This window comes from Enterococcus sp. HY326 (assembly GCF_026157065.1).
Lineage (GTDB): Bacteria > Bacillota > Bacilli > Lactobacillales > Enterococcaceae > HY326.
Genome location: NZ_JANLGQ010000003.1, coordinates 346,029 through 403,699 on the forward strand (window position 1 = coordinate 346,029; position 57,671 = coordinate 403,699).

A 57,671-nucleotide genomic window follows, 5' to 3' on the forward strand; every position below is an offset into this window, starting at 1 on the left:
TATCTTTGATGCTGCTGATCAAGTAATGTTTTCTTCACAGCATCAAGTTTCTACAAGAGATTACCAAGTGTTGATGACCGGCATTAAAGAGGAAAAAATTCCGGCATCTTTTAAGAAAAAATATTACGTGCTGGAAAAAGAAACTAGTAAAAATAATTCCTACGTTTTAACCGCCAGTAAAAAAGTTTTGTGGACCAAAAATCTGCAAATTTTTGGTTTGATGATTCTCTTAGGGACAGCTTTGGCAGGGATTTTACTTTATACATTGAAACGAACTTTTAATCGCTACTTCCAGCAAATTGAAACGATTGTCGGTATCACCCACAGTGTCGCAGAAGGAAATCTAGCCGAGCGCATTGATGTTGCGCAAGTTCAAGATGAGCTATTTGATCTTTCCGAAGCGATTAATTTTATGATTGGCAGCTTGGATCAATACATCAAAGATAATTATGAATTGGAAATCAAACAGCGGGATGCCCACATGCGGGCGCTGCAATCGCAAATCAACCCACATTTTTTATACAATACCTTGGAATATGTCAGAATGTACGCCTTAAGTAAGCAACAAGATGAGCTGGCGGATGTTGTCTATGCCTTTTCTGCGTTATTGCGAAACAATACCACCCAGGAGAAAACCACCTCGTTAAAGAAGGAAACGTCTTTTTGTGAGAAATATGTTTATCTTTATCAGATGCGCTATCCCGATCGTGTAGCCTACCGCTTTACGATTGCGCCGGAACTAGAGGAATTAATTATTCCTAAATTTAGTTTACAGCCTTTAGTGGAAAATTATTTTGTTCATGGCATTGACTACACCCGCAATGATAATGCCATCAGCTTAAAGGCCTTTTTTGAAAAAGAGGATATTGTCATCAAGGTGATTGATAATGGTAAAGGTATGAGTCAACTAGCTTTGACTCAGCTACAAGAAAAATTAGCGGTAACAGAGGCACCGCTCACTACTTCGATTGGCCTCAGAAATGTTTATGAACGGCTGCAGCACTTTTTCGGAGAAGCTTTAACCCTGACCATCAAATCTGAATTGGGACAGGGAACAACCATCACCATTCGCATCAAAGGAGGGAAACAGCTTGTATAAAGCCATGCTAGTAGACGATGAATACATGATTTTAGAAGGTCTCAAGCAAATCATTCCTTGGCAGGAGTTGGGGTTTGAGATTGTTAAGACTGCCCGCACTGGTCGTGAAGCTTTGGATTATCTAAAAGAACAGCCGGTGGATTTAATAATCAGCGATATTACAATGCCAGAATTAAGCGGCATTCAGATGATTGGTGAAGCCTATGCTTTAGGTTACGATTTTTCAGCGGTTTTTCTCTCAGGCTATCAAGAATTTGAATACGTCAAAGAGGGCATTCGTTTAGGAGTAAAGGACTATTTAGTTAAGCCAGTGGACAAAGAGGAATTAACAGAGATAGTTAAGAAAATTCGTCAGGAATTAGACGATAAACAATATCGCAAAGAGCAAGAGCAATTGTATACAGAAAGCTCCATCAGCCGTTGGTTAAATGATGAACTCAGCGAGCATGAATTTCTTGAATTAATGGAAAACCTTATGCTGAAAACGACTGGTCCCTTTACTGTTGTTAAGATAATGGGACCGGCCAATGAGCTGCTAATTTTAATGAAGGAGTTAAAGCTCAAAGGGCAAAAGCTTTTGATTACCAGCGGGCCTCAGCAAGACCAGCAACTGACGATTATTTTTCAAGGGGAACCGGCTGGCTTTAAACTATTTTTTGCCGATTTAAAACGCCGCTTCAACGAGACTATCATTATCTATCCTGGGGAAACCGTTCATGAATGGGAAAATGTGTATGAAAGCTATGAAAAAGTTCTGCAGATTGAAGAGCTAAACAAATTTTATCCTGAGCTGTTGCCGAGTCAGCATTTGGATATGCTAGAGGAAATGACCGAACCGGAATTCTCCTTTTTTGGTTTTAATAAGTCCTTGATGATTGGCGATGCTAAGACGATTCAACTGGAGCTGGATAAAATTTTTGCAGAGGTGCAAAGTCAGCATCTGCGGCCAGAAAATGCCCGCTACATTGCCTTTTTATTGTTTGCAGATATTTCCCGTCAATATCCGGTAATCACTAAAGCTGTCTATGAAGCGACGATTCAAAAGATTCGCAGTAGCACCACTCTTTACCAACTGAAAAATGTCCTAGAAGAACTTTTGCAACTGGTCAGTGAGCAACCAGTGGAAAAGCAGCTGTCTGAGGTAAGCCAGCAGGTAATTGAAATCGTTCGAAAAAAATACAAGCAAGAACTGAGCTTGAAAAATGTCGCAGATGAATTGCATTTAAATGCGGTCTATTTAGGTCAGCTCTTTAAAAAAGAGCTCCACAGCAGTTTTGCTCAATATTTAAATCAAGTTCGAATTAAGAAAGCGCAACAGCTGTTACTCTACAGCAATCAAAATATCAATGAGATTGCAGATGCAATTGGCTACAATAATACCAACTACTTTTCCAAGATGTTTAAAAAGCTCAACGGTATTACACCAAAGGAATTCAGAGAACAATATCTAACGGATTATTCTGAAGTCAAACAAGAAAAGAACTGATTGTGAAAACTTCGCAAAGAGCTCTGATAAGAACAGTTGATTGAAGGGAAGCTGTTTAGTTTTGAAACGGATTGGACAATAGGGATAAGAAAATTTTTCTTGTAAACAAGTTCTGTGATGTAGTCAGTTTCTATGCTACAGTCAGCTATTGATGGCCAAGTTCCTTGTATTTTGTCACAGGAATCTGAAATAAGCGCAGCATAATAGAAAGCAAAAAGCCGAAGACTTTATCAAATTCCGCAAGCGGGCCATACAAAGGCCCGCTGTAATCAGGAACTGTCGCTAAAGTGCTCGGCTATTTTATTACGAAAAATATTAATTTTGAGTCAAAGAGAAGGGATAATCTGCCGCTTGATAACTTTGTGGATTTGGCACAATCCCCAAGTCATACTGGATGTCGCCACCAGCCATTAAATCTTCATGGCTGAAAAATAATTTTTGATAAGGCTGATTATTTCGCAGTGTCTGGTGGATAAATTGTTGCTGCGGCTGATTGGGAGTTGCGCTAATTTCTAATTGTTTACCGTTTGATAAATGCACAACTGCTTTTTTAACTAGCGGCATGCCAATCACATATTCACCGGTGCCAGGAGTGACTGGATAAAAGCCCAACGAATTAAAGATGTACCAAGCTGAGGTGCTGCCATTATCCTCGTCACCGGGATAGCCGTCAATTCCTGCATGAAAGCATTCTGTTAGTAAATTTTTGATTAATGGCTGGGCCATTTCAGGACGGCCAACATAGCTAAACAGATAAGGATAGTGAAAGCTAGGCTGATTTGAAATTGCCAGCTGACCAAATTCAATGGCGGCCATTTCACTCATCTCGTGAATTTCAAAACCGTAGCCGGCGACATCAAATTTCGGTGCTTGATTACATAAGGTAATTAGTTTTTCAGTAAAGGCAGAGGGACCGCCCATTTGCTGGACTAATCCGGCAAAGTCTTGGTAGACTGCAAAACTACTTTGCCATGCACTGCCTTCAGCGTAATCTTTTCCCCAACGAATCGGTGAAAAATCAGCTCTGAAATTTCCCTCTTGGTCTTTAGCCCGCATCAAACCGACCTTCGAATCAAAAATATTGCGGTAGTTCAAAGCTTGCTCCGCATAGTGTTGAGCAGTCTCGGTTTCCTGTAAAGTTTGAGCCACTTGACTGATACAAAAATCACTGTAGGCATAATCTAAGGTATGGTTGACTGATTCATGATAAGTACTTGGCACATATCCATATTTTAAGTAATCCAGCGTTCCTTGTCTGCCATAATTAGTGTTGTCGCTTTGTACCGTCGCACCTTTTTTCATCGCTTCTAAGAAATGAGGCATTAAATCTGGGCGAATCTTTTTAACAGCCGCATCGGCAATCACGGCATCAATCAAAGTACCAGGCATTAGTCCTCGTTCATCTGGAGATAACCATTTTGGTAAAAAGCCGGTTTCTTGATAACTATTTAAAAAGCCCTCCAGCATATCAGCGAATTTTTCTTGAGCAATTAAAGAAAACAGGGGATAAACCGTTTTGTAAGTATCCCAAAAGCCATTATTGGTGTATAAACTGCCAGCTCTGATTTGTCGGCCCACTGTATCATAGTGGATCTTTTCACTGTTTACATCTAGTTCATAAAAAGTCTGAGGAAACAAAAAAGTTCGGTATAAATTGTGATAAAAGGTTTTCGTTTGGGCCGGATCAGTATGCTCGACTTCAATGCGTTTAAAGTAAGACTGCCATTCTTCTTGGCTCTTTTGACAGAAATCAGCTAAGGTAAGTTCTTTTTCTCTGTCAAGATTGAGCTGAGCTTGCTCTGGACTGATAAAGGAAGTCGCTAAATGGATAGATTGTTTTTGAATAGTGCCAAAAGCCAAACTAACCAAAGTTTGTTCTTCTTGATTTTTTTTGGTCACTGCTAAAATCGGTTCAGAAAAATGGAAGGTCAAATAAAAAGTAAAATCTGGGTCTTCACAGCCGCTAAAATTAACCAGGCTGGCTCGCAACTCATGATTATTAATCTGTTCTAGGTTTTTTAAGCCTGGAAAAGTCAGTAGCAAATTATTTTGCTTTTCTGAATAATTAATTTCAAGGGCCGCACCATACATGCTTGGCACTAGCGTTGAGGTAATATTGTAACGCAGTTGCTGAATAATAAGTTGATAGGGAGCAAAGGTCGCCTCTTCTGGACGATAGGAACTTTGAGCGTGAAATAAAGAGAGCTCGCTTAATTCTCCACTAAAAGGTGTCATAAGAAAATGACTAAAGTCTCCCATCCAAGGACTTGGCTGATGGGTCAAGCGATAGCCTTGAAAGATGTGGTCATTAGGATGGAACCACCAGCTGCCTTTTTGATCCGTCGTTTGCGCTGCAAAATAATTCATGCCAAAGGGGACACCAGTATAAGGCAGGCAATTTCCGTTTGAAAAACTGTGCTGGTTGGCTGTTCCGTGGCGGGTATCAATTGTTTCAATCATGTATAAGCTCCTTTGTCGATTGACGTGTAATTAAATGAATGGCGACTTTTTGACTGTCTGGTACTTGACCAGTTGTAATCCAAGTGATGAGGGCTTGACCAGCCAGCGCCCCGATTTCTTTAAAATTTTGCGAGATGGTGGTGAGACTAGGATCAACCAAGGCTGCAGCTTGAATATTATCAAAGCCAATCACCGACAGCTTCTCCGGTAATTGAAGACCCCCTTGTTTTAAAATCCGCATCGCTTCAATGGCCACCAAATCATTTTCGCAAACTAGGGCGGTAATCTGATTGGTTGTGACATATTCCAAGAGATTGTTTAAAGTTGCCCGCTGATCTTCTAAAGTAGTATGGAAGCTCAGCTGATGTTCACTAGTGCTGCGAATGTAGCCGAGGTAGCGCTGGCGGGTTGACTGAGGTAGCCGGTCATTGCCAAAGATATAAGCAATTTTTTGATGCCCCAATGCAATCAAGTAATCACAGGCAACTTGTCCACCGGCTGAGTTATCAGAATAAATTGCCGGCAGATTTAAATCATGCAGCTGCTTATCCAAGATAATTGTCGGAAATTGTTGCAGTGACAGTTCAAATAACAAATCTAAATGCTGATTTTCGTCATCAGCATAGTAAATCAAGCCGTCGAATTCTTGGGTAATCTCGTTGGCGTGATGGCTCGTTAGAAAATCAAAATTGGTCATCATCACTTCGAATTTTTCAGCCTGAACAATCGGCAGCAGGCCTTCTGAAAAATTACCTAAAGAAAGGTCATTTGAAAAAGGTAGCAAAAATAAAATGCGTTTGGTGGTTAGTTTTTTTTGCGTTGACTTTTTGACGAAACTTCCTTTGCCTCTCGTCCGTTCAATCAACCCTAACTGTTCCAGTTCAGTCAACGCCCGCTTAGAGGTAATGCGGCTGACCTGATAACGATCGGACAATTCTTTTTCGGTGGGCACTTGGCTACCCGGCTGTAAAGTTCCACTGAGAATTTTTTCTTTTAGATCATTTAAAATGGTTTGATATAAAGGTTCCATAACTCCTCCTATTTGATATATCATATTTTCTATCTTACCACATTTATTTTTCCTGTAAATCCCCAAAAAAACTTTTTTGAAAGCGTAGACAAAGTGATTTTTCTATCGTATAATCAAAAACGAATTAATGATATATCAATTATGGAGGATTTACTAAAATGGCTTACAAAGATATACCAAAATCAGTTGAGAATTTTATGCAGACAATTACTGAAAAATGTGGAACCGAGCATGCCGATTGGGCAGAAAATTTTAATGCAGCCTTTGCCAACACTTTGTTAACGACTGTTAAACGTCAAGCAGACGGCACCACTTTTTTATTAACCGGTGATATTCCAGCGATGTGGCTGCGGGATTCAACCGCTCAAGTTCGTCCTTATTTAGTAGTCGCCAAGGAAGACGAAGAATTAGCCGCGATGATTGCCGGTCTGGTGAAGAAACAATTTTTCTATATCAATATCGATCCTTACGCCAATGCCTTCAATGAAACTGCCAATCATGCTGGACACCAAAGCGACCACACTGAGATGAACGATTGGATTTGGGAACGGAAATATGAAATTGATTCCCTCTGTTACCCTGTGCAGCTAGCTTATCTAGTTTATAAAAATACTGGCAGAGCCGACCAATTCAATGCAGATTTCCTTGAAGGAGTAAAAAAAATCTTAACCGTATTTGAAACGGAGCAAGATCACAATCAATCACCTTATGTATTTGAACGGGATACCACACGCCAAGAGGATACTTTAATCAATGACGGCCGAGGTGCTAAAGTAGTGCCCACCGGGATGACTTGGTCTGGCTTTAGACCAAGTGACGATGCCTGTCAATACGGTTATTTAGTGCCTTCCAATATGTTTGCCGTTGTTATCTTGGGCTATTTAGAAGAAATTTTTAGCCAGCTAATCCCTGATGAAGAGTTAGTGATTAGAGCAAGAAAATTGAAAGAAGCTATTCAAGCCGGCATTGAAAAATTTGGCCACACGAAAAATCAAGCGGGTGAAACGATTTTTGCCTATGAAGTTGATGGACAAGGCAACGCTACGGTGATGGACGACAGCAATGTACCGAACTTAATTTCAGGTCCTTACTTAGGCTATGGCCAAGTTGATGACGAGACTTATCTGGCTACCAGAAAAACTTTATTGAGTCCAGAAAATCCCTATTTTTATAGCGGCAAATTTGCCAGCGGAATTGGTTCTTCCCATACACCGGAAAATTATGTCTGGCCGATTGCCTTAGCTATGGAGGGGATGACTACCAAGGATAAAAATGAAAAGGTCCGCATTTTAAATCAGTTGGTGGCAACCGATGGCGGAACTCACTTGATGCATGAAGGCTTTGATGTGAATGACCCTAATCAATACACCCGTGAGTGGTTCTCTTGGGCCAATATGATGTTTTGTGAATTAGTGATGGATTATTTTGATCTTCGCGTTGAAAAATAAAAAAATTAGACACAGCAGGAGCTCTGATATGAAGAAAAAAGTTTATATTATTTCCCACAGCCACTGGGACCGTGAGTGGTATATGGCCTATGAGCAGCATCATATGCGCTTAGTCCAATTGATGGATGATTTATTAGATTTATTTGAAACAGATCCAAATTTTAGCAGCTTTCATTTAGATGGACAAACGATTATTTTAGATGATTATTTAGAAGTTCGTCCTGAAAGAAGAGCAGAGGTACAGCGGGCAATTGACAGCGGCAAATTACAAATTGGGCCCTTTTATATTTTGCAGGATGACTTTTTAATCAGTGCTGAATCTAATGTGCGGAATATGCTGATTGGTATGGAGGAAAGCAAAAAGTGGGGGACGCCAGTAATGCTGGGCTATTTCCCAGATACGTTTGGTAATATGGGCCAAACTCCACAAATGATGCAACAGGCCAATTTGCAGGCGGCGGCTTTCGGTCGGGGAGTGAAACCAATTGGCTTTGACAATGAAGTGCTAGCAGATAATTATACGTCTCAATATTCTGAAATGGACTGGGAAGGCCCAGATGGTAGTAGAATTTTTGGTCTATTATTTGCCAACTGGTACAGTAACGGCAATGAAATTCCCGCCGAAGCGACAGCTGCTAAAATTTTCTGGGATCAAAAACTTAAAGAGGCTGAACGTTATGCTTCGACTAATCATCTGTTGATGATGAATGGCGTTGATCATCAACCAGTTCAAAAGGATATTTCAAAAGCGATTGCTTTGGCGAATCAATTGTATCCAGATTATGAGTTTATTCACTCAAACTTTACGGATTATCTAATGGCTACCCAACAGGATTTACCGGCAGACCTTGGCCAAGTTAGCGGTGAATTAACTAGTCAAGAAACCGACGGCTGGTTTACCCTGGCCAATACAGCTTCTGCAAGAATTTATTTAAAGCAGTGGAATACTTTAGTCAGCCGTCAATTAGAAAATATCACAGAACCCTTAGCGGCGATGGCTTATAGCGTGACAGGTGAATATCCCCATGACCAGCTGGACTACGCTTGGAAAACTTTGATGCAAAATCATCCCCATGATAGTATCTGCGGTTGTTCGGTCGATGAAGTTCATCGGGAAATGCTGCCCCGCTTTGAAAAAGCTAATGAGGTTGGCAAATATTTAGCGGTAGAAGCTTCTGAACAATTAGCTGGAGCTATTGATACAAGCAAATTTCCTGCAGATAGTTTTCCATTTATTGTGTTCAATACAGCCGGCTCTAAAAAGCACGGCACAGCACAAGTCGACATCGAATTAAAACGTATCACCTTTAAGGAGCAATATCCGTCTGAAGGTTATCAAACACTGGCCGAAGAAGTGAACAAAAGCTATCAGGTAATCAACGCTGAAGGAAAAGTTGTGCCGGCCGTTATCAGTGAAGCGCAGATTCGGTTTGATTACGATCTGCCAAAAGATCGTTTCAGAATTCCCTACATGGAAAAATATGTGACTGTGACCATTGAAATAGCAGAACTAAACGCTTTTTCGTGGGAAACTTTTGCCTTAGTGGAAGGGCAGAACCAACTGATCCGCCCGTCTATCGTTAAAGAAAGTGGCCGAGTTTTAGAAAATGATCAAGTAAAACTAACTATTGAAGCAGATGGTTCTGTGAGCTTTACGGATAAACAGCTGAATCGAAAATTGGAAAAGCTGCTGGTTTTTGAAGATGTTGGTGATATTGCCAATGAATATATTTTTAAACAGCCAAAAAATGACCAGGCCATTTTATCGACTTCCTTTGAACATCATGTTGAGGTAGTTGAAGATACTCCTTTGTGCGGTAAAATTCGCTTGACCCATGAGCTGGTAATTCCGAAATCCGCCGAAGATTTGCTGACCTTAGAACAGCAAATGGTCGTTGATTTTCGTTTTCGAAAGGCTCAGCGTTCGCAGGAGTTAATGCCGTTTACTTTAACGACTGAGATAACTCTTGAAGCGGGCAGCAAGAGAATTAATTTTGAAACTAAAGTCAATAATCAAGCCAAAGATCATCGGCTGCGGGTGCTTTTTCCAACGACAATTCAAACGCAAACCCATGAGGCAGACAGTATTTATGAAACCGTAACTCGTCCAAACCAAGTTTCAAAAAATTGGGAGAATCCAACTAATCCGCAACATCAGCACGCCTTTGTTAATCTCCATGATGAAAATTTTGGTGTAACAGTTTCTAACTTTGGTCTGACAGAATATGAGATTGTCGAGGATACAATTGCGGTGACTTTATTGCGTTGTGTCGGTGAATTAGGCGATTGGGGCTATTTCCCAACACCAGAAGCTCAATGTTTGGGCGAGCAGACTTTCAGCTATGGTATCGAGCTGCACGGAAAACCGGCTAGCCGCTATGCCACTTATCAGCAGGCCCATAATGTCCAAGTGCCATTTATAACGACACAAACAGAAATTCATCAAGGAAACTTAGCGGCTGCAGAGCAATTTTTGGAAATCGACGGCCACGTATTCGAAGTGACGGCGTTGAAACGACGGAAAAGTGATCAGGCTTTAATTTTGCGGGGCTATAATTTAAGCAATCAAGAGGCTATGGTGAATATTAAGAAAAATGGTCACCAACCTGTTCAACTATTGAACTTATTGGAGGAACCGTGGGGCGATTTCAACGAAGGCTTGCGTCCTTATGAAATTAAAACAATGGAGATAAAGGAGTAAAGCTGATGTATTTTTGTGGTATTGAAGCTGGCGGGACTAAATTTATCTGTGCTGTCAGCGATCAAGAACAGAAAATTATTGACAAAGTGAGTATTCCGACAACCACGCCTGAAGAAACCTTGGCACAGGTATTTGCATTTTTTCAGCCATATCAACTTGCCGCCATGGGGATAGGTTCCTTTGGTCCAATCGGCATTGATCCAGAACAGGAGAATTACGGCTATGTTTTAGCGACACCCAAGCCTGGCTGGAAAAATTTTGATTTTTTAGGTAGTGTCAAAGCCCATTATTCGATTCCGATTGTCTGGACGACAGATGTCAATGCCGCGGCCTTTGGCGAATTGAAGAAGGGAGCCGCTCAAGGGAAGAAGAGTTGTTTATATTTAACTGTCGGCACTGGGATTGGCGGCGGCGTGGTATTGGATGGGAAAATCTTTTCCGGTATCACACATCCTGAGCTGGGACACATTCATGTAAAGCGACATCCTGCTGATGACTACGAAGGAACATGTCCCTATCATAAAGATTGTTTAGAGGGGCTTGCAGCTGGTCCAGCTTTGGAGGCAAGAACGGGTATTAAAGGGCAGGACTTACCAGAGGACCATCTAATTTGGGAACTGCAAGCCTATTATATTGGTCAGGCTTTGATGACCTATGTTTTGTCCCTTGCACCGGAAAAAATTGTTCTCGGTGGCGGCGTAATGAATCAAGAACATATGCTAATGAGAATTCGCCAAGCCTTTGTCGCTCAAATGGCAAACTATGTGGAAACACCAGCAGTTGAGGACTATATTGTTCGTTGGGGTTTACCGAATGAAAGTGGCATTATCGGCTGCTTGTTGTTGGCTGAAGAGGCATTAAGCTAAAAATAAAGTTGAGAGAGAAGCTATTGCTTTTTTCTCAGCTTTTTTTCTTATCTGTTTGAATTAGTAGAGCAATAAAAATTGCTAGCAACTAAAAAAAATTTTGCCTGACTTCTTAATATTTCATTTATCTCAGGTGGCAGATTTCTTGAACTAATGAAAGAAAGTCTAAAATAAGGTATAATTAAAAGTAACGTGACAGAATTTTTAGAATAAATATGAGGTGACCCAACTATGAAAAAGATTTTAGTCGTAGATGATGAAAAACCAATTTCAGATATAGTGAAATTTAATTTAACCAAAGAAGGCTTTGAAGTCAGCACCGCTTATGATGGCGAAGAAGCTTTAGAAAAAGTCAAAGAAGTAGAACCGGATTTGGTTTTGTTGGACTTAATGCTGCCAAAAATGGATGGCTTAGAAGTTGCGCGGGAAATTCGGAAAACTTATGACATGCCAATCATTATGGTGACTGCTAAAGATTCTGAAATCGATAAAGTTTTAGGGTTGGAATTAGGCGCAGATGACTACGTCACAAAACCATTTTCCAATCGGGAATTAATTGCACGAGTGAAGGCGAATCTGCGGCGAGGAGCAGTTGCCAAAGAAGTCGATAACGGGCAAGGGGAGTTATCGATTGGTGATTTGACAATTTTACCGGATGCTTACATGGTGACTAAACGGGGAGATACGATTGAGCTGACGCATCGGGAATTTGAATTGCTGCATTATTTGGCTAAGCACATTGGTCAAGTGATGACTCGAGAGCATTTATTGCAAACTGTCTGGGGCTATGATTATTTTGGCGATGTGCGGACAGTTGACGTAACCGTCCGTCGTTTAAGAGAAAAAATTGAAGACAATCCAAGTCATCCAACTTACTTAGTGACACGCCGTGGGGTTGGCTATTATTTACGGAGTCCAGAACAGGAGTAGGCGATGCAAAAAAGAGTGCGTTTTTTTCAGTCGGTTAACTTTAAAATTGCCCTGACATTTATTTTGATTTTAGTGATTTCAATCGAAATTATTGGGGCTTATTTTATCAGTAATTTGGAAAACACCACCATCACATCTTTTTATAATGACATGAACCAGCGGACTTCGGCTTTAGCGTCAAACGTGGGCACTGTTTTAAACAACAGTGAGAGCGGCGAAAATTTTGATGATTTAAGTAGCGAAGTCCAACAGGTTATTAATAATATGAATATGACCGATATCATTGAAGTGCGGGTCATTAATGCTGAAAGTACGATTCTAGCCACTAATGAAACCAGTGGGACTAGTTTAGTCGGGCAGAAAAATGATTATGCCGTCTTAAATGATTTTGATGTCCTCAATGAACAGCAGGTGGATGAAAATAATGAACGGGTCTACATTAACGTTTATCCGATTCAGTCTAACGCCGGTAATCTTGGGGCGGTCTATATCCGAAGCAATGTTGAAAGCCAGTATGCTGAAATTAGCAAAACAGCTTTTATTTTTTTTAGTGCGTCTTTAATTGCAGCGGTAATTTCAATTATTGTAGCCTTGTGGGTCTCTCGCTCGATTACCCAGCCGATTGAGGAAATGCGGCTGCATGCTATGCGGGTTGCTAATGGGGATTATTCTGGTCGAGTGCAAGTTTACGGAAAAGATGAGTTGAGTCAGTTAGGGGAAAGCTTTAATCAGCTGTCAGAGAGAATTGAAGAAACTCAAGATTCAATGGAGGCTGAGCGTAATCGTTTGGATAGTGTCTTGACTCATATGACCGATGGAGTTATTGCCACCGATCGTCGAGGCACAGTAATTACAATTAATGAAACGGCGTTGTCATTATTAGGTATAACCAGTGAAGAAGCTGTCGGGGAATCTATTTTAACTCTGTTAAATATTCAAGAGGATTACAGTCTGCGGCGTTTATTGGAAGAAACCAAAGACTTATTATTAGACCGCTCGGAATCTGACCGGCGGGAAAATCAATTGATTTTAAAAGTTAATTTTTCGATGCTTCGCAGAGAATCTGGTTTTATCAGCGGCTTGGTTGCGGTTATTCATGATGTTACCGAACAGGAGCGGACCGAACAAGAGCGGCGGGAATTTGTTTCAAACGTGTCCCACGAATTGCGGACACCTTTAACTAGCATGCGCAGTTATATTGAAGCGCTGAGTGAAGGTGCTTGGCAGGATGAAGAAGTGGCTCCCCAATTTTTAAAGGTCACTTTAGAAGAAACGGACCGGATGATTCGGATGATCAACGACCTGCTGGATTTGTCCCGCATGGATGTGGGGACCACTACGACACTGCAGCGGGAATTTGTTAATTTCACTGAGTTAGTCAACTTTGTCTTGGATCGCTTTGATATGATGGTCAGCAGTCAAGAAAAGGAATACGTGATTCGCCGGGAATTCACCCAAAGAAATTTGTGGGTGGAAATTGATACCGACAAGATGATTCAAGTCATCGACAATATTATGAACAATGCAATTAAATATTCACCAGATGGCGGTACGATTACCGTGCGTTTAATTGAAACCCACAACAATATTATTTTCAGTGTGTCTGATCAGGGCTTGGGAATTCCCCGCAAGGATTTGGGACGAGTTTTTGATCGCTTTTATCGGGTGGATAAAGCACGAGCAAGGGCTCAAGGAGGAACCGGTCTGGGGCTAGCCATATCCAGAGAGGTTGTCAAAGCCCATGGCGGTTCCATCTGGGCAGAAAGCCAAGAAAATCGGGGCTCAACATTTTACATTGCATTACCTTATGAGCCTTATGAGGAGGATTGGTGGGAATGAAACTTTCAGATAAATTAATTCGTTTGGCGTTAGTCCTGCTGATTGCCCTCAGTATTTTCTTGTCCTATAACATTTGGCTCAGCCCAGCCAATACCAGCAGCGAGACTCGGAATACTGCCGTCAACACAGAAAATCAAAATAGCCGAAATGCCGATGACGTCTTTCTACCTTTGAAAATGATTCAGCTGGTGGATGGTGTAGCTAGCGGCAGTCAAAGTGAGACTGCCATTGGCCAAATTCATGATTTACTCTCGACGAATATTTTTGGCGAGCTGACGTTAGAAACTAGTGATGATGAAAATTTTGTTAGCAGCCAAATGATTCAAAACGGCTTGGAATTCAGCTATCAAGGGAGCTATTTATTAAGCGATTATCTAGCAACTTTTAAAATCGAAGCAGATAACAGCGAAGAGAGTGAAGGGTTTTATTTTTCCAAAGTCCAGTTAGATTTTGACAATCAAGTAGTAAAGTTTATCAGCTACGGGGCGAATGCCTATATGCAAATGACTTTTTCAGGTACGGCTAGCAGCTACCAACAGATTTTAGACGACAATAGTTTGAATTGGACAGCTGTTAGTTTGGATGAAACTTCGACGACTGGGCAATACAATAGTAGTGAAACGATTGAGTTGAGCAACTACAGTTATATTTTATCCACCCAGTCTTCCACTTTATTCAGAAATGCTTTTTTCCAAGACCCAAGTGATGTGACTAACGAGAGTGCCACGACCTTTATCAGCGGTCAAGAGCGTTTAGAAATTGACAGCGACAAACAGCTAGCAGAATTTCATGGCGAACTGCCGGTTACCGATGGATTAACGGATGAATTTAATCAAAGCTTTGCTTATATTTCTAAGCTAGGCTCAAATGTCGGTAATTTGCGTTATTTTGATCGGGAGGACGACCAGCTAAACTATCGAGTTTTTGTGGAGGGTTATCCGGTTTTTGGTCAAAATTGGCAAGGCTTGGTGGGCGTCGAGGTGGAGGATAATCCGTTAGAGGATAATTTATCGGTCTCCATCAATACAAGTACCCGCACGATTCAAGTGCCAATTCCAACAGATGAAACGGAAATTTTACCCAGCACGGAAACTGTTCGCAGTGAAATACAAGCGGCAGGCGGCGATTTGACGCTAGCTACTTCGGTGATTATCGGCTATACCTGGGAAGCGATTCGGGATGTTGACCGAGTGGTGGATTTAAAACCGGAATGGTATATTCGCTATGACAAGAAGTGGTATTCGATGCGGGAATTGCTGGATACATTAGCAGATGCGGAGGTGAACTAAGTGAATTTCAAACGAATTGAGATTGTTTTTGTGATTGCTTTTATCGGCTTGAATTTATTTTTGTTCGCTCTGTATCGCAATAATACCAATGCCTTAGCAACTGCTACTAACACACCACAAACAGAATCAATCGAAACTTTACTGAGCACGAATAATATTACCTATTCAGGAGATTTTTCTCGGGAGAAAATGGAGGGCTATTATCTCAGTGGAGAACAAACTAGTTGGCCTGAAGCCTTGAGACAATTGCGGGAAGAAAGTGGCAATTCTGATTTATTTACCCGCACTAGTACGACGGATAATATCTTGACCAGCCAGTTGACCAATCCACAAATTGTCAACACGGATGAATTAGCAGACGGGATTGTGGCGTTCATTGCCCAAAGAAATCTCGTCCCCTTTGGAACAGATTATACTTACCAAGAAGACCTCTCGACCTTTAGTGATGAGACGAATACGGCGATTGCCAGTCAAAGCTATGAAGGTATTTCTTTTTTTGACAGCAGTGATCCGACAGCTCAGCTGGAATTAACTTTGACGGAGAGCAGTGACAATGAAACGTATCGCATTGACAGCTATCGTGTGACTCATATCAGCAATATTGAAACCTTGCGGGAGCGGATGGAATTAATTTCTGAGCGGGAAGCTGTGGCGACCTTATATACCAATAGTCGACTGCCGCAAGATTCCGAAATTTTATGGACTAAATTAGCATACTCCCGCATCATTCAATTGCGGGAAAAAAGTGTTTATGTGCCGGTCTGGTTTGTAGCGGTCAGTCGCAGCGGTGAAACTGGCGTCCAGTATGAAAGTGTCAATGCCATCAGCAACTCAGTCATTACAAATTCCAGCTTAACAGTGGTAGAAAGTTAAGGGAAAGCCGTGTATAATGAGTCCTGAACCAAAGCGGAAGGAAGTTTTTTTGAACATGAAGCAAGCAGCAGCTTTTCAAGTGAGTGTCTTAGCCAGTGGCAGTACCGGCAACTCCTTATATATTGAATCAGCCGAAAAAAAATTCTTAGTAGATGCCGGCTTAAGCGGCAAAAAAATTACCAGTCTCTTAGCCTCTGTCGGCAGGAATCCCGAAGATTTAGACGGCATTTTTGTGACCCATGAACATCGTGATCACATTCACGGCGTCGGCGTTTTAGCCCGCAAATATAAGCTGGACATTTATGCCAATGAAAAAACCTGGCAGGCGATGGACGGCATGATTGGCAATGTGCCGTTGGAGCAGAAGAATATTTTTGAAATGGGCAAAGTTCTCACACTTGGCGATATGGATATCGAGAGCTTTGGTGTCTCCCATGATGCGATAGCGCCACAGTTTTATCGCTTTTACAAAGATGGAAAATCTTTTGTGATTTTGACGGATACCGGTTATGCTAGCGACCATCTGCGGGGAGTAGTCAAGGATGCGGATGCGTATCTAGTTGAAAGCAATCACGATTTAGAAATGCTGCGGATGGGGGGCTACCCTTGGAGTTTAAAACAACGCATTTTAGGGGACAAAGGCCATTTGTCCAATGAAGATGGTGCCTTAGTGATGACAGATATTTTAGGGGACCGCACAAAACGAATTTATTTGGGGCACTTGAGTAAAGAAAACAATATGAAAGAACTCGCTCATTTGACAATGGAAAATACCTTGACTGAAAAAGGTCTAGGAGTCAATTATGATTTCCGGATTTACGATACCGATCCAGATGAAGCGACAAGCCTCTTTGCAATTTAACAAACGCTGAATGATTAGCCAGCCAACCTGTTAGCTTAGTTATGCTAACGGTTGAGCCGCTTCATTCAGCGTTTTTTTTATTTTTATAGAAAGGTTGCAAAGCGTTGATCCCATAAATCCTCGTAAAAGGCAATGGTTGTTGCCGCAGTCATAAAAGGATTATCAAGGGTAGAGGTACCGTTTCGCTGCAGAAAAAGAGTATAGCCTAATCCGTGGGCAAACTTAATGGTGCTGTCGACACAGTATTGTGTTTGAGCGCCTACAATCTCTAAGTTCTTGATTGCCAATTCTTGCAATAGCTCCTGTAAATTTGTTTGATAAAAACTATTGGCGTGGGTCTTACCGACATAATAATCTTCCGGCAGATTTTTCAATTGAGGAACCAATTGCCACGACTCGCTGCCTTTCACCAGTTCTTCATCTTCATGCTGGATAAAAATTATCGGTAGATGCTGATTTCTATAATCATCAATTCGCTGATTGACTTTTTTTAAAAGCGGCTCAAGGCCAAATAATTCATCTTGACCGTAACAGACACCGTTTTGTAAATCAATGACTAATAAAGCTTGTTGATTAGACATGGCAGACTCCTTTAAGTAAGATTTTGCAGTAGAATTTGGGCAAATAAAACGAGGGCATTCATTCCCGCATGGGCAATAATCGGCGTCCAAATGCTGCCGGTTTTTTTAAAAAGGAAGCAAAAGAACATCCCTAAGAAAAAATAAACAGCTAAATGGCCATCGCTGTGGGCGAAGGCAAAGATAATCGAACTAATAACCGCTCCCACCCAAAAATTAGTGAAGCGAAAGGGGAAGCTAGCAATAATACCGGGAATCGCCCGGCGAAAAACAAATTCCTCCATAATCGGTCCGCCAACTGCTGTGGCTAATAAGAAGATGGGGGCACTTTTTATTAAGGTCACTAAATTTTGAGTATTCTCTGAAACCGTCAGCTCACCAGAGATGGCCGACTCAATCGAATTTACTATCAGCTGTAAAAAGAGCGCTCCCCAGATGCTTAAGAAGCCAATAGCGACTAACAGCACCCAATGCATCGGTTTCTTTTCAAATTCTAAGGGCGCTCCTTGTTTTCTTTGGAAAAGATAGAGGGCGATTAAAACGAGGGCCATCCCCAAGTAAACAGCCGTTAAAGCGTTGATTGGCTGATTCCCTGATTGGAAAATTCCTAACCAATAAAAAGTGATGGATGACGTAAAAGCAAAAAACCATAATATAATGGTTAAAAGGCCATATTTGCGAATTGACATAATGAAACTCCTTTTCCTTGGATTCCTGCAAACTTTTTTAATAAGAAGAATTATAGCATAGTCCCAGCTAAAAGTTGGACCTTAAAAATTTTCTTAAAAAAACGAACGAAAAACTTGCAAAGTTTTAAAGAAATGAGTATCATATGAATTGTGAGTTAGCACTCGATAGTTAAGAGTGCTAAAAACTAATTTTTGATGGAGGGATTTATCGTGTTAAAACCTTTAGGCGATCGCGTCATTATTCAAGTCGCAAGTGAAGAAGAAAAAACTGTTGGAGGAATTGTTCTCGCTTCTGCAGCGAAGGAAAAACCCCAAACTGGATCAGTCATTGCTGTTGGTGAAGGCCGCTTATTAGACAATGGCGAAAAAGTTCCTACCTCTGTAAAAGTTGGCGATACTGTGATGTTTGAAAAGTATGCTGGCACAGAAGTGAAATTTGAAGGTACGGAATATTTGATTGTGTCTGGTAAAGACATCATCGCAATTGTTGAATAAAAAAACAGATTGAACTAAAAAATTATGAGGTGAAATAAATCATGGCTAAAGAAATTAAATTTGCTGAAGATGCTCGTGCTGCAATGCTCCGCGGAGTAGATAAATTAGCAGATACAGTAAAAGTAACATTAGGACCAAAAGGACGGAACGTCGTTTTAGAAAAATCTTACGGTTCTCCTTTAATTACCAATGATGGTGTGACCATCGCCAAAGAAATCGAATTAGAAGACCACTTTGAAAACATGGGAGCTAAATTAGTTTCCGAAGTTGCTTCAAAAACCAACGATATCGCTGGTGACGGTACGACAACAGCTACTTTGTTAACGCAAGCTATCGTTCACGAAGGCTTGAAGAACGTCACAGCTGGTGCGAATCCTCTAGGTATTCGCCGTGGGATTGAATTGGCAACTAAAGCTGCTGTTGAAGAATTACACAGCATTTCTTCCATTGTTGATTCAAAAGAAGCGATTGCCCAAGTTGGTTCTGTTTCTTCTGGCTCAGAACAAGTTGGTCAATACATTGCCGACGCTATGGAAAAAGTTGGTAACGATGGTGTTATCACGATTGAAGAATCCAAAGGGATTGAAACTGAATTAGATGTCGTGGAAGGTATGCAATTTGACCGTGGCTACTTATCCCAATACATGGTGACTGACAATGATAAAATGGAAGCTGTTTTAGACAATCCTTACATTTTAATCACGGATAAAAAAATCTCTAACATCCAAGATATCTTGCCATTGTTAGAACAAATTTTACAACAATCTAAACCATTGTTAATCATTGCAGATGACGTGGATGGCGAAGCTTTACCTACTTTGGTATTGAACAAAATCCGTGGCACCTTTAACGTTGTCGCTGTTAAAGCTCCTGGCTTTGGCGATCGCCGTAAAGCAATGTTAGAAGATATTGCTGTATTAACTGGCGGTACTGTGATCACTGAAGATTTAGGTTTAGAATTAAAAGATGCTACTATCGAAAATCTAGGTGTTGCTAGCAAAGTGGTTGTTGATAAAGACAATACAACTGTTGTTGAAGGCGGCGGCGAAAAAGCAGCAATTGACGCTCGCGTGCAATTGATTAAAAATCAAATTGCCGATACAACTTCTGATTTCGATCGGGAAAAATTACAAGAACGCTTGGCTAAATTAGCTGGCGGTGTTGCAGTCATTAAAGTAGGTGCGCCAACTGAAACTGAATTAAAAGAATTGAAATTGCGCATTGAAGATGCTTTGAATGCTACGCGGGCTGCTGTTGAAGAAGGAATGGTTTCCGGTGGGGGAACTGCTTTGGTCAACGTGATTGATAAAGTTGCGGCTGTAGCTGCTGAAGGCGACGAAGCAACGGGTGTTAAAATTGTCTTGCGGGCTTTGGAAGAACCAGTTCGTCAAATCGCTGAAAATGCCGGTTATGAAGGCTCAGTGATTATCGACAAACTAAAAAGCGCTGAATTAGGCGTTGGTTTCAACGCTGCGACTGGCGAATGGGTGAACATGTTAGACGCTGGGATTGTTGACCCAACTAAAGTAACTCGTTCTGCTTTACAAAATGCTGCTTCTGTTGCTGCATTATTGTTAACCACTGAAGCAGTTGTTGCGGATAAACCAGAACCAGCTGCTCCTGCGGCTCCTGCAATGGATCCGTCAATGGGCATGGGAGGAATGATGTAATTTAAGTATTACATCATAACCTTAATTAAAAAATAGACCTGTTCATCTCTTTCATGAGTTTTCTCTGAAGGGATGGACAGGTTTTTTATTTTTTTATTTGAAAAAATTGCTAATTCGCAGTTCGTAAAGAATCCTTTCAGAAATTAAAAACTGTTGATAATAAAAATGATGTGCTCTGGCAATAGTTGAGGGTCTAAAGGACGGCAGCAGAATCTTATAAAACTTTAGTAGAAAAGCAAAAATAAGTTGAACGCATCAAGTATAAATTGCGTGATAGGTTTGGGCTGATATTTGATGTGGGACGGCGGAAGCAGTCTCTAAACGACGTTGTTTTTTTAGATGCAAGGTTCGTTTTGAAATCACTTGAGGGTCATTGGCTTTAGCGGGCATAAAGAAAATTTTGCTACGGTCTTTGGAATGACTAAAACTGGCGATAATTTCTTTGACGCTGCTTTGACTGGTCCCCTGAAGATTTTGTTGGAGGGTTAAAATCGGCGTCTCACTAACAAAAAAGCCGTTAATCCTCAGATTGAAGGTTTCAGAAGCTGTGTTGGGCTGCTTCAAAGAGGGCTGCTGAGAAGGAGCGGCAGCTAAAAATTTTTGAAGACGGCGATAACTTTTGCTGTTTATTTCCATACAGTTAAGCAATTCCAATGGCGTTAAGTTGATTTTTAAGTGGTTGCAATCAGCAGTGAAGAAAATTCTTTTGGGAAAGGTCGGGCGTTGAGCTGTCACTTTACTTTCTGGAAAGTGTCGGGTGAAATGATTGAAGAAATGAGCATGCCGCAATTGATTTGTGGTTACAACGCCGATAATTTCAGCGGCATTCAATTCTAAATCCAAGTGTTCTAAAACCATTTGATTTGCGAGTTGGATGGACATTTCTTTGATTTTTAAATTGGCCATCAGACCTCACCTCCATCTTCTCAGTATAAGATAAATCTTTTATTATGAATATGCAGTTTTTTTAAAACTGAGTTGGCGGTAGCAGGAAAATTGGCTCGATTGATTGCCTGTCGGGATTTTTTTACGCTGACAATTATTTTCAGTTAATCTCTTTTCAAAAGAATTTATGAAAAATAGACGGTGCTTGTCATTTTTTGAAAGATGAAATATTGGAATGTCTTATTTTTTCGCCAGCAAATCTACAAGTTAAGAAGTTATGCGTTTTTGTACTCTGTTCTGGCAAATCATAGAGGAAGTTATTTAAGAATTCTTATTAGCGATTTTTCATTGAATTTAGTTCTGTTTTAACTGCTGTCACAGTCGTGTCAAAAATATTTTTCTAAAAAAATACGAGCAGAAGCAATTTGTTGTTGCCTAAGCTGGCTGACTGGTGCTAGCTGATATGGATACAAGAGGTTAATGGTTTTTACTCCGTAATCTGCAGAGATCAAAGCATGTCCCCGCATGTGACCAACAGCAATCGCTTGAGCAAAGACCCGAGCAGCTGCTTTGCCGATTTCTGTCGTAGCTTCCTTGGCCAATTGGTTTGCTAAAAATCCAGCTTTTCGAAGTTCAGCAGCTGAGAGCTTGCCCGCTAATCGTTTTTTTAGTGCCTCTTTAGCAAATTCAATTCGTTGCTCTTCCATAAAGGAGACATCCAGATAGCTTAAAAAGGGCTCAGCATTTTCCAGAGCCCATTCAGCTAATAAGTTTTGCGGTAATTTTTCTAAATCAAGTGCTAAGGTCCGGCGCAATTTAGCGTTATCAAAAATTTTTATTTTTGGTGTATTTGAAATAAGCTCTTTGCCAAATTGTTTTTGTTCATGGGCATTCCAAGCGTAGTCGGTTTTTTTCATTCCCATAAACTCCCTATGTCAGTTGCCAGTAGTCGACAATTTTTGCAACGGTTTCAGCTGGCTCTAAAAACGTAGTCTCGATTTTTAACGTTTTGATTGCTGGAAAAAGCTCAGTTAATTCTTGAGGCTGAGTTTCTAAACGCATTTTTTGATGGCTGTTTAACAACTCGTTGCGGGAAAAGTCGAGATCTCTTTTTGAAGGTTTGGCGGATAACCGTTCCTCGTGACGATTGCGCTCTAGGCGGGTTGCTAGCTCGGCTGTTAACTCGACAAAATAGACATCTTGGTTCTTTGAAAGAAAAATTGCCGCAATATCCTGCAGAAATTCTCGGTCATCAGCATCATCAAAATTAATCATCACGGTAAAAATGATTGTCTTCGTCTGATTATGGCCTTGATTTTCCACGAAAGCCTGAAACAAAGCTTTCCGCATTTGGTCTGATAAGGCAAAGGTTTTTTGGTTATACCCTAAAAAGTTAGCAAAAACATCCAGAGTTTGATGGTTGAACAAAAGCCGACCGTCAATCTTTTTTTCTAATTCTTTGCCTACCGTCATTTTTCCGACGGCTTGGGCACCAATTAAGACAATTAATGGCATCGTCTGCTCCTTTCAATCGGCTGAACTGTGCCAGCTCAGCTGCAATTCAATTTCTTGGGTGGACTGATCAAGCTCTTTAGCTATCAGTTTGAAGCCATTTTTCTGATAAAATTGGCGGGCGTCTGTATTTTTTTGATACACGGATAAGTTGAGCTGACTATGTTGAGTTTTTGCATAATCTAGCAGGGACTGGCCGATGCCTAAACGACGAAATTCTTTTAAGACGAATAAGCCGGCAATGTAATTTTCTTGAAGTCCTAGAAAACCAACGATTGTTCCAGCCCGTTCTTCAACAAGCAGCGTTGCAGCTGGCAAAAGTTTGCTTACAAGTGGCAGTTGGCTTTCCCAATACTCATCAGCAATAAAATCGTGTGCCTCAATGTTTCCTTTCAGCCAGATGTCAGTTAATTCGGCTAAGTTTTCTGAGGTGATTGTGTCCAATTTTTTTATCATTTACTCTGCTTCCTTTAAAAAATGGTGTATGTTCACGATAAAGGATTTCTGAGGGCTCGTCAAAGTTTTTTTAATTCGGCTATTTACTTTCTGTTGAGCAATTTTTGCTTAATTGACTGGGCTAGTCTATCATTAGGGTAATAAATTTAGTAGAAAAGGTGATACGATGGCGATAACAACAGTAGCAGAGTACATTGCGCAATTTCCTCCAGAGATTCAAGAAATTCTAGTTCGGGTCCGCAAACTTATCCAAGAAACACTGCCGGAGGCCGAAGAAACCATTAAATATGGGATGCCAACTTATTTTTACAAAGAAAACCTAGTTCACTTTGCAGCGGCCAAAAAACACTTGGGATTTTATCCGACACCGGTGACTATTGAAAATTTTGCAGAGGCTTTGAGTCCTTATAAGACCTCAAAAGGAGCTATTCAATTTCCTTTCACCAAGGAAATTCCCTATGATTTAATTCAGGAAATGACCCGTTGGCGTTGGCAACAAGTAGCCAAACAGGATAGCTAGTGTGCAGGTGTTTAAAAATTTAAGGCTGTATAGTTTTGGTATCCTCTAACCGACAAAAAAACGATGCAAAACTAATTACGAAAAATTTTGAGTTTAATAAAAAACTTGATGCTCACTTGTTGTCGATAGGCAGCAAGTTTTTTATTTCACCGAAAATGATAGCGTTTTAATTGTGTTATGATAGAGGTGACATACATCCAAATTTATATCTTAAATTTGAAGGGAGCAAGATAAAATGGCTGTGGAGGAAAAACAGGCAGTTTCAATAGAAGAAATGGTTGTAAAGGCCAGACGGGCGATGGCAGAAATTCATGATTATTCCCAAGAACAAGTCGATGCTTTAACCAAAGTAATTGCAAAAGCAATTTTTGATAACGCAGAGCCGCTAGCAAAACTCGCTCAAGCAGAAACCGGCTTAGGTCGTGTGGATCATAAAATCAACAAAAATATCGGCATGGCGACGAATATATACAGCAGTCTAGTGGGGAAAAAATCTGTTGGTGTCCTGCGGGAAATTCCTGAAGCCGGCCTGATTGAAATTGCTCATCCCATGGGGGTTGTCGGCTCGGTAACGCCGACAACGAATCCAACGATTACCCCGTTAGGCAATGGGCTAATGGCAATCAAAGGTCGCAATGCAATGATTGTTTCACCCCATCCTCGTTCAAAAAAAACGACGACAGAAACCCTCCGTCTGATGCGGGAAGCTTTAGTTAGCGTCGCTGCACCGGCTGATTTACTACAGGTGATTGAAGAGCCTAACATTGAGTTATCTCAAGAACTGATGAAAAAAAGTGATGTCATTGTGGCAACCGGTGGACCGGGCTTGGTTAAGTCTGCTTACTCGAGCGGAAAACCAGCTTTCGGCGTAGGACCGGGAAATGTTCAAGCGATTTTAGATCGTGATTTTGATGTGGCGACGGCTGCTGAATTGACTGTTGTCGGTCGTTCCTTTGACAATGGCATTGTGTGCGCCTGTCAGCAGAGCTTATTTTATCCAGCAGAAAAAGAAGCAGAACTTTTTACAGCCTTAGAAAATCAAAAAACTGCCATCTTTACCGATGAAGCGGAGGTTAGCCGTTTGCGGGAAATAATTTTTCCAGCGGGGCGCACAAATCCTGACATGATTGGTCAATATCCTGAGGTAATTGCTAAAGCGGCTGGTTTATTGGTGCCAAAAGATACTGAAATTATTGCTGTGAAGGTTGCGGGAATCGGGTCAGCAGAATTATTCAATAAAGAAAAAATGTGTCCAGTTCTCGTGATGAAAAGCTATGAAGCCTTTGAAGATGTCGTTGAGTATGCAAAGGCGAATCTTTTATTAGAAGGAGCGGGTCATTCAGCAGGGCTGTTTTCAAATAATCAGGAGCACATAGTGTATACAGGTTTGACATTACCTGTCAGCCGAGTGGTGGTTAATCAGCCGACCATTGACGCGGGCGGTTCGCCGACTAACGGATTAAATCCAACCTCTTCTTTAGGCTGCGGCTCATGGGGAAATAATATTATTTCTGAAAACCTAACATATCGGCATTTAATCAATGTTCAACGAGTAGCGCTTCCGCTTGCATCGCAAGTGGTGGATAATTTATGGGAATAAGAGTTCCTGAAAAAATTGAACATTTTGAGCAACTACTTTGATAATTTGCAGTTGCTATTTCATTTTTAGTTTTTCTATTCAATAAGAACTTTGTCAGTCCTTTAAGTAAAAGTCTGGCGATGTGAATTTTTATAAAAATAATTAAAATTACCCTCTAAAACGGCTGTTCAGTCGATTCTTAGAGGGTTTCTTGCTGTAAAAAAAGCAAAATTTCTAAAATATTTTGCTTGCTCTGGTACGCGTTTCATAACTTATACTTAAATCAGTAAAAAAACTTATTATAATGAAAGAAGGATGATGTTATGTATACGTATGTGAAAATTACCGATGCCAAGGAAACAAATTTTTTCTATGCAATCATTGATTTTTCAGCTGGTAAAATGGTGTTGCAGCAACCTCGTGGATTTTACCAAAAGGCAATTTGTGAAATTCCGTTAGCTAAAATCAGCCATCTAGATACAACTGATTTCTTTGGTGTGGATGGCATTAGCTTTTATTATGAGCACAGCTTGTATCAATTTCAGTGTTACGGATTAGGTGTGGTAGAATATCTACAGGAACATTTGACGGCGGTAGCGAGTTAAATCAGCGTTTAGCTGCAACTTTCATCGTTTCCTGTTAAACGAATAGATGAATCTAAACAAGTCGTTTACAAATTAAGTAAAAATTGTTTACTTGCAAAATCAGGAGGGCAATAAGATGGCCAATATCCGTGATATCGCTAAACTTACCGGTTATTCGGTCGCCACGATTTCTCGTGTTATCAACAATAATCCTTATGTTGACGAAAAAAAACGTCAAGAAATTTTAAAAGTGATGGCAGAGGTCAATTATATTCCCAATCGAACAGCTCAGGTGTTGAGCTCTGGGAAAACTAAAAATATTGGAGTGATTGTTCCCTATGTGAATCACCCTTATTTTGACCAATTAATAAGCGGCATTATGACAACAGCCTTTGATTATGGCTATCAAATTACCCTGCTGCCGACAAAATATGACCCGGAAACGGAGAAAAAGTATCTGCAGCAGTTAGCAGCTAAAAGTTTTGATGGCTTGATTTTAACTTCACGAGCCAATAAATTAGTTGATATCTTTCCTTATTTGGATTATGGCCGGATTGTTTTTTGTGAGGATATTCCCGAATTAACCGATGGCTGTACGTTTATCAACCGCATTGATTCTCTGACGGAGGCCCTTAATTATTTGAAGGCTCAAGGGGTGCGTAATCCGGGAGTGACTCTTGGCCGTAGTCGGACGTTGAGTTATAGTTCAAAAATTACGGTGCAATTATGTCATGAGATTTTTGAAGATTTTAGTGAAGAAAATATTTTTTGGAACAGTTTAACTATTGAGGACGGTAAAGAGGCAGTGCCGTTTTTTAAAGAACGGCAGGTGGATGGGATTTTTACCAACGGTGACTTGGTGGCCGCTGGAATTCGGATGCTTATGCCGGAAATGGAATTACTAATTGGCCGAGAAAATCTTTTTATCAGCGATGTCCTGAATATCTCAACGATTGATCATCATTTAATTGAATGCGGCAGCACGGCCTTTGAATTGGCAATCCAAGCTAAAAAGGGTGTTTATTCAATGCCCTATGAATTTATCCTCCGGAGTAATCAATAAAAGACTGGAGCAGCCAGTCTGTCATATAGCAGATAGAGCCGACCTATTTTCGACGATGTTAGCGAAAATAGGTCGGCAAAATCTTTTGCTGACAGCTGACTGCAACAGTCTTTTTTTTGTTTTAGAATGCGTTCACTACATTGTTTTAACGGAGTAACTTCACGCATAATAATCAATAATTTGTTTAAGTAAAGCCACCGAATCCTTCTCAGTTTTTTCATTGTAATACTTGGCAAAGCGGGGGTCCTCAACATACATCAAGGCTAAATTTTTATGATACTCTCCTGAATAAAATGGAGCTGCTAGTGTCAGCCATTTTTTATGGGCGGTAAAGGCCGCTTCGGCCAGCGGACTGGGAATCGCAGGCGTAGCTGTTGTCAATAATTGATTGAGGGTGTCAATCAGCGTATTTTCAGCTGCCTGCAGCCCAGCAAATTGACTTTCTGTCAGTTCCTGCCATTTTTGATTGGCACTAGTCAATTGCTCGACTGGATATTTTTCTTTTAATTCGGCACCATATTTTCTTTGATTTTCCGCTAGTTTGGCGGTTTTAAAAGCGGCGAATTTTTCTGAATCTTGCATGTCTTTTTCTCCTTTATAATAAGCTAACGTTTCACTGACGGTCTGCAATAATAAATCAATTTGCTCTCTTTTGGCTAACAGTTGCTGATAATGCTGCTGTAACGCCTGTTGATAATCAAAATCCTTTTGATCGAGAATTTTTTGAATCTCCTCTAAAGAAAATTCTAATTGCCGATAAAAAAGAATTTGCTGCAGCCGGTTGACTTCATTTTTACCATAAATACGGTAACCTGCTGAATTAAGACGAGCCGGCTTCAAAAGAGCAATTTGGTCATAATAGCGCAGCGTGCGGGAGCTGACTCCAGATAATTTTGCAAGTTTTTGCACCGTGTATTCCATTTTAAGTCTCCTCGCAGTTTTTCTGGCTAATATTAGTTTAAACCTTGACGTTAGGTAAAGGTCAAGGGGTTATGGTCAATTTTTTTTGAAAGTTGATGTATAATAAATTATTCATAACTGGAGGATTGAGAGTATGAAATTAATTGAAACACCGATTAATTCCAATTTAAATTTGGAAAATACCTATCCCAATATTACCAAGTATATTTTTGATTCACGGGCAGTTAAATTTTACAAAATGTACTCATTGGACCGCAATCAAATTATCTATGCGGATTTGTATGATGTCATTAGGATTGTCATGATTAATACCAAGAAAAAAATCACCAAACAAGAGGTCGACTTCACGATTCATCGGCTCTTGCATGCGACTAGAGAGCAGGTCAAAGTTACCGTAGGAGTCAAGGAAAAGATGACCCAAGCCGGTTTTAAATTTACACAGCCCCGCAAGGATATTGTGGTAATTGAAATGTCGGTACCAGAAGATTAAGGCGACTGTAAAGAGAGGATTTAGTTTATGAAATTAATCAAAAGCCAGTTAAACACCAGCGTGTCCTTGAGACGTGTCTATCCCATCATTTGTTCTTATTTATTTGACAATGTGCGGATTAAATCCTATGAAATTTATACTTTGGATCGGACGACTATCTTGAAGGTGGACACCTTTGATTCGATTGTCCTCGTGCTTTTTAATAAAAGCCGGAAAATTGAGCAGACCGAAATTGATTTTGTTTGCGACAAGTTGTTAGCAGGAGTCAAGGGCGGCGATTGCATCTACCTGGACGGCGTATTAGAAAAAATGGCCGCACAGGGCTTGGAATTTACAGCAAAGGATTTTGTTGTTATCCAAAAAGCCGTGACACAAGACTAAAAGATAGAGAGCCTGTTAGTATCAGTGCTATCGAAAGAAATTATCAAAATAAGGCGCAGCTGGCTCATCTGAAAATCAGTGGCTCAGATGTAGAAAAGAAATTTGCTAGAAAGCTTGGTAAGTTTAGCGTTTAAAGCTAAATCAATCTAATTCGGCAGTTCTTTGAGGCTTGTTTTGATTTTTTTGATTGGATAGCGGCTGATACGGCAGACTCTTTTCATTTTTTATTGAAATTTTCAGCAGTTTTAAGTGTTTTCTGTAAGAAGTTTTGCGTTATTGGCTACTGTTTAAAAGTTTTTTGTTATAATAGCAGTTAAATAAATGACAGGGGAGTTTCAAGATGAATAAAAACTATGCAGATGACAGTTTGACCTTGCATACGGATTTGTATCAAATCAATATGATGCAAACCTACTTTGATTTAGGGCGAGCAGACTTGCATGCAGTATTTGAGTGTTATTTTCGGGATATGCCTTTTCGCAATGGTTATGCGATTTTTGCCGGTTTAGAACGCTTGGTCAATTATTTAGAAAATCTAACTTTTTCTGAGAGCGACCTCGATTATTTACGGGAGGTCAGCGGCTATTCAGAAGAATTTTTAGCCTATTTGAAAAATTTTAAATTTAAATGCACCGTCCGTTCGGCTTTAGAAGGGGACATCGTCTTTAACAATGAACCGATTGTTCAAGTGGAAGGTCCTTTGGCGCATTGCCAGCTTGTGGAAACAGCGCTGTTAAATATTATTAATTTTCAAACGCTAATTGCGACTAAGGCGGCTAGAATTAAATCAGTCGTCGGCGATGAACCCTTACTAGAATTTGGAACGCGTCGTGCTCAAGAATTAGATGCGGCCATTTGGGGGACTCGTGCAGCTTATATCGGTGGGGCCGATGCAACTTCGAATGTCCGGGCAGGAAAAATTTTTGGGATTCCAGCTAGCGGTACCCATGCCCATTCGTTAGTCCAATCCTATGGCAATGATTACGATGCTTTTATGGCTTATGGCAAAACCCACAAGGACTGTGTCTTTTTGGTGGACACCTATGATACTTTGCGCTCGGGTGTGCCTAACGCTATTCGAGTGGCCCGTGAGCTTGGCGACCAGATTAATTTCTTAGGGGTGCGGATTGATAGCGGCGATATGGCCTATATTTCTAAAAAAGTCCGGGAGCAATTGAACGATGCCGGCTACACCGAAGCTAAAGTTTATGCCTCTAACGATTTAGATGAGGAAACAATTTTAAATTTGAAGATGCAAAAGGCTAAGATTGACGTCTGGGGTGTCGGTACCAAGCTGATTACGGCTTACGACCAACCGGCTTTAGGTGCGGTCTTCAAATTAGTTTCAATTGAAGACGAGCAGGGAAAGATGAAAGATACTATCAAATTATCTTCTAATGCAGAGAAAGTCAGCACTCCCGGTAAAAAACAAGTTTGGCGAATTACTAGCCGGGCTGATGGTAAGAGTCAAGGGGATTATGTAACACTTTGGGAGGAAGATCCCCGTTTAGAAGAGGAAATCTTTATGTTCCATCCCGTCCATACTTTTATCAATAAGACGGTCCGGGATTTTGAAGCCCGACCGTTAATGCAGGAAATTTTTGTTGACGGTAACCGGGTCTATGAGTTGCCAAGCTTGGATGAAATCAAAGAGTATTCTAATCAGCTTAAAGATTCCTTATGGGATGAGTACAAACGTGATCTCAATCCGCAGAAATACCCAGTCGATTTGTCCACTGACTGCTGGAATCACAAAATGCGCTTGATTGAAAAAGTGCGCAAAGAAGTCCAAAATCTCAATTGAAAAATGCAAAATGAAGGGAGTTTCATGATGACATTACAAACAGAAATTATTGCTGAATTAGGGGTTCAGCCGACTATTAATCCTAAAGAGGAAATTCGCAAAAGCGTCGATTTTTTAAAAGCCTATTTAAAAAAATACCCATTTTTAAAAACTTTTGTCTTAGGCATCAGCGGTGGCCAAGATTCTTCTTTGGCCGGCAAGCTGGCGCAACTGGCGATGACTGAAATGCGCGCAGAAACTGGCGACGATAGCTATCAATTTATCGCTGTGCGTTTGCCCTACGGCGAGCAGGCGGATGAAGCCGACGCGATGCGGGCCATTGATTTTATTCAAGCGGACGTCACACTGCGGGTCAACATTAAGCCAGCTGTCGATGCACAAGTCGCAGCTTTAAATGAAGCTGGTGTCACAATTACCGATTTTAATAAAGGTAATATCAAAGCCCGTCAAAGAATGATTACTCAATATGGAATTGCCGGCGAAAAAAACGGCGCCGTTTTAGGAACGGATCACGCCGCTGAAAACATTACCGGTTTCTTTACAAAATTTGGCGATGGCGGGGCGGATATTTTGCCGCTGTTTCGTTTGAATAAGCGTCAGGGGAAAATGCTCTTAAAAGAATTAGGCGCAGCACCGGAAATCTACACGAAAACACCGACTGCTGATTTAGAAGACGGCCAGCCACTCTTGGCCGATGAAGCGGCTTTAGGTGTCACCTATGATGAGATTGATGATTACACAGAAGGCAAGGCGGTCTCAGCCAAAGCCCAAGGGACAATCGAAGGCTGGTGGCAAAAGACGCTCCACAAACGTCATCTCCCCATCACAATTTTTGATGATTTTTGGAAATAAATCAACGCAGGACATGTTGACTCGTACTTGAGTTAAGGTGTCTTGGTACATAGAGTTAAATGTCGAGTCTGGTAGCGAAATATAAAGCAAGCGTGTCTATTATGAAATACAGCGGATTTTTTTGAGGCCGTGACATTAGGTAGAAGAGGGCCGGATTTTACGAATGATATCTAGTGAAAACCACTAAATATTGTTAATTTGCGATGAGGACCTATTGGACCGCATGAGCAAATATAAGATAGTCCGGGATTTCATCTGTTAAAAAGACTAATGTCACAGGCTCAATCGAGTCAACAGAATATTCTGGGGCAGGAGTAAACAGTTGCCCCAGTTTTTTCGCTGGAAAGCATTTGTGGATGGACATTTTAAAATGCCGGCTCTGAGGAAAGAGGACCTAGTGAAAGCAGTAGGAAAAAAAATCAAACAGTTTTTGAAACAGCCAATCGTCAAGTTAGTTTTGACGGTCGTTTTATTGTTTATCTTAGTGATTATCAGTAATCTTTATCTACAGTGGAGTCAAAATGATTATGATACAAGTCTAGCTTTTAAATTTGCTTTTTCGTGGCATGTGGAAAAATTTTTCTTAGGTAGTCTGGTTTTGGGCACACTATTAGTCTTTATCATGTCGATTGCCGGCTCAGTCACTATTGGCGCCATTTTTTATACGTTTGTGATTGGCGTGTTAGGCTATGCGGATTATTTGAAAATGCTCTATCGGGAGGAGCCGATTTATCCTGATGATTTAAAAATGATTGTCGAATTCGGACTATTACGGGAAATGGTCGGCACTGGTCCATTTGTCTTCTTGATGATTTTAGCCGTTTTAATTTTGGCGGTCTTTATCTATCAAATTTACCGCAGTTTTAAAATGGGCCGCAAGCTGCAGATTCTGCGGGTAGTAGGTTTGGTTCTTTCCAGTGGTTTATTAGTCTATTTCAGTGATTTTAATAATGAAGACAATTTATTGCGGCAAGCCTATAATAAGACGGCTCTATGGATTCCCTACAGCCAGCAGATGAATTATTATAATGTCGGCTTTGTCGGCGGCTTTTTATATAATTTAAACGTTGATGCGATGGATGAGCCAGCTGGCTATTCCAAAGAAGCCGTCCAAGAAATTGTCGATAAATATCAAAGCCAAGCAACGGAAAACAATCAAACGGCAACTGATGAAGAGCCGAATATCATTTATGTGATGAGTGAAAGCTTTTCAGACCCAGCCAATTTAAACGGCATTACCGTTGAAGGGGATCCTTTAGCAGATTATTATGCGGTTGCTGATGAAACCTACAGCGGAAAAATGCTGTCACAAAATTACGGCGGCGGGACTGCCAACATTGAATTTGAAGCTCTAACCAGTTTGTCGATGGGCTTGATGAATGTTCAAATGACCACACCGTATACGATGTTAGTCTCTAATCTCGACCAGCTACCGTCGATGGTTTCCTTATTAAGTGGGCGAGGCTATCAAACGACGGCCATTCACCCTTACAATACCTCGATGTATAAGCGGCAAGATGTCTATGAAAAGCTGGGCTTCGATGACTTTTTATATGAAGACACGATGACCCATACTGATACGATTGAAAATAATCCTTATATTTCTGACGCTGCGGCTTATTCAGAAATTATGGACCTGTTGAGCACCGATGAGACGCCACAGTTTGTCCATCTCGTCACCATGCAGACCCACATGCCGTATTCTGGCAAATATTCGACTTTGAATTATTCCGCCACCGGCAATGACAACAGCGCTTCGTTAAATAATTATCTGCAGGACATTGCCTATAGCTCTGAAGCATTGCAGGAATTTTTGACAGAGTTAAATCAATTAGATCGACGGACGCTAGTTGTGTTTTGGGGCGATCATTTACCGGGAATTTATTCCGATGAGATTCAAGAGGAAAATGCTGGGGCGACGCTGCATGAGACACAATTTCTAATCTATGATTCTGCTGGCGAGTTAAGCCAACAGGAGACTCACGATACCATCACTAGTCCGTTTTACTTTGCGCCTAATTTATTGAGTCAAAGCAATCAATCAACAACTGGTTTTTATGAAATGTTGTTAGCTGTTGAGGATTTCTTACCAGCCTTTGAAAAAGGACTGTACTACCAAGGCAATCAATGGTTCGAAACAGCTCAGCTCTCCACACCACAGGAGGAAATTTACGAGGAGTACCAAATGATTCAATACGACATTGTCAGTGGTGAGCAATACAGTATTGACATGGGCTTTTATCAAGACGAATAAAGAGAGACAGCTGAAATTTTTGACGAACTGCTAGCAGCAAGAAGGAGTATTACTTGTTGCTAGCAGTTTTTTTATTAGCTGAGATTTTTTTAATTTCCCTAGACTTCTGAAAATTCCTCAGCAATAATAAATGAAAAGAACCTATTGAGGTGAGAGAATGACGTTTGTCAAAAAAGATAATCAACGATTTTACAATCCGATTCGCCGGGCAATTTTAAATCATGGAATGATTCAACCGGGGGACCGAGTAGCGATTGGCATGAGTGGCGGGAAAGACAGTACCAGTTTGCTCTATTTTTTAGATATGATTCGCCGGCAGCAGCGGTTAGGATTTGATTTTGAAATTGTGCCAATCAGTTTAGCGATGGGCTTTGAAATGGATATAACACCTCTAGAAAATTTTGTGGAGTCATTAGGTTATCAACTAGATGTTGTGGATACTAATATTGCCCAAGTCGTGTTTGATATCCGCGAAGAAAAATCGCCTTGCTCCTTGTGTGCCAAATTGCGCCGAGGCTATTTATATAACCGAGCAAAAGAATTAGGCTGCCAGAAGGTTGCGTTGGGGCATCATTTGGATGATGCTATTGAAACTTATTTTATGAATTTTTTACTCCATGGGAAAATGAATAGCTTTGAACCTAAAAGCTATCTGACAAGAACCGGCGTCACTTTAATTCGCCCGTTGCTTTATCTAGAGGAGATGGAAATCAAGCGCTTTGTGAAAAGGGAAGAATTGCCAGTGATTTTCAACCCTTGTCCAGTAGATAAAAAAACCAAGCGGGAGGAAATGAAACATTTGGTAACCCAGCTTTCAGAGACCTATGGAGATATTCGTGAAAAATTTGTGATGGGCATGGAGCAGGGCACAGCCGCTGATTTTTGGAGTGCTGATAAATAGGTTGGTATGGACTGCTAATTTTCAAATTAATAAAAAAATTATTTGACGTAGAGATGATAAACAGATAAATACCCTGCTTGGCACAGCCACCAAGCAGGGTATTTATTGTGCTGTTAGTTTTTTTCAAAGTCTAAATTTATTGGCCCAGCTTGATAGATTTCTTCTTCCTTCCAATCGGTGGTGGGAACAGTGTGGTCGACCACTTCAAAGTTGGCGCTATCCACCCAAATTTTTCCTGCTCCCTGCAAAAGAATGCCGATATTGATGATGGTGGTCTCAGCAGGGACATCTAAAACAGTAAAATAGTAATTCCAATCACGGGTACCCTGAATAGGACGATTTTGCATATTATCAAATTTTAAAATTGTATCGGTGAAGCCACCATCCATCCGCATCCATAAACCAGCCCAGCCAACGACTTCATCGGCTTTAATAAAGGCCGAGAATTTTACCCGTTTGCCTAAATAATCTTCCGGTGTAAACTGCTGCAAAATTGTGGCAAAGTCCGGTTGTTCTAGCGCTTCGTCTGTGCTTTTCAGCAAGGCGGCTTGGGTTCCAGAATGAAAGGTTTGCTGGTCGAGTTCTAATTGATATTTTTCACTGCCGCTGCCGGAAAATAACCAGCCAGAAATTTCGGTTTTTGTTGTCATCGTTTTTTCCTCCTGAGAAATTAAGTTTGTTAAAGTCTTTCGATAAAGTTTAGGTGGCAAGTGATACTTTTGCTTGAAGGCTCGACTAAAGGCTTCCTGCGAGTCAAATTGTGCAACTAAGGCAATCTCTAAAATGCTGATTTGACTTTGGGTCAATAGTTTGCTGGCCAGCGTTAACCGTCTTTCCTTGATGTAGGTATAAAGGGGGATGCCAACTTCTTTTTTAAACAGACGGTGAAAGTAAAATTTCGACAGTCCGACAGTGTTGGCGACTGACGCCAAAGATAAGCTTTCAGTCAAATTAGCTTCAATGAAAGTAATCGCTTGTTGAATTTCAGCGGTATGCATAGGCTGCTTCCTCCTGTAAGTAAAGTATAGCAGGATTAAAAAAACTTTTTTTGATATATCTTGCTCAGTTCAAAAAAATGACGAGCTAAAAAAGAAAATTTTTCTTTCATTGAAAAAAATGCTATGATTTCAATGAAATCGTTTTCTTTATTAGAGGAGGAATTTTATGCGGGGCGATAAATTTTTACAGCCAGGCCTGCTGCCAAATCATGAATTAACCATCCCTTATCAAGTGGCTGAGCCGTGGTTTAAAGTATCAGACCAGCAAATGCAGCTGGAGGGACTCTGTTTTGATCGTAAGGGGGATTTATATTTTGTCGATGTTTTTGGTGGCGAGATTTATTGTTTGCAGCTGCCTGAAAAGCAGCTGACACAAATTGCACTATTGGAAAATCAAAATCCAGCAGCGTTAAAAATTCATCGGGACGGCCGCTTATTTATCTGCTGTCTAGGTGATATGGAGAGTACCGGAAGCGTTCTTGCTATGCAGCCAGACGGTAGCGGACTGGAAACAATTGTTGATGCCTCCTTTGGTTTTGTGATCGATGATTTGATTTTTGATGAAGCAGGGGGGTTTTATTTTACTGATTTTAAAGGGTATTCCTGCAATCCGATTGGCGGCGTCTATTATGTGTCTGCCGATTATCAAAAAATTACTCAAGTGATGGGCAATATGGCCGTGCCCAATGGTGTGGCTTTAAATCCAACCAATGATGGCTTGTGGACAACTGAGATGAGTAACAATCGTTTGCATTTCTGGAGTCTAGCTGAAGACCATGTCACAATCCCGGCATACGGCAGTGCCGTGCCGTATCATTTTAGCGGCTTGGAAGGACCAGATTCGATTTGTATCGATGCTCTGGGAAATTTATACGTTGCCATGTATATGCAAGGGCGTGTGCTGGTCTTTAATCCAGAGGGAATACCGATTGAACAGATTTTTCTGCCGGAAAGAATCCAGCGGCAGATGCTACGTTCGACCAGTGTTGCTGTTTATCCAGAGCAAAAGCAGCTAGTCATCTGCTCAAATGATGGTAGCGGTGATGGCGGTTCGTGGCTGTATCATGCCAAGAGTTTTGCAGTCGGTCATAAAAATTTCCAATTTCAATAATTTTTTTATTTCTAACAGAGTGAAAACCTTTACCTGAAAAAATTCCTTAAAAAGATTGCAGTCCCCTCTTGCAACAGTTATAATTGATTTTGTAATTAAATATCACCTGTGGTATTTACATGAGGGAGTAACTAGCAGCAAGGATTTTGCTGTGACAGCGTCACCAACACCGGAAGAAATTTTCTGGCGCTGTCTTAAATAGTGAGACTTATGTACGCTTTTTGAGTGTACGTGAGTCTATTTTTTTACTCTGAAATCCCGCAGCACATATTTAAAAATTAGGAGGATGAAAATGTCAGAAGAAAAAAAGGCGCAGGTTCAAGCTCCCTTTTATGCGCAAACAGAGGCTGAGGTCCTGCAGGAAGTTCAGTCGTCTGCCGAAGGGTTAAGTGCTAGTGAAGCCCAAAAGAGAATTCAAGAATATGGTCTCAATGAGCTGGAAGAGGGCAAGAAAAAAAGTCTCTTCATGAAATTTTTAGAACAGTTCAAAGATATGATGATTATTGTATTGATTGCGGCAGCAATTATTTCCGCAGTCGTCTCCCACGAGCTTGTCGATTCTATCATCATTCTTCTAGTAGTAGTAATCAATGCCGTGATGGGTGTTTTCCAAGAATCCAAAGCAGAGCAAGCCATTGAAGCCTTGAAGGAAATGTCAACGCCCAATGCAAATGTTTTACGAGACGGACACACCTTATCAATTAAAAGTAATGAATTAGTCCCAGGGGATATCGTCTTGTTGGAAGCAGGGGATGTCGTACCGGCGGATATGCGTTTAATCAGCTCTAATTCATTAAAAATTGAAGAGGCAGCTTTAACTGGTGAATCAGTGCCGGTTGAAAAAGAAATCGTTGTTTTAGAAGGCACTGATATTGGTATCGGTGACCGAATCAACATGGCTTATTCAAACTCTAACGTGACTTATGGTCGTGGTACCGGGGTTGTTGTAAACACTGGGATGAATACCGAAGTTGGTAAAATCGCCAACATGTTAGCTCAAGCGGATGAAACAGAAACGCCGCTGAAAACTAATTTAAATGACTTAGGTAAATTCTTAACTATCGCAATTATTGTGATTGCGGTCATCATGTTTGTTGTAGGAATCGTGATTAACGGAACTGATCCAATTGACATGCTGTTAACTTCTGTTTCCTTAGCCGTTGCAGCCATTCCGGAAGGGCTGCCAGCGATTGTAACGATTATTTTAGCTCTAGGTACTCAAGTAATGGCTAAACGGAATGCCGTTATTCGGAAATTACCAGCTGTTGAAACATTAGGTTCAACAGATATTATTGCTTCTGATAAAACTGGTACGTTGACACTAAACCAGATGACCGTTGAAAAAATCTTTTTTGACAATACCCAAGTACCAGCTGGCGATGAAGTTAGTCATGACAATCTATCGTTAAAAGTGATGAACTATGCCAATGATACTAAGTTTGCCCAAGACGGCTCTTTGATTGGCGATCCAACCGAAACGGCTTTGGTTCAATACGGGTTAGATCATGGCTTCAACGTAACAGAAAAAGTTGCTGCTGAACCACGGGTTGCAGAATTACCATTTGATTCTGATCGGAAATTGATGAGCACCATTCATCAATTAGCCAACGGTAAATTTTTAGTCGCTGTTAAAGGTGCACCGGATGTTTTATTACAACGGACAACCGAAGTGTTATTAAACGGTGAAGTAAAACCGATGACAGCCGAAGAAAAAAATATTATTTTAGAAAATAATACCGACATGGCTCGACAAGCTTTGCGGGTGTTGGGAATGGCTTACAAATATCTTGATGCAATTCCAACAGAATTAACGACAGAAGACTTAGAAAACAATTTAATTTTTGCTGGCTTGGTCGGCATGATTGACCCAGAACGTAAAGAAGCTGCTGAAGCTGTGCGGATGGCTAAAAAAGCTGGTATTCGTCCAATTATGATTACCGGTGACCACCGTGACACTGCTGAAGCGATTGCCGCTCGTTTAGGAATTATTAAAGCCGGTGATGACGATGCTGTTTTAACGGGCGCTGAATTAAATGAAATGTCTGATGAAGAATTTGCTAAGCGGGTTCATGAATACTCCGTTTATGCTCGGGTTTCACCAGAGCATAAAGTCCGGATTGTTAAAGCGTGGCAGACTGAAGGTAAAGTGGTTGCAATGACCGGTGATGGAGTAAATGATGCGCCTTCATTGAAGCAAGCGGATATCGGTATCGGCATGGGGATTACCGGAACGGAAGTTTCTAAAGGTGCTTCTGATATGGTCTTAGCCGACGATAACTTTGCGACTATCGTCGTTGCCGTGGAAGAAGGCCGTAAAGTCTTCTCCAATATTCAAAAAACTGTTCAATATTTATTGGCTGCAAACTTAGGTGAAGTCTTAACTTTATTTATTGCAACTTTACTTGGTTGGGACACATTGTTACCAATTCATTTATTATGGATTAACTTAGTAACCGATACATTCCCAGCGATTGCTTTAGGAATGGAACCGGCTGAAAAAGATTTGATGAGCCACAAACCACGGGGCCGTAATTCCAATCTCTTCTCTGGCGGTGTTCTTAGCAGTATTATCTACCAAGGTATCTTAGAAGGTGCGACGGTTCTTTTCGTTTACTGGGCAGCAATTCAATGGCCAGTTCACACTGGTTACGATGCAATCCACAGTGATGCATTGACGATGGCATTTGCAACGTTGGGCTTAATGCAATTGTTCCATGCCTTTAACGTAAAATCCATTCACCAGTCACTGTTCAAAGTTGGACCGTTCCGCAATAAAACCTTTAACTGGGCGATTCTATTATCATTTGCTTTAATGATGGTGATTATTGTCGTACCAGGTTTAAATGATATTTTCCGGGTGGCACATCTGGATATGTATCAATGGGCAATCGTCTTAGGTGCCTCATTTGCAATTATTCCAATCGTGGAAATCGTGAAGGCTATTCAACGGGCGATGGGTAAAGAGTAACATTTTAGAAGTTAAAAAAATAAAACTTGTCTTCGATTATCAGAAGGTTGTCCAGAGTCAGCATCATTGCTGACTCTGGCTGCTAGGCTAATTGAAGATAAGTTTTTTTATTTGTAAAAAAAAAAACAGCCTGACTGTTTTATTAGCCAGGCTGATGTCTATAAAAAATATTTTTCGAAATTGCTTGTAGCCACAGTAATATGATACCAAGACATAATCAAATTTAAAGAAATTTCACAACCTGCTGACAGCTTTCCGTTAAATCTGATAATCCCGCAAATCAGCGGCTACTTCAAATTCCGCCTCAGTGATTGCTCTGACATCTTCCACTGATAACGCAGGGTCTTTTTCACTCAAAACTAATTGACCCTCCACCATTTTAAAGACAGCTTTTTCAGTGATAATCATATCGACAACGCCGTAGCCGGTTAAAGGTAAGGTACATTTTTTCAAAATTTTTGATTTACCGGCTTTATTGGTGTGGGTCAGCATGATGACAATTTTTTTAGCGCCGGCCACTAAATCCATGGCACCGCCCATTCCCGGTGAACGGCTCGGCATTGACCAGTTTGCGATACTGCCTTCTTGATCGACCTCTAGGGCTCCTAAGATGGCCACATCAACGTGGCCGCCACGGATGATGCCAAAGGAAACCCCGACATCAAAAATAGAAGCCCCGGGTAAAAGAGTAATAGGAAAGCCAGCAGCATTGGCATTATCAGAATTTTGCTCACCAAGTTTCGGTGTCGGCCCCATGCCTAACGCACTATTTTCTGTTTCCAGCTGCACCTCCACGCCGTCAGGAATAAAGTTGGCGACATTGACAGGCATTCCAAAGCCTAAGTTTACAATGGAAGCACCGATTAGTTCTAAACCGGCTCTCTTTGACATTTTATCTCGATCATTCATCTTTATCCCTCCTTTATTTAGCAAAACGATTGGTTTCAATCCAGCGTTGTTCCATTACTTCTTCCTGCTCATCAAGAGTATTTCCTTGAACAACAGCTTTTATAAAAGCGCTTGGTGTGCCAACTCGAATCGGTTCTAAGTCGCCTACTGCAACAATCTCATTGACTTCGGCAATTGTGAAGTCAGCTGCCGCTGCTATAATGGGATTACTGTTAATCGAAGCTCCCCGGTATTCAATATTGCCTAACGTATCTCCCCGATAGCCTTTAATAATGGCCAAGTCAGCCCGCAATGGCACTTCAAGAATATATTTTTTGCCTTCGACTTCTATAATCTGTTTGCCTTCCTCCATTTTTGTTCCGATGCCAACAGGCGTTAAGGCCCCACCGAGACCATATCCGCCGCAACGAATTTTTTCTGTCCAAGTCCCCATTGGAAAAAGCTCTACTTCAATTTCATCATTCTTAATCGCTTCTTGCACTTCTTCAGTTGTCCCAATATGAGAAGTAATATATTTTTTTACCTGTTTGTTTTTAAATAGCGAAGCGATATCAAAGCCTCCTGGAGGATTTGATGAGACTATCGAAATAATCGTTAAATCTTTTACACCGGATTCAACAATTTTTTCAATACACCGTAGCGGGGCGCCAATTCCTAAAAATCCACCAATCATAATCGACATGCCGTCATGCAACTGTTCAGTTACTTGTTCCAAGGTGATTACCTTATTCATAGAATTCCTCCTTTTAGTAATGAAACTCATTTGACTCAACAACAAAATTTGGATACTTTTCAAAATCTGAAACCAAAACAGAGTGACACACAAAAAAGAAAACGCTTGCATTTTAATTATATCATAAAGCAGTTCTGTGAAATACTGACTCTTTTCAAATAGTTGGTATATTATTTTCTAAATTTTTTTTGAGGAAGTATTTTCAGAAATTCGCATCAAAGCCTGATAAACAAGTAGTTTTCAAAGCTGATAGTGATTTATTTTAAAAATAGGTCTCAAGTCTGATATTCAAAAAGCAGGACTTGAGGTAATATTAAGAGTATCAAGATGACGATAAAATTATTTTTTGGATAATTTTTTATTTTATAGAATGAAGTAAGTAGCTATGTGTTTCGCAGAGTTTCAATATAAGGCAAAAGTAGTTGAGATTTGACTAGAACTAGGAGGTTGAGTATGGAAAAGATTCAGCAGTTATCAACGCGAGAGTTGCATTCGTTTGTGTATTACGTTGGTCTAGCTCCCAAGAATAATTATCTTATCGCTCGGCGGCAGTTGAATTTTAATTCGAAAAATCATTGGCAGGGTTCGGCCAATCTGGCATGGACCGCATTGAAGGAAGAGGAATACTTATTAGCTTTTGATAAAAAGCGGTTGATTGTGAAACGAAACCATTCATTATTGGGATTGGGAGCCTTTGATAAACGAAAATTTATTACCCATTTCTTTTGGCAGGATTTACAGCAGGTTTCCCTTGAAGAGACACCTGAAGAGTATTGGCTGAGTTTTTTAGCAAATGATGAGACCTTCTATTTTAGAATTGTAAAAGACGCTGATAATCTAGACTCTTTAAAACTATTGCAAAACTGCAGTAAAAAATTCTGCCCGAAAAAATAAATAAAACCATATGTCGAAACAATAAAACAGGAATTGTTTCGATATATGGTTTTTGTTTTGGAAAAAATTTTTGCGACCTTAAATTTTTCTAAGCTCAGCTGCTTCAGAACTATTCAAGTCGAAACTTAACGAGAACTGTCGGTAATGACCTCAGCCTTCAATCGATATATTTTTGAAGGGCGACCAATGCCAACAGGCCGCTCACCGATTTCCTCAAAGTAGCCTAACATTGCTTTTTTAAAGTTAGAATGGTCAATCGACTTATAATCGACTCCTAAGAAATTTGCAAAAACTTTGCGGGCCTCAGTAATCGTGAAGCTATCGCCTAAAACTAAAAGCACTTGTGGTTCATGATCCATCTTATTAATAATTCGCTGATAGGCTTTCAAAATCAGTTGATTGTGGTCAAAGGCTAAAGTATTTTTGCCAACTGATTTCCCGGAAGGAATATCTAAAACAATTTCAATTTCATCCTTCGTTAAAAATAACTGCTTGCCTTGATGCTTCAAAGTGAACCAGCCAACCTCTTTTGCATCATCACCAGCAACCAGAGCTTCCTCGCCAATGAATGCTAGATAACTAACTGTTACGACCCAACCACGGGGATCACGTCCAGGTGTTGAAAATGTATGGAGCTGCTCAATATTCTCATCAGTAATATTGACACCGGTTTCCTCAAAAGTTTCCCGCAAGACACTGGCTTCCGCTGATTCATCAGGATTGACAAAGCCACCGGGAAGAGCCCATGAATTGCGATAAGGATGACTTTTTCTTTGAATGAGTAACAACTTTATCTCATCCGCAATTTTATTATAGCAAACCAACACAATATCAACTGTCAAAGAAGGCTTTTCGTAAGTGGGGTGCTCCTGTTGCTGATACCAGGCAATAAATTCTTCAAAACTAGCAATTTGCTCAAAATATTTTTTTTCAGCTGCTTTAGAAGGAAAGTCCATTCAGCTGCCTCCTTAATAAAAGTATTTTATACTTTATTGTATCACTTTCTTGAAAAAAGAAAACTGAAAAGTTGGGAAAAGGAGCACATTACTTTTTTTATGATTGATTCTTTTGATAGAAAATGCTATCAGTTTAAAATGCCAATTAGTTTTCGCTAGTCTTGTTGAAAAAAAGAAAAAGGCTTAAGGAAAAAAACCCCTAAACCTTTTTTATACTCAGTGATTTTAAATTACAAATGATAGTGAGGCAAGATTGTTTATCAGTTCTTAATGAGATTTTATAGCGCCTCAGCTAATTTTTTTGCAAAAGCTTCCAGCTTTTGGATATCTTCTTCTTCGGCAGCTAAATCAACTTTAACAGCATCGGCTCCTTTAGTTGCGCCGATTTTAAGAAAAGCCGCTTCAAAGTCATCAATCGACTTGCCAAAATCATCATAAAAAGTATCACCAGAGCCACAGACGCCGAAAATTTTTTCAGATAAATCTAACTCCAATAAATCCTCATAAAAATCAACAATTTCATCTGGTAAATCACCATCGCCATAAGTATAAGTGGCGACAATACACAAATCTGCATCTTCAAAATCTGAAGCATCCACCTGTGTGCATTCATTTAACTCGACTTCTAAATCTAAGTTTTCTAAAGCTTCTGCGACAATATCAGCAACCTCTTCTGTATTGCCGGTTAAGCTTGCATAAACAATTTTTGCTAACGCCAATATATTCACTCCTATGTTATTACTCAGTACCTGCTTGACTGATACTCACGTCAACATCTGTATTACCCATCAAATTTTTAGTGTAATAAGATGACCGCATTTGCAGTTCACTGTACATTGTATCATATCCAATCTCTTCCACAAGCGTTTCTTTGCCAGAAAACAAGTTGGTGCCTAAGCCCAAACGGTCACCCTCAATAGTCGCTCCAAGGGCAGCTAGAGTAGTTGGATACATATCTAAACTTGAAAACTGCCGATTTTTTGTATCCTCTGTAGCAATTGTGGTAGCTGGATTAATAATCGTATTAAAGACAGTTCGAGTATAATCAGCATCTAAATCTTCAAAAAAGTTCGTATCCATACTCAAATGGTCACCAGTGAGTATAATTGTAGTATTCTCATAGTAGGGCTGCTGCTGGATATATTGAATAAATTCAGTCAGCATAGCGTCGCTCCAATGGATAACATTTGCGTATTGTGAGTCGAAAAGTTGTGGAGTTGAATCTGTCAATAAACCATCAGGGAAATGCGTGTCCGCTGTTAACATTGTAAAATTAAAAGGTGCACTTGAACTAGCAATTTGATCTAGTTCATTTTTTGCAAATTCAAATAGTTTTTCATCTTCATATCCCCACCAAACACTATAATCCTCGGGAATCCATTGTTGCTCTTTGGCATAATAATAATCAAAAAACTCGTAATCGCAATGCTGAGAGAAATATTTATCTCTTCCCGAAAAAGTAATATCTGAACCTAACATAAAGTAGTTTTGATAGCCATTGTCTTCTAAAACTTGACCTAACGAGTAGACACCAGGTAAGTATTCATCTGTTTCACCGCCGTACTCATTTCCGTTGATTGAAGTAATTAATGGTGTTCCAGACGTTTGTGAAACGAGTCCCCCGGCGGTAAAGTTGGTTCCTGGCAGAGTCAAGGCCCCGCCTAAGAGTTCTGTATTTGAAAAATTAGTATTTTCTAAAGCTAAAGTACTTAATCCAGGGAGTAAATTATCAGATTGCGCACCACCAAGATTTGACGAGATATAAGTAGTCTCTAACGACTCAACATAAATGTAGATCAAATTCCTTTTCTGCTCAGGAAAATCGATAGCAACAGTTTGTGGAGTAACGTAATAACTTTCATATAGCTTTGTCTTATCGAAAAAAGCACTTTTCACGTTTTCAAAGCCAAATGCTGAAATTCCTAAAAAAAGGTTTCCGACAGTTAAGATTAAAGCAATCGGAATCGTTAAGAAACGAAGGAAAGAACGGGAGCTTTCTTGAGCGTTGCTAGGTGAGGTTATTTTATACCTAATTAAGAAATATAATCCACACCATATCAAACTACTAACTAAAGCACTAGACAGCAAAGGCCCAAAAACAAAACTTTCCATCTGAACTGAGGAGCTACCTTCTAAAGGTTGATTTAGAGTATAAATAATTTGATTGATATCTAGCTCGCCAAAATAATTTAGTGCCCAATAGCAAGAATTCAAAAATAAAAAGCCAGCAAAAATTAAGATAAAGGCTGAAAGATATAATAAAATACGCAAAGTGACGGCCAACCAGGTGGAACTTTTTTGATAACGATGAACAATCCTAATATTAGGAGCTGTCTCAAATAAATAATCGCAAATGATTGGGATTACACAGAGGGATGTTACGGTTAATGCAACGACCAACATATCGGCGTTAGGCACGAAAAATATCTCATTTGCAGAGGCAAAGTTTAACGGAGTAAAAAAGTTGCTATAAATCACTAAGCCGAATAAAAAACTATTTAATGTAACTAATACAAAAGAAAATAAACGTAATTTTCTTTCCTTAAAATAAAATAGACCAAAAAATAAAATTGAAAAAAATAAAACTGTAATGCCCATGACACCTACTCCTTGTAATTGTAACTATTTATGAATATAGCACAAAAAACGACGGGATTAAAGGGTGAACAAACTAAGTTTAACCATCTTATAACTTCTTTAGGTGGGAGTATTTTACTTTTTTTAAAAGATTCGTTAAACTAAGTTCAGAAAACTCTTTGGAATAGGGATTCTTCCCTTGAGCCTGTGACATTAGCCTTTTTTAAAGATGAAATTTCGAACCATGTTACATTTGCTCCTGTGGTCCAGTAGATCCGAATCGCAAATCAACAATTTCTAGTGGTTCTCACTAGATGTCGTTCGTAAAGTTTGACTTTGTTCTAACTAATGTCACAGCCTCAGGTTCAGAGAAGTGAAAGATTGAGGAGATAATTGAAATGATTACATTAAAATCCACCCGTGAAATTGATGCTATGGATGAGTCTGGAGAATTATTAGCTGATGTTCATCGCCATTTGCGGGACTTTATTAAACCAGGAATTAGCAGCTGGGACATTGAAGTGTTTGTTCGTAACTTTATTGAAAGCCATGGTGGTGTTGCAGCTCAAATTGGCTTTGAAGGATACGAGTATGCAACTTGTATCAGCATCAATGATGAAATTTGCCACGGCTTTCCACGGAAGGAGCCGTTAAAAAGTGGTGATTTAATCAAGGTTGATATGTGCATTGACTTAAAGGGTGCTATGTCAGATTCCTGTTGGTCATATGTGGTCGGCGAGTCGACACCAGAATTAGACCGCTTGATGGCAGTTACAAAAAAAGCTTTGTATATTGGCATTGAACAGGCACAAATTGGAAATCGCATTGGCGACATTGGTCATGCGATTCAAACCTATGTGGAAGGTGAAGGGTTTTCAGTGGTGCGGGATTTTGTCGGCCACGGCATTGGGCCCACCATTCATGAGAGTCCTTCAATTCCTCATTATGGTGAAAAAGGTAAAGGCCTTCGTCTGAAAGAAGGCATGGTGATTACGGTTGAGCCCATGGTAAATACAGGGACTTGGCGGATGAAAATGGATCCTAATGGTTGGACTGCCTATACTTTGGATGGCGGATTAAGCTGTCAGTATGAGCATACTTTTGCAATAACTAAAGATGGTCCAAGAATTTTAACCTCACAAGGGGAAGAGGGAACTTACTAAGGTTTTTAAGGAGCGGGTACAGTGTTTAAACGATTGCAACAGCGACTACAGGTTTCCCAATTTATTCGTGTTGTTCAATCACGAATGGCCGAAGCCGAGCTGACAAATAGCTCGGTGGTTGTAGCATATTACCTGCTGCTTTCGCTTTTTCCATTGCTGATTGCGATTGGCAATATTTTACCTTTTTTAAATTTGGATGCTGAAGTTGTTTTAACCTATCTAAAAGAAGTGATTCCCAGTCAAATTTTTTCTTTTCTGGGGGATGCCATTGAAGATTTATTAACACAAGGGTCTGGTGGATTATTATCTATTTCGGCATTGGCGGCTTTATGGTCAGCCAGCCAAAGTATTAACGCACTGCAGATTGCCATGAATAAAGCCTATGGTGTTGAAAAGCGGGGTAATTTTATTATTGTCCGTATTGTATCTTTGTTGGTGATTATTCTTTTTATGGTGGCACTGGCGCTGTCGACGTTGGTATTTGGTTTAGGCCGTATTATTACAGAATATTTGCAGCCGATTTTACAATTTCCGACTGAATGGCTGTCAACTTTTCAAACCTTGCGTTGGCCAGTGACAGCTGTTGGCTTACTGGTTATTATGGGGCTGATTTATCTTGTGGTTCCCAATGCAAAAGTATCCTTGCGTTCAGTTTTACCGGGGGCAATTTTTGCAACTGTCGGCTGGATGCTTTTGTCACAGGTGTTTGGACTTTATGCTCGTTTTTTTGCTTCTCGGGTCAGCAGCTACCAAGTTATCGGTAGTTTCATTGTCTTGATGATTTGGTTGAATATTGCGGCGATGATTATTATCTTAGGTGGTATTATCAATGCAGTCGTGGCCGAGTATACAACGGGCCACGAGGTAGAAGAGCGTAAAGGGCTTGTTGATCAGGTGAAAAAATTGACTGGGGCTGATGAGCAAGATGATTCTGAAGAGGAAAATAAGGAAAAATCGTCAACAGTCGCAGGGCAAAAATCAAAAAAAGAAATGACTGGTTCTGCCAATCAGCAGGAATCTGAAAAATGAAAACAGTTTTTGGAGTATTCTATCTTTAAATTAGTAAAGCATCTTAAAATCAATTTTTAGATTTTAAGATGCTTTTTATTAAGCTTTTCTTTACTTCTGCTTGCTATAGTGGAGACTGCAGATTTTTGTTGAGAAAGGGGCCGATGTCGAGTATACTTTTTTAAGTGTAAAATATCAGCTACTATAGTATGCAATTAAAATATTCCAAAAGTTATAAGGAGAAAAATATGTTTGAAAAGAAAAATCTAATTTTGCTAAAGGAATTAGTAAAGACTGATTTTAAGCTGCGCTATCAAGGGAGTTTGATGGGCTATGTTTGGTCAATTTTAAAACCATTAATGCTGTTTACAGTTCAATATATCGTTTTTGTCCGATTTTTAAAATTCGGACAAGGAATTCCCAACTTTGCAGTTGCGTTGTTGTTAGGGACAGTGATTTGGAGTTTCTTCAATGAAACAACAAACTTAGGGATGTCTTCCATTGTAACCCGTGGGGATTTGTTAAGAAAATTAAGTTTTCCTTCCTCAATTATTGTGATATCGATTTCTCTGAATGCTTTGATTAATTTGTTAATTAGTTTGGTCATTGTATTTTTGTTTGGCTTAATTAATGGTGTGACGATAAGCGCTTATTTCTGGTTGGCACCATTGTTATTAGTGGAACTCTATGCTCTTTCGTTAGGCGTTTCCTTTATTTTGGCGACAATTTATGTGCGGTTTAGAGATATTGGGCCGATTTGGGAAATTGTTTTGCAGGCAGGGATGTATTTAACGCCAATTATTTATCCGATTTCTTTAGTGGTTGATTACAGTCCGACAATTGCTAAATTATTAATGCTTAGCCCGATGGCCCAGCTGATTCAAGATTTGCGGTATTTGACCATCGGTGAAGCCTACACACCGGTTTGGCAGATGATTAATACGAATTGGCTTATTGCGATTCCGTATGTTTTACCATTTTTAATTTTAATTATCGGTTATCGCATCTTCATTAAAAATTCTAAGAAATTTGCGGAGATTATTTAATATGGAAGAGAAAAAAGAGTACGCAGTTAAAATAGATAATATATATAAAACGTTCCGCTTGCCGACTGAGAGTACTACCAGTTTAAAAAGAACCTTGGTGAATTATTTTAAAGGCATCAAGGGTTATCAAGAACAGCACGTCTTAAGAGGACTTTCTTTTGGTGTAGAAAAAGGCGACTTTTTTGGGATTGTTGGTCGTAACGGAAGTGGTAAATCAACCTTATTGAAAATAATTTCTCAAATATACGTACCAGAGCAAGGCACTGTTGAAATTGATGGGAAATTGGTTTCTTTTATTGAACTGGGAGTAGGCTTTAATCCAGAATTAACTGGAAAAGAAAATGTCTACTTGAATGGCGCAATGTTAGGTTTTTCTGATAAAGAAGTGGATGAGATGTATGACGACATTGTAAACTTTGCAGAGCTGCATGAATTTATGAATCAAAAGTTGAAAAATTATTCCAGCGGGATGCAGGTGCGGCTAGCCTTTTCAGTCGCAATTCAAGCTAAGAGTGATATTCTAGTGTTGGATGAAGTTTTAGCCGTTGGGGACGAAGCCTTCCAAAGAAAATGTAATGATTATTTCACTGAGGCAAAAGAAGTTAAAAAGACAATTATTTTAGTGACCCACGATATGAATGCTGTTAGAAAATATTGCAATCGAGCGGTTTTAATTGATCGCGGCGAAATCAAAGTAATTGGCACCCCTGATGATGTTGCCAATCAATATTCTTTGGACAATGTAAATCAAAGCGGTTCAGCAACAGTTATTGAAGGCAGCAATCAAGCCGAAGCAGATTTAAAAGAAGCTGAAGTGGTAGAAGAAGTTCAGCATATTAAAGATTTTAAAGTGAAATTATTATCCCCTCAGCTGCTTGAAGGGGATAATCGCGAAATTAGTTTTGAAATCAGCTACAATGTTTTAGAAGATATGCAAACTTATATTGCTTTTTCCATTGAAGACATTGACCGCAATAGTTGGATGTATAATGATAATTCTTTTGATCAAATGACGAGCGGGAAAGGATTAAAAACATTCCGCTATACTTGTCAGCTAGACGAAATCAACCAGTGCAAACTCAAATTGAACGTGTCCATCAGAAATGACAAGGACGAGCCATTTGCATTTTCTGATAGTGAAAATTCGCCGGTGATTATTATTTCTCCAAAGACCGAGATGACTAAAAGCGAAAGAATTTCCAGTAGTGGGGTTTTAAAACGAAATGGTCAGTGGGTCATTGAAACAGGAGCAGAATAGGTATGAAGGACAAACTAAAAAAAATTCACTATTACAGTGTGCGGATGATTAAGGAACCTCGTTTAATCAGAGTCGCAGGTTCTCGAATCAAACAAAAATTGAAAAGCGGTCTTAGTCGACTACCCAATCCACAAGCAAAAATGCGACAGCGAGTATTAAAAAAGCAGCGGGAATTAAATAATTACGAAAATCCCAGCCGGGTTTTGATATATGTAATTTACGAAAATCAAGCTCATCTGCAGGAATACAAAATTGTTTTTCTTAAAGCTCTGGCGAAATTGGCCACCAGAGTTTTGATTGTGGTGAATGGCAGTTTGCCGGAGGCCGATGAAAAACGTTTAGCAGAAATTGGCGAAGTCGTTTTTCGGGAAAATAGCGGCTACGATACAGCAGCTTTTAAGTTCGGCGTTGACTACTTAGGAAAAAAGGGTTTGGCGGATTATGATGAGCTCTTACTGGTTAATGATACCAATGTTGGACCAATTGGCGATTTGGCAGCAGTTTTTCAAAAAATGGCGGCCAAGAGAGTTGATTTTTGGGGAATTTCTTATGGTGAAGAGCAAGGGGATATTACTGGATTTAATCCATACGGTTACATTCCGGTCCACCTGCAGTCTTACTTTTTAGTGATAGAAAAGTCGCTTTTTTTAACGGATAGTTTCTTTGACTATTGGCGAAACCTTGGCGAAACCAATACTCGTTTTCAAGCGATTGGTCGTCATGAAACAGTTTTTACCAAACATTTTGCCGATTTAGGTTATCTACATTCGGCAGTTACTTTAAATAATCAAGATTCTGCGATGTACATCCACCCTTTAACGATGCTTCAAGAAGGCGTGCCTTTGATTAAATACTCAGCTTTTTCTAATTATGACAATCAGCAATTTGTCTGGCAGGGCTTGCAAAGGGAAACAGAAGTGCCAGCCTTGTTAAATTTTCTAAAGACAACGGATTATCCTCCAGAAATAATTGAGACAATTATGCAGCAAATACACGACCGGCATCGGGAAAATTACGTACTAATTATTGACGGCGTTGAAAATGTAATCCCTCAGCTGACAAAATATCGCGTGGAAAATAAAGTTGAACAGCTACGCTCTACTGGTTTAACCGTTCGCAAAGTGAATTTGTCTGAGCTGCAGTTAAAGGATGCGCAGGATGCTAACCACATTATTATCTATCGTGCCAGCTACACACCACTTTTGGAGCAGTTAATTCAATTGGCTAATCAATTTGATAAGCCAGTGCTTTATGATATTGACGATTTAGTTATCGATACCAAATATACGGATATGTTGAGCTATACCCAAGGATTAAGCAAAATTGAAAAAGAAAATTACGATGCTTCCGTCAATAACTATCAAAAAATGTTAATGCTCTGCGATGGAGCCATTACTTCGACAGGGAAATTACAGGAAGAGTTGTATCATTACAAACCCTTAGTTTTGCTAAATAGAAATTTAGCCAATGATGAATTAGTCGCAATCAGTCAAGAACATCTGCGAGAGTATGGTCAGCCAACTGAGAAAGTTGCAATTGGCTATTTTTCCGGTTCGATTACCCATAATGAAAATTTTGAATTGATTAAGCCAGCTATCATTGATTTACTAAAAAAATATCCTCATCTGGAGCTACATCTAGTGGGTCATTTGGATGTTCCAAAGGATATCGCGAGCTTTAAAGAGCAAATTGTCACCCATGATTTTGTCGATTGGCGGCAATTACCAGCGCTTTTAAGTCAGCTCGATATAAATTTGGCACCATTGGTAACATCAATTTTTAATGAAGCGAAGTCAGAAATCAAATGGCTCGAGGCAGCTTTAGTTAAAGTGCCGACTGTTGCCAGTGATATCGGAGCATTTCGGGAAATGATTCAAGAAGGGAAAACCGGCATCTTGGTTAAGGACCAAGATTGGTTTGAAAAACTGGAAGCCCTTGTGATTAATCAGGAACGGCGTCAAATTATTGCCGAACAAGCGTATCAATATGTTTTGGGAAACTGTGTGACTGAAAATAAAGTGGATGGATTGGTGGAGTATCTAAAAAAATCACATGTTTAAAATTGCTGGTAGCGGTAGTCCACTAGATACCAGTGATTTTAATTACCTGCTAAGCATTTAACCAACTTTAGATTGAGAAAAAACTTTTAAATCTTAACAAGATTTTTGTTATTGAAATGGAAGACGAGGAAGACCTAATGCGTAAAATCTTATTTATTTCTCCATCTGGTACCATGGATAATGGCGCTGAGATTTCTAATTTTAATTTGATGAAATATTTGGTGGCCAGTGGGCATCAAGTTTTCAATGTTGCTCCCCAAGCGCGCCATGAAAGTCAAATTGTGTATTATGACCGGAGTCGTGAGGCAGGGATTGAAACGAACTTTATCCCAATTTTGAAATGGTGGTGGGAAGAAGCCCCCAGCGGTTATCCGGGAACACTAGAGGAACGGGCGATGTTTCATCGAGAAAATATCAAAGTCATCCAAGAATATATTGAGAAGAACCAGATTGATTTGGTGATTACCAACACCGTAAATATGTTTCAGGGAGCCGTAGCCGCAGCAATTACTGGTGTGCCACATTTTTGGATGATTCATGAATTTCCAGAGGGGGAGTTTGGCTATTACAAGGAAAAAATAGACTTCATTTCTGCTTATTCAAATGAACTATACAGTGTTAGTGGCGAGCTAAATCAGCGGCTGAATGAACTATTCAACCCCCGTTTGGTGAAAGAATTTTCCCCTTATACAGAGATACATGCTCAAGAATTAAAAGCCGGAAAAAAACGGCGGATTGTTTCAGTCGGTCGTCTCACCAAAAGAAAAAATCAATTGGAGCTAATCAAGGCTTTCGAACAATTGTCTAGAAATGATCTTGAGCTAGTTTTAATTGGTGCTTGGGATGATGATTATATCAAATTGTGTAAAAATTATATCAAAGAGCATCAAGTTAAAGGAGTTACCTTTAAGGGGAATTTAGAAAATCCCTGGTCTGAAGTAACCGACCAAGATATCTGTGTGTTTCCTTCAGCGATGGAAACATTTGGTTTAGTCTATGTGGAAGCACTGCTCAATGGTGTTCCGGTTGTTTTATCAGACAATCCCGGACATCTTTCTGCGTATAATATTTTTAATTTTGGAAAACTTTATCAAAGTGGCGATGTTCACGATTTGACAGAGAAAATTGTTGAGTTGCTTGAAAATTTCTCGACAGCAAAGGAAGCTGCGACAGCTTTTAAACCGACAGCAAAGGATTATTATCAAATTGCGACGGTTTATAAGGAGCTCTTGCAGGATATTGATAGCTATGAAACGAGTAGTATCAGTCCTTTAAGACACCTTGAGTATGTTCTAGCAACCAACGAGAAGAAATCACGTTTGGCCCGATTAGAATTGAAAATTCGTCGGTTTAAAAACAAAGTAGTTAATCGGATTAACCGCTACTTTGGTCGAGTTTAGTTTAAGATATGAGATAGGAATTTGAGTGAGCAAGTTTATTGTGCTAGATGCCATGATGCATTTAGGACAATTGATTCTAGCTGACTCTTTTTTATTGGGCTCCTTGGCAACTTGTACTGGAAAAAAATCAACGAAACTTTTTGAAGAAGTCAATGTGGATTATTTTATTTTTCTTTAGGGGAACTCTTTTTTATGGAGCTTGTCTTTTAAAATCCTAATGTTTCAGTTACAATAAGCATTAGTGAATTTATCCCAAGGAGTTTTTAAGGGTTAAAATTGGAGGAGCAATGAAAACTTTATTAGTGATTCCCGCATACAATGAAGAGGACAGTATTTTGCAGACGGTCCAAAGTATTCAGGAATATCAGCGGACAATTGATTTTGAACTTGATTATGTGGTAATCAATGACGGATCAAAGGACCGGACACAGGAAATTTTAGAAACCAATCAGCTGCACCACGTAAATCTAGTGATGAATTTAGGAATTGGCGGGGCAGTGCAAACTGGCTATAAATATGCGTTGGAAAATGATTTTGACATCGCCGTGCAGTTTGACGGCGATGGTCAGCATGATATTCGTTCTTTAGCGGTATTAATTGAGCCAATTGTTAAAGGAGAGGCAGATTTAACGGTAGGCTCACGTTTTGTTGGAGCCAATCGTTCAGAATTTCAAACTTCTTTTATGCGGCGTTTTGGTATTAATGTAATTTCCTTTTTTATCAAGCTAGTTACTGGTAAGAAAATCTATGATACAACTTCGGGTTATCGGGCGGCTAGCCGTAAGGTCATCCAAGCTTTTGCCCGTAGATACCCTGTTAAATATCCGGAGCCCGAATCAATTGTGCATATGTTGAAACGTAAAATGCGCGTGCAAGAACAGCCGGTTAATATGTTTGAACGCCAAGGTGGAGAGTCTTCGATTACGCCGATTAAGTCGATTCGCTATATGGCAGAGGTCAGCACAGCCATTTTAGTGGCAGGCTTGATGAAGGAGAATGACTAATGGATATCTTTTCAATTGTGATGATTTTAGTAGCCTTATTCTTTTTATATTTCATCATTAGAAGCATCAATAAAAACAAATTTTCTATGGAGAATGCTGGGATTTGGCTGACAGTCGGAATTATTTTATTGATATTTTCTATCTTTACACCAATTCCAACTTGGTTGAGCCAGTTGTTTGGTTTCCAGCTGACTTCCAATTTTCTTTTATTTTTAGCGGTCATTTTCTTATTGCTGATTGTCTTTATGCAATCTTTGCAATTATCCAAACAGAAGGACCAAATTAATATTATTATCCAAGAACTATCCCTTTTGAAATCAAAAAGGAAGGAGTCTGCTAAAGATGACGACTAGTTTTCCCAACCATACATTTGTGGTTTGTGCCTATAAGGAAAGCACTTATTTAGAGGATTGCCTGCAGTCTTTGCTTAATCAAAAAACAGCCTCTAAAATTATTATTTATACCTCTACTCCGAATGATTTTATTCAGCATCTAGCTGAGAAATATCAGCTGGAGCTATTCACCAAAACGGGAGGTTCAATTGGTAAAGATTGGAACAATGCATTGTCTTTTGTCACAACCCAATACGCAACAATTGCCCACCAAGACGACTATTACGAAGCGACTTACTCTGAAGAAATTATGAAACAGTTTAAGGAAAAGGCGGATACCTTGATTGCTTATCCAGATTATTATGAATGGAAAGATGGCCAAAAAATTCCTGCTAATACGAATTTAAAAATTAAAAGCCTGATGCTAAAGACGATGGCAATATTTCCTAAGTCAAAATTTTGGCGCAAAAGAGTATTGGCATTTGGTAACCCCATCTCTTGTCCAGCTGTCTCGTATAATCTAAAAGCTTTAAAGGATTTTCATTTTGATGAGGAAATGCGGGTCTCATTGGATTGGTACGCTTGGTATCAAATTGCCAATAGAACGGGTGGTTTTGCCTTTGTTAATCAAAAGCTGATGTTCCATCGCATTCATGATGAGTCGGAGACGACAGCTTCCATCAGCGATAATTCCCGAACAAAAGAAGATTTATTTATGTATCGCTTATTCTGGCCACAGCCGATTGCGAACTTTTTAATGCGCTATTATGTCAAGAGTCAAAATACAAATTAGAGAAATAAGGAAGAATGATGGAGAATTTTTATCAAAAAATCTTGAAGCGGCAAGTCAGTCCAAAAACCGAAACCCTCTGGTACAGCATCGGCAGTAGTGTTTATGCTGCTTCTTCAGTCTTCCTGCTGCTATTTGTCACACGTTTTCTAGGGACTTTTGAAGCAGGGGTCTTTTCAATTGGTTGGGCGGTGTGCCAGTTGATGCTAACAATCGGGTATTTCGGCAGCCGCAATTATCAAGTTGCAGATATCCATGATAATTTTTCTTTCAGTTATTATTTTAAATCTAAGGCAGTTACGATTAGTGCCATGTTAATCGGAACATTTATTTACGGCAGTATTTTAGGGTTTGACCAATACAAGATGACCATTGCTTTTTTGCTGACAGCATTGATGATTTGTGAGACTTTTGCAGATGTTTTTGCTGGTTTTTTGCAGAAGCAAAACCGCTTAGATATTTCTGGAAAATCTTATCTGGGTAGAGTTTTTAGCTATGATTGCTTGTTTTTGATCTTGCTTTTAGTGACTGAAAATTTACAATTGTCACTAATCGGGGCAATTTTTGTTTCCCTGTGTTGGGTTTTTCTGTTTGATTATCAGTTTGTCCGCCGTCTGGACAAAACGACTACAAAAAAGGTCGCACCTAAAAGAATTTCGCAATTGCTAATGTATTCCTTTCCTATTTTTCTAAGTGCTTTTTTAACGAACTTTATTATGAATACACCTAAAAATGCAATTGAAGTTCTGCTAAACGAAGACTTTCAAACTGTCTATAATATTTTGTTTATGCCTTCAGCGATTATTGCACTTTTTACTTCCTTTGTTTTTGTGCCCATGTATACTCACATTTCAAAAGCATGGCACGATCGACGATATCAAGAATTTGTGCAAATTGTTAAAAAAATCGTTTTATTAGTTATTGGTTTGACGATTGTGGTAGTAATCGGCGGATTGTTCATAGGAGTTCCTGTTCTCTCGATTATTTACGGAGTTGATATTTCTGGTTATCGGCTTGAGTTTGCAATTTTATTAGTAGCTGGGGGCATTAATAGCTTGACTTATCTTTTAGTCTATCTGTTGACAGTATTTAATAGTCAGCGGTTATTGTTATTCATCTACAGTCTGGTCGCAATTTTAGCGGCCTTGGGTGGAAATTATTTAGTGCTCCATTTCCAACTATTGGGAGCTTCCTTACTATATTTGGCCTCTTGCATTAGCCTAGTGCTTCTTTTAATAATTTCGGTCACAAAAATTTATCGTCAAGAAAAAAACAACCAGTCTACGATTGTGTAGGCCGGTTGTTTTTTTTATAAGCCAAAATGTTTTTACCCGTGCGTAACCGCCCTCTTAACCGCTCCCAGCCGGTTCGTTTACGCATTCCCGTCACATTGCCGCCGTGTCTAACATAATTCATCAGCGGCTTTTCAATGATTGAAATCGAATAGCCGAGTTTTTTGGCGATTAAAAAAAACCACTGGTCGTGCATTTCAAGTTTACTCGGGAAGGGCAAACTAGCATTTGCCAAACGGCGGGAAATTGTCATCATCGCCCCGGTATAGCCATTTTTTTTAAGATTACCAACGACACCTTGATGAACATCATTATGATTGTAGTGATTCCACGATGGGTCAACGATCGCTCCTTGCCCATCAATCACCACGCCATCATGGACAACAAGGTCGCTTTTTTCTCGAGTGATGACTGCCATCACCGTAGCGACTTTATCTAAAAACCATTCGTCGTCTTGATCGGTAAAGAAAATGTAGTCACCGCTTGAGGTCTTTAGAGCCTTTTCAAAGGAGCGTATGGGGCCTAAGTTTTGCGGATTTTCTAGCAGAATTAACTGTGCTGGGTACGGATCGGCGATTTTTTTTATTAGCCCTCTAGTCTCATCAGTGGAAGCATCATCGACAATAATAATCTCATCTTGACTGGAGAGCTGTTT

At 39.9% G+C, this 57,671-nt stretch carries 51 protein-coding genes (2 of these 51 cut by a window edge); 35 read left to right on the plus strand and 16 right to left on the minus strand.

Translation table 11 applies throughout. The features are described 5' to 3' along the window. Positions 1-1,099, plus strand: partial view of a sensor histidine kinase gene (locus ORH16_RS09465; RefSeq protein ID WP_265458319.1) — the 3' portion only. 626 nt of this gene lie to the left of the window's left edge; only the last 1,099 of its 1,725 coding nucleotides appear in the window; its start codon lies off the left edge, out of view; its stop codon occupies positions 1,097-1,099. Further along, entirely contained in the window at positions 1,092-2,585 is a 1,494-nt protein-coding gene (locus ORH16_RS09470; RefSeq protein WP_265458320.1) for a response regulator transcription factor, read from the plus strand. The genes ORH16_RS09465 and ORH16_RS09470 overlap by 8 nt, the downstream gene beginning before the upstream one ends. Before the next feature lie 315 nt (positions 2,586-2,900). Here ORH16_RS09470 and ORH16_RS09475 read toward each other — a convergent pair whose 3' ends face one another. Beyond that, on the minus strand, positions 2,901-5,045 hold the full coding sequence (locus ORH16_RS09475; RefSeq protein ID WP_265458322.1) for a GH92 family glycosyl hydrolase: 2,145 nt from the start codon (positions 5,043-5,045) through the stop codon (positions 2,901-2,903). Beyond that, on the minus strand, positions 5,038-6,075 hold the full coding sequence (locus tag ORH16_RS09480) for a GntR family transcriptional regulator (protein WP_265458324.1): 1,038 nt from the start codon (positions 6,073-6,075) through the stop codon (positions 5,038-5,040). Before ORH16_RS09480 ends, ORH16_RS09475 begins: the two co-directional genes overlap by 8 nt. Before the next feature lie 158 nt (positions 6,076-6,233). On the opposite strand from ORH16_RS09480, the gene ORH16_RS09485 reads away from it, so the two are divergent. The 8 genes from ORH16_RS09485 to ORH16_RS09520 all read left to right on the plus strand — a co-directional run bounded on the left by ORH16_RS09485 (position 6,234) and on the right by ORH16_RS09520 (position 16,883). Then, positions 6,234-7,523, plus strand: a complete 1,290-nt coding sequence (locus tag ORH16_RS09485) for a glycoside hydrolase family 125 protein (protein ID WP_265458325.1) — start codon at positions 6,234-6,236, stop codon at positions 7,521-7,523. Between the two features lie 28 nt (positions 7,524-7,551). Then, positions 7,552-10,224, plus strand: a complete 2,673-nt coding sequence (locus ORH16_RS09490) for an alpha-mannosidase (RefSeq protein ID WP_265458327.1) — start codon at positions 7,552-7,554, stop codon at positions 10,222-10,224. 5 nt (positions 10,225-10,229) lie between these two features. Continuing rightward, positions 10,230-11,090 carry an ROK family protein gene (locus ORH16_RS09495; protein ID WP_265458328.1) on the plus strand — a complete coding sequence of 287 codons (861 nt, stop codon included), beginning with the start codon at positions 10,230-10,232 and terminating at the stop codon, positions 11,088-11,090. A 231-nt stretch (positions 11,091-11,321) separates the two neighbouring features. Next, the gene (gene yycF / locus ORH16_RS09500) at positions 11,322-12,020 is read left to right on the plus strand and encodes a response regulator YycF (RefSeq protein ID WP_265458329.1); all 699 of its coding nucleotides are present in this window, start codon (positions 11,322-11,324) and stop codon (positions 12,018-12,020) included. 3 nt (positions 12,021-12,023) lie between these two features. Then, positions 12,024-13,859 (plus strand): cell wall metabolism sensor histidine kinase WalK, encoded by a 1,836-nt coding sequence (walK, locus tag ORH16_RS09505; protein WP_265458331.1) that lies wholly within the window; start codon positions 12,024-12,026, stop codon positions 13,857-13,859. Then, positions 13,856-15,148, plus strand: a complete 1,293-nt coding sequence (locus ORH16_RS09510; protein ID WP_265458333.1) for a YycH family regulatory protein — start codon at positions 13,856-13,858, stop codon at positions 15,146-15,148. Before walK ends, ORH16_RS09510 begins: the two co-directional genes overlap by 4 nt. Next, positions 15,149-16,021, plus strand: a complete 873-nt coding sequence (locus tag ORH16_RS09515; RefSeq protein ID WP_265458335.1) for a two-component system regulatory protein YycI — start codon at positions 15,149-15,151, stop codon at positions 16,019-16,021. Between the two features lie 55 nt (positions 16,022-16,076). Beyond that, entirely contained in the window at positions 16,077-16,883 is an 807-nt protein-coding gene (locus ORH16_RS09520) for an MBL fold metallo-hydrolase (RefSeq protein WP_265458337.1), read from the plus strand. An 83-nt stretch (positions 16,884-16,966) separates the two neighbouring features. Here the strand turns inward: ORH16_RS09520 and ORH16_RS09525 are convergent, their stop codons facing one another. Both ORH16_RS09525 and ORH16_RS09530 read right to left on the minus strand, forming a co-directional pair. After that, positions 16,967-17,464 carry a cysteine hydrolase family protein gene (locus ORH16_RS09525; protein ID WP_265458339.1) on the minus strand — a complete coding sequence of 166 codons (498 nt, stop codon included), beginning with the start codon at positions 17,462-17,464 and terminating at the stop codon, positions 16,967-16,969. An 11-nt stretch (positions 17,465-17,475) separates the two neighbouring features. Then, positions 17,476-18,150: a CPBP family intramembrane glutamic endopeptidase gene (locus ORH16_RS09530; RefSeq protein WP_265458341.1), complete on the minus strand. Its 675-nt coding sequence runs from the start codon at positions 18,148-18,150 to the stop codon at positions 17,476-17,478. Between the two features lie 210 nt (positions 18,151-18,360). Between ORH16_RS09530 and groES the strand changes: the two genes are divergently transcribed. Both groES and groL read left to right on the plus strand, forming a co-directional pair. Then, positions 18,361-18,645: a co-chaperone GroES gene (groES, locus tag ORH16_RS09535; protein WP_265458343.1), complete on the plus strand. Its 285-nt coding sequence runs from the start codon at positions 18,361-18,363 to the stop codon at positions 18,643-18,645. Positions 18,646-18,686: 41 nt separating this feature from the next. Then, positions 18,687-20,315 carry a chaperonin GroEL gene (groL, locus tag ORH16_RS09540; protein ID WP_265458345.1) on the plus strand — a complete coding sequence of 543 codons (1,629 nt, stop codon included), beginning with the start codon at positions 18,687-18,689 and terminating at the stop codon, positions 20,313-20,315. Positions 20,316-20,570: 255 nt separating this feature from the next. Here the strand turns inward: groL and ORH16_RS09545 are convergent, their stop codons facing one another. The 4 genes from ORH16_RS09545 to ORH16_RS09560 form a co-directional block, all read right to left on the minus strand. After that, on the minus strand, positions 20,571-21,221 hold the full coding sequence (locus ORH16_RS09545; RefSeq protein ID WP_265458347.1) for a hypothetical protein: 651 nt from the start codon (positions 21,219-21,221) through the stop codon (positions 20,571-20,573). A gap of 365 nt (positions 21,222-21,586) precedes the next feature. Beyond that, positions 21,587-22,117 (minus strand): putative immunity protein, encoded by a 531-nt coding sequence (locus ORH16_RS09550; protein WP_265458349.1) that lies wholly within the window; start codon positions 22,115-22,117, stop codon positions 21,587-21,589. A gap of 13 nt (positions 22,118-22,130) precedes the next feature. Next, entirely contained in the window at positions 22,131-22,715 is a 585-nt protein-coding gene (locus ORH16_RS09555; RefSeq protein ID WP_265458351.1) for an AAA family ATPase, read from the minus strand. Positions 22,716-22,727: 12 nt separating this feature from the next. After that, positions 22,728-23,168 (minus strand): GNAT family N-acetyltransferase, encoded by a 441-nt coding sequence (locus ORH16_RS09560; protein ID WP_265458353.1) that lies wholly within the window; start codon positions 23,166-23,168, stop codon positions 22,728-22,730. A gap of 172 nt (positions 23,169-23,340) precedes the next feature. Between ORH16_RS09560 and ORH16_RS09565 the strand changes: the two genes are divergently transcribed. The 4 genes from ORH16_RS09565 (at position 23,341) to ORH16_RS09580 (ending at position 26,914) form a co-directional block, all read left to right on the plus strand. Beyond that, positions 23,341-23,688, plus strand: a complete 348-nt coding sequence (locus ORH16_RS09565) for an iron chaperone (protein ID WP_265458755.1) — start codon at positions 23,341-23,343, stop codon at positions 23,686-23,688. Between the two features lie 235 nt (positions 23,689-23,923). Next, positions 23,924-25,288 carry an aldehyde dehydrogenase family protein gene (locus ORH16_RS09570; protein ID WP_265458355.1) on the plus strand — a complete coding sequence of 455 codons (1,365 nt, stop codon included), beginning with the start codon at positions 23,924-23,926 and terminating at the stop codon, positions 25,286-25,288. Positions 25,289-25,590: 302 nt separating this feature from the next. Then, on the plus strand, positions 25,591-25,872 hold the full coding sequence (locus ORH16_RS09575) for a hypothetical protein (protein ID WP_265458357.1): 282 nt from the start codon (positions 25,591-25,593) through the stop codon (positions 25,870-25,872). A 115-nt stretch (positions 25,873-25,987) separates the two neighbouring features. After that, on the plus strand, positions 25,988-26,914 hold the full coding sequence (locus tag ORH16_RS09580) for a LacI family DNA-binding transcriptional regulator (RefSeq protein WP_265458358.1): 927 nt from the start codon (positions 25,988-25,990) through the stop codon (positions 26,912-26,914). 159 nt (positions 26,915-27,073) lie between these two features. Here ORH16_RS09580 and ORH16_RS09585 read toward each other — a convergent pair whose 3' ends face one another. Next, positions 27,074-27,835: a MerR family transcriptional regulator gene (locus tag ORH16_RS09585; protein ID WP_265458360.1), complete on the minus strand. Its 762-nt coding sequence runs from the start codon at positions 27,833-27,835 to the stop codon at positions 27,074-27,076. Between the two features lie 133 nt (positions 27,836-27,968). Here ORH16_RS09585 and ORH16_RS09590 point away from each other — a divergent pair, with 133 nt between their 5' ends. The 6 genes from ORH16_RS09590 to ORH16_RS09615 all read left to right on the plus strand — a co-directional run bounded on the left by ORH16_RS09590 (position 27,969) and on the right by ORH16_RS09615 (position 34,517). Further along, positions 27,969-28,325 carry a DUF1827 family protein gene (locus ORH16_RS09590; protein WP_265458362.1) on the plus strand — a complete coding sequence of 119 codons (357 nt, stop codon included), beginning with the start codon at positions 27,969-27,971 and terminating at the stop codon, positions 28,323-28,325. Positions 28,326-28,352: 27 nt separating this feature from the next. Then, positions 28,353-28,706, plus strand: coding sequence for a DUF1827 family protein (locus ORH16_RS09595; protein WP_265458363.1), 354 nt, complete (start codon positions 28,353-28,355; stop codon positions 28,704-28,706). A 340-nt stretch (positions 28,707-29,046) separates the two neighbouring features. Further along, positions 29,047-30,510 (plus strand): nicotinate phosphoribosyltransferase, encoded by a 1,464-nt coding sequence (locus ORH16_RS09600; protein ID WP_265458365.1) that lies wholly within the window; start codon positions 29,047-29,049, stop codon positions 30,508-30,510. 27 nt (positions 30,511-30,537) lie between these two features. Further along, positions 30,538-31,362, plus strand: a complete 825-nt coding sequence (gene nadE, locus ORH16_RS09605) for an ammonia-dependent NAD(+) synthetase (RefSeq protein WP_265458366.1) — start codon at positions 30,538-30,540, stop codon at positions 31,360-31,362. Positions 31,363-31,732: 370 nt separating this feature from the next. Continuing rightward, positions 31,733-33,616 (plus strand): LTA synthase family protein, encoded by a 1,884-nt coding sequence (locus ORH16_RS09610; protein ID WP_416207856.1) that lies wholly within the window; start codon positions 31,733-31,735, stop codon positions 33,614-33,616. Between the two features lie 157 nt (positions 33,617-33,773). Then, positions 33,774-34,517, plus strand: a complete 744-nt coding sequence (locus ORH16_RS09615; protein ID WP_265458367.1) for a tRNA 2-thiocytidine biosynthesis TtcA family protein — start codon at positions 33,774-33,776, stop codon at positions 34,515-34,517. Positions 34,518-34,630: 113 nt separating this feature from the next. Here ORH16_RS09615 and ORH16_RS09620 read toward each other — a convergent pair whose 3' ends face one another. Then, positions 34,631-35,515, minus strand: coding sequence for a helix-turn-helix transcriptional regulator (locus ORH16_RS09620; protein ID WP_265458368.1), 885 nt, complete (start codon positions 35,513-35,515; stop codon positions 34,631-34,633). A gap of 166 nt (positions 35,516-35,681) precedes the next feature. On the opposite strand from ORH16_RS09620, the gene ORH16_RS09625 reads away from it, so the two are divergent. Together ORH16_RS09625 and ORH16_RS09630 are read left to right on the plus strand one after the other, a co-directional pair. Beyond that, a complete protein-coding gene (locus ORH16_RS09625; RefSeq protein WP_265458369.1) occupies positions 35,682-36,626 on the plus strand; it encodes an SMP-30/gluconolactonase/LRE family protein in 945 nt (314 codons plus the stop codon). 292 nt (positions 36,627-36,918) lie between these two features. Beyond that, entirely contained in the window at positions 36,919-39,594 is a 2,676-nt protein-coding gene (locus tag ORH16_RS09630; RefSeq protein WP_265458371.1) for a cation-translocating P-type ATPase, read from the plus strand. Between the two features lie 258 nt (positions 39,595-39,852). Here ORH16_RS09630 and ORH16_RS09635 read toward each other — a convergent pair whose 3' ends face one another. Together ORH16_RS09635 and ORH16_RS09640 are read right to left on the minus strand one after the other, a co-directional pair. Then, the gene (locus ORH16_RS09635) at positions 39,853-40,503 is read right to left on the minus strand and encodes a 3-oxoacid CoA-transferase subunit B (RefSeq protein ID WP_265458372.1); all 651 of its coding nucleotides are present in this window, start codon (positions 40,501-40,503) and stop codon (positions 39,853-39,855) included. 13 nt (positions 40,504-40,516) lie between these two features. Beyond that, entirely contained in the window at positions 40,517-41,236 is a 720-nt protein-coding gene (locus tag ORH16_RS09640; RefSeq protein WP_265458374.1) for a CoA transferase subunit A, read from the minus strand. Between the two features lie 453 nt (positions 41,237-41,689). On the opposite strand from ORH16_RS09640, the gene ORH16_RS09645 reads away from it, so the two are divergent. Next, positions 41,690-42,130 (plus strand): hypothetical protein, encoded by a 441-nt coding sequence (locus tag ORH16_RS09645; protein WP_265458375.1) that lies wholly within the window; start codon positions 41,690-41,692, stop codon positions 42,128-42,130. A 125-nt stretch (positions 42,131-42,255) separates the two neighbouring features. Here ORH16_RS09645 and ORH16_RS09650 read toward each other — a convergent pair whose 3' ends face one another. From ORH16_RS09650 to ORH16_RS09660, 3 genes are all read right to left on the minus strand, one after another. Beyond that, positions 42,256-43,086 carry an NUDIX hydrolase gene (locus ORH16_RS09650; RefSeq protein WP_265458377.1) on the minus strand — a complete coding sequence of 277 codons (831 nt, stop codon included), beginning with the start codon at positions 43,084-43,086 and terminating at the stop codon, positions 42,256-42,258. A gap of 278 nt (positions 43,087-43,364) precedes the next feature. Beyond that, positions 43,365-43,805, minus strand: coding sequence for a flavodoxin (locus ORH16_RS09655; protein WP_265458378.1), 441 nt, complete (start codon positions 43,803-43,805; stop codon positions 43,365-43,367). 19 nt (positions 43,806-43,824) lie between these two features. Then, positions 43,825-45,684 (minus strand): LTA synthase family protein, encoded by a 1,860-nt coding sequence (locus ORH16_RS09660; protein ID WP_265458380.1) that lies wholly within the window; start codon positions 45,682-45,684, stop codon positions 43,825-43,827. A gap of 377 nt (positions 45,685-46,061) precedes the next feature. Between ORH16_RS09660 and map the strand changes: the two genes are divergently transcribed. The 10 genes from map (at position 46,062) to ORH16_RS09710 (ending at position 57,019) form a co-directional block, all read left to right on the plus strand. Then, complete coding sequence (gene map / locus ORH16_RS09665) at positions 46,062-46,826, plus strand: type I methionyl aminopeptidase (protein WP_265458381.1); 765 nt, start codon at positions 46,062-46,064, stop codon at positions 46,824-46,826. 21 nt (positions 46,827-46,847) lie between these two features. Further along, positions 46,848-47,855, plus strand: coding sequence for a YihY/virulence factor BrkB family protein (locus ORH16_RS09670; protein ID WP_265458383.1), 1,008 nt, complete (start codon positions 46,848-46,850; stop codon positions 47,853-47,855). A gap of 227 nt (positions 47,856-48,082) precedes the next feature. Next, positions 48,083-48,880 (plus strand): ABC transporter permease, encoded by a 798-nt coding sequence (locus ORH16_RS09675; protein ID WP_265458385.1) that lies wholly within the window; start codon positions 48,083-48,085, stop codon positions 48,878-48,880. A 1-nt stretch (position 48,881) separates the two neighbouring features. Then, positions 48,882-50,138, plus strand: a complete 1,257-nt coding sequence (locus ORH16_RS09680) for an ABC transporter ATP-binding protein (RefSeq protein ID WP_265458387.1) — start codon at positions 48,882-48,884, stop codon at positions 50,136-50,138. A gap of 2 nt (positions 50,139-50,140) precedes the next feature. Then, positions 50,141-52,198 (plus strand): rhamnan synthesis F family protein, encoded by a 2,058-nt coding sequence (locus ORH16_RS09685; protein WP_265458388.1) that lies wholly within the window; start codon positions 50,141-50,143, stop codon positions 52,196-52,198. A gap of 137 nt (positions 52,199-52,335) precedes the next feature. After that, entirely contained in the window at positions 52,336-53,598 is a 1,263-nt protein-coding gene (locus ORH16_RS09690; RefSeq protein WP_265458390.1) for a glycosyltransferase family 4 protein, read from the plus strand. 287 nt (positions 53,599-53,885) lie between these two features. Next, positions 53,886-54,602, plus strand: a complete 717-nt coding sequence (locus ORH16_RS09695; RefSeq protein ID WP_265458391.1) for a glycosyltransferase family 2 protein — start codon at positions 53,886-53,888, stop codon at positions 54,600-54,602. Beyond that, positions 54,602-54,955 (plus strand): DUF2304 domain-containing protein, encoded by a 354-nt coding sequence (locus tag ORH16_RS09700; protein ID WP_265458393.1) that lies wholly within the window; start codon positions 54,602-54,604, stop codon positions 54,953-54,955. Before ORH16_RS09695 ends, ORH16_RS09700 begins: the two co-directional genes overlap by 1 nt. Next, positions 54,945-55,727: a glycosyltransferase family 2 protein gene (locus ORH16_RS09705; RefSeq protein ID WP_265458394.1), complete on the plus strand. Its 783-nt coding sequence runs from the start codon at positions 54,945-54,947 to the stop codon at positions 55,725-55,727. The genes ORH16_RS09700 and ORH16_RS09705 overlap by 11 nt, the downstream gene beginning before the upstream one ends. Positions 55,728-55,744: 17 nt before the next feature. After that, a complete protein-coding gene (locus ORH16_RS09710; protein WP_265458396.1) occupies positions 55,745-57,019 on the plus strand; it encodes a lipopolysaccharide biosynthesis protein in 1,275 nt (424 codons plus the stop codon). On the opposite strand, the gene ORH16_RS09715 is transcribed toward ORH16_RS09710, so the two are convergent. Beyond that, positions 57,006-57,671, minus strand: the 3' portion of a protein-coding gene (locus ORH16_RS09715) for a glycosyltransferase family 2 protein (RefSeq protein ID WP_265458397.1). It continues 69 nt past the right edge of the window; only the last 666 of its 735 coding nucleotides appear in the window; its start codon lies off the right edge, out of view; its stop codon occupies positions 57,006-57,008. The two genes, ORH16_RS09710 and ORH16_RS09715, sit on opposite strands and share 14 nt — an antisense overlap.

Coding starts and splice junctions, on each gene's coding strand:
- ORH16_RS09580 (WP_265458358.1), top strand. CDS start 25,988: ATGGCCAATATCCGTGATATCGCTAAACTTACCGGTTATTCGGTCGCC.
- ORH16_RS09650 (WP_265458377.1), bottom strand. CDS start 43,086: ATGGACTTTCCTTCTAAAGCAGCTGAAAAAAAATATTTTGAGCAAATT.
- ORH16_RS09545 (WP_265458347.1), bottom strand. CDS start 21,221: ATGGCCAATTTAAAAATCAAAGAAATGTCCATCCAACTCGCAAATCAA.
- ORH16_RS09705 (WP_265458394.1), top strand. CDS start 54,945: ATGACGACTAGTTTTCCCAACCATACATTTGTGGTTTGTGCCTATAAG.
- ORH16_RS09680 (WP_265458387.1), top strand. CDS start 48,882: ATGGAAGAGAAAAAAGAGTACGCAGTTAAAATAGATAATATATATAAA.
- ORH16_RS09595 (WP_265458363.1), top strand. CDS start 28,353: ATGAAATTAATCAAAAGCCAGTTAAACACCAGCGTGTCCTTGAGACGT.
- ORH16_RS09520 (WP_265458337.1), top strand. CDS start 16,077: ATGAAGCAAGCAGCAGCTTTTCAAGTGAGTGTCTTAGCCAGTGGCAGT.
- ORH16_RS09590 (WP_265458362.1), top strand. CDS start 27,969: ATGAAATTAATTGAAACACCGATTAATTCCAATTTAAATTTGGAAAAT.
- walK (WP_265458331.1), top strand. CDS start 12,024: ATGCAAAAAAGAGTGCGTTTTTTTCAGTCGGTTAACTTTAAAATTGCC.
- ORH16_RS09495 (WP_265458328.1), top strand. CDS start 10,230: ATGTATTTTTGTGGTATTGAAGCTGGCGGGACTAAATTTATCTGTGCT.
- ORH16_RS09550 (WP_265458349.1), bottom strand. CDS start 22,117: ATGAAAAAAACCGACTACGCTTGGAATGCCCATGAACAAAAACAATTT.
- ORH16_RS09660 (WP_265458380.1), bottom strand. CDS start 45,684: ATGGGCATTACAGTTTTATTTTTTTCAATTTTATTTTTTGGTCTATTT.
- ORH16_RS09675 (WP_265458385.1), top strand. CDS start 48,083: ATGTTTGAAAAGAAAAATCTAATTTTGCTAAAGGAATTAGTAAAGACT.
- ORH16_RS09530 (WP_265458341.1), bottom strand. CDS start 18,150: ATGTCAATTCGCAAATATGGCCTTTTAACCATTATATTATGGTTTTTT.
- ORH16_RS09485 (WP_265458325.1), top strand. CDS start 6,234: ATGGCTTACAAAGATATACCAAAATCAGTTGAGAATTTTATGCAGACA.
- ORH16_RS09480 (WP_265458324.1), bottom strand. CDS start 6,075: ATGGAACCTTTATATCAAACCATTTTAAATGATCTAAAAGAAAAAATT.
- map (WP_265458381.1), top strand. CDS start 46,062: ATGATTACATTAAAATCCACCCGTGAAATTGATGCTATGGATGAGTCT.
- groL (WP_265458345.1), top strand. CDS start 18,687: ATGGCTAAAGAAATTAAATTTGCTGAAGATGCTCGTGCTGCAATGCTC.
- ORH16_RS09510 (WP_265458333.1), top strand. CDS start 13,856: ATGAAACTTTCAGATAAATTAATTCGTTTGGCGTTAGTCCTGCTGATT.
- ORH16_RS09615 (WP_265458367.1), top strand. CDS start 33,774: ATGACGTTTGTCAAAAAAGATAATCAACGATTTTACAATCCGATTCGC.
- ORH16_RS09475 (WP_265458322.1), bottom strand. CDS start 5,045: ATGATTGAAACAATTGATACCCGCCACGGAACAGCCAACCAGCACAGT.
- ORH16_RS09640 (WP_265458374.1), bottom strand. CDS start 41,236: ATGAATAAGGTAATCACCTTGGAACAAGTAACTGAACAGTTGCATGAC.
- ORH16_RS09635 (WP_265458372.1), bottom strand. CDS start 40,503: ATGAATGATCGAGATAAAATGTCAAAGAGAGCCGGTTTAGAACTAATC.
- yycF (WP_265458329.1), top strand. CDS start 11,322: ATGAAAAAGATTTTAGTCGTAGATGATGAAAAACCAATTTCAGATATA.
- ORH16_RS09625 (WP_265458369.1), top strand. CDS start 35,682: ATGCGGGGCGATAAATTTTTACAGCCAGGCCTGCTGCCAAATCATGAA.
- ORH16_RS09630 (WP_265458371.1), top strand. CDS start 36,919: ATGTCAGAAGAAAAAAAGGCGCAGGTTCAAGCTCCCTTTTATGCGCAA.
- ORH16_RS09555 (WP_265458351.1), bottom strand. CDS start 22,715: ATGCCATTAATTGTCTTAATTGGTGCCCAAGCCGTCGGAAAAATGACG.
- ORH16_RS09700 (WP_265458393.1), top strand. CDS start 54,602: ATGGATATCTTTTCAATTGTGATGATTTTAGTAGCCTTATTCTTTTTA.
- ORH16_RS09490 (WP_265458327.1), top strand. CDS start 7,552: ATGAAGAAAAAAGTTTATATTATTTCCCACAGCCACTGGGACCGTGAG.
- ORH16_RS09570 (WP_265458355.1), top strand. CDS start 23,924: ATGGCTGTGGAGGAAAAACAGGCAGTTTCAATAGAAGAAATGGTTGTA.
- ORH16_RS09610 (WP_416207856.1), top strand. CDS start 31,733: ATGCCGGCTCTGAGGAAAGAGGACCTAGTGAAAGCAGTAGGAAAAAAA.
- ORH16_RS09600 (WP_265458365.1), top strand. CDS start 29,047: ATGAATAAAAACTATGCAGATGACAGTTTGACCTTGCATACGGATTTG.
- ORH16_RS09560 (WP_265458353.1), bottom strand. CDS start 23,168: ATGATAAAAAAATTGGACACAATCACCTCAGAAAACTTAGCCGAATTA.
- ORH16_RS09645 (WP_265458375.1), top strand. CDS start 41,690: ATGGAAAAGATTCAGCAGTTATCAACGCGAGAGTTGCATTCGTTTGTG.
- ORH16_RS09695 (WP_265458391.1), top strand. CDS start 53,886: ATGAAAACTTTATTAGTGATTCCCGCATACAATGAAGAGGACAGTATT.
- ORH16_RS09685 (WP_265458388.1), top strand. CDS start 50,141: ATGAAGGACAAACTAAAAAAAATTCACTATTACAGTGTGCGGATGATT.
- ORH16_RS09575 (WP_265458357.1), top strand. CDS start 25,591: ATGTATACGTATGTGAAAATTACCGATGCCAAGGAAACAAATTTTTTC.
- ORH16_RS09690 (WP_265458390.1), top strand. CDS start 52,336: ATGCGTAAAATCTTATTTATTTCTCCATCTGGTACCATGGATAATGGC.
- ORH16_RS09585 (WP_265458360.1), bottom strand. CDS start 27,835: ATGGAATACACGGTGCAAAAACTTGCAAAATTATCTGGAGTCAGCTCC.
- ORH16_RS09620 (WP_265458368.1), bottom strand. CDS start 35,515: ATGCATACCGCTGAAATTCAACAAGCGATTACTTTCATTGAAGCTAAT.
- nadE (WP_265458366.1), top strand. CDS start 30,538: ATGACATTACAAACAGAAATTATTGCTGAATTAGGGGTTCAGCCGACT.
- ORH16_RS09525 (WP_265458339.1), bottom strand. CDS start 17,464: ATGTCTAATCAACAAGCTTTATTAGTCATTGATTTACAAAACGGTGTC.
- ORH16_RS09710 (WP_265458396.1), top strand. CDS start 55,745: ATGGAGAATTTTTATCAAAAAATCTTGAAGCGGCAAGTCAGTCCAAAA.